Here is a 56,583-nt window from a genome sequence, read left to right as displayed (position 1 = left end):
CGTGGCGGGCTCCGGACGCGGGCCGCCCGGCGCGGCCACCGCGGGACGGGCCCGCCCGGCCGGCGCCCTGCGCGCTCAGACCGCCACCGGCACGCGCGCGCCGACCGCGCGCAGCACGAACGTCTCGGTCTGCTCGATCGCGCGCTCACGGTCCGGGCCTGCGTCGGGCAGGCCGCGGCCGGTGAGGCAGGCGTTCACCAGGGGCACGGTGGTGGCGGGGTCCTGCTCGGGGAACGCCCCGGAGGCGATGCCCGCGTCGAGGATGCGGCGCAGGATCTGCTCGACGACGACGACGTGCTCGCGGACGCGCTGCTGGGCGCCGCGGGAGAGGACCGACCGCAGCTCGGGGCCGGGGGCGACGTGGTAGACGCGGGTCAGCGAGGCCTGCGCGCGGACGTAGGCGCGCAGCTGCTCCACCGGGTCGTCGATGTCGTCGAGCGAGGCCTGCAGCCCTGCCGCGTACTGCTCGGTCTCGTGCGTGATGAACCCGAGGAGCAGCGACTCCTTGTCGGTGAAGTGGTTGTAGACCGCGGTGCGGCCGACCCCGGCCGCGGCCGCGATGTCGGCCAGGGTGATGGCGTCGAACCCGCGCTCGCTCATGAGCGTGGACAGGGCGTCGAACAGACGGCGGCGGGTCTGCTCGCGGTGCTCGTGCAGCGACGCCCCGATGATCTTCGGCATGCTGACATGATCGCACAGGGTGTCAGCAAGTTCTGCCGGGGGCAGGAAGTATTCGGTTGAAACTGTGACATTCCTCACGGTGGTTCGTCGCTTTCGCCTACAATGCCTGAGCGCCACCTGCACCACCCGCCCGACGGAAGCCCGAACGCATGAGCCGACACGCCCAGCCCGCGCAGGACGGGTCCCCGCGGGCCCTCGCGCGCGTCGGCACCGTGCCGGGCCCCATCCCGGCGAGCCGACCCGGGGACTGGCACGCCGACGAGCCGGACGCGCGGCCGACCGCGGCCGTGCGCGCCGCGCACGAGCGCTTCGTCGTCTCGGGAGGGGACCCGGGCCGCCAGGTCCGGCCCGTCGTGGCGGACTCGTGGCGGCGCAGCCGACGCGTCGGCGTCGACCCCGAGCTGCCCACGCCGCCCGTCGACATCGGCGGGTCCGACCTGGCGGAGCTGCGCAGCTCGCACCCCCTGTCCGGTGCCGTGCCCATCGTGCGCCGCCTGCTCGTCGAGCCCGGCGCCGGGTGGGTCGCCGCGCTCAGCGACGAGGCGGGCCGCCTGCTGTGGGTCGACGGGGACCAGGACCTGCGCCGTCCGCTCGACGCCGTCGGGTTCGTCGAGGGTGCCGCCTGGCGCGAGGACGCCGTCGGCACCAACGCGCTCGGCACGGCGCTGGCGACACGGCGCCCCCTGCAGGTGGTCGGCACCGAGCACTGGGCCCGCGTCGTCCACCCCTGGAACTGCGCGGCCGTACCGGTCCACGACCCGCACGGCCGCCTCCTGGGCGTCCTGGACGTGACCGGGCGCGACGACGCCGCGTCCTGGATGGCGCTGGCCCTGGTCCGCGCCACCGTCGCCGCCATCGAGGCGACCATCACCGCGAGCGCGGGCGCCGCGCCCAGCGCCCGCCTGTCCGTGCTCGGCGCGCACGGCGGGACCCTGCACACCCCGACCGGCCGGCGGCGCCTGACCTGCCGCCACGCCGAGATCCTGCTCCTGCTCGCCGAGCACCCGGGCGGGCTGCGCGGCGACGAGCTCGCGGTGCTCCTGTCGGAGTCCGAGCTGTCCGAGGTCACGGTCCGCGCCGAGATCTCGCGGCTGCGCCGGCTCGTCGGCCCGCTGCTCTCGGAGTCCCGCCCCTACCGCCTCACCGCGCCGCTGGAGACCGACGTCGACGCCGTGCGGGGTGCGCTCGCCGTGGGCGACGTCGCCCGTGCGCTCAGTGCGTACGCCGGCTCCGTGCTGCCGCGTTCGTCCGCGCCCGGCATCGCCCGGGTGCGCGCGACCGTGCAGGACGAGATCCGGGCCGCGGCCCTCGCCTCCGGCGACCCGGAGCTGGTGGCGCGCTGGACCGCCAGCGAGGAGGGCGCCGACGACTGGCAGGCGTGGCAGACCCTCGCCGAGGTCGCCCCGATCGGCTCCGCGGCCCACCTGCGGGCCCACACCCGGCTCGCGCAGCTCGACCGCCACCTGCGCTGAACCCGCGGCGCGGCGCACGCCGCAGCGCCGCCCGGCGGCACCCGACGGATTCCGTCGTCACCCGGGCGTGTTGCAGTTGCGAAACCCTTCCCGAAACGTTTCTTCGTCGACGGGTCCCGTCGTGCCGTGACACGCCGCTGACCGGCGGGAGCGCACGGTCGGCCCCCCGGCGGGGGACGCCGGTGACGGATCTCGTCGTGCAACGGTCGTGCAACGGTCCGAGGTCTACCGTCAGGACCGGTGGCGACGACGACGCGCCCCTCGCGGGGCAGGTCGTCCAGGTGCCCGGTCGGGCGGCGCGCGGGAGGGGGCGCGTCGCCCGACCCTCACCTCCGCCCCGGGCCGGCACGCAACCCCACCGGGCCCGCGACGGCCCCCCGTTCCCGACGCGGGCGACGCCCGCTACCGTGGCGCCGTGGACACCGACCACCCCGCCGCCACGCCCGCCGACACTCCCGCCGAACGGCCCCCGGCCATCGCCCCGGACGCGAAGGACTGGACGTGGGTCCTCGAGGCCCGCTGCCCCGAGTGCGGGTTCGCCGCCTCCGACGTCGACCCGCAGGGCATCGGCGGCACCGTGCGCGACCTCGTCCCGCGGTGGGTCGCGGCGCTGCACCGCGAGGACGCCCGCGAGCGCCCCGCGCCGGACGTCTGGTCGCCGCTGGAGTACGGCGCGCACGTGCGGGACGTCATGCGCGTCTTCGACGAGCGCGTGCGGCTCATGCTCGAGCAGGACGACCCCCTGTTCGCCAACTGGGACCAGGACGCGACGGCCCAGGAGGACCGGTACGACCTGCAGGACCCGGGCGTCGTCGCGGACGAGCTGTCGGCGTCCGCCGAGGCGACCGCGCTCCGGTTCGACGCCGTGGCGGGCGCGCAGTGGGAGCGCACCGGGCGGCGCAGCAACGGCTCGCTGTTCACCGTGCGCACGCTCGGCCAGTACTTCCTGCACGACGTGGTCCACCACCTGCACGACGTGCGCGCCTGACGGCTCGTGCCGTCCACCCCTCGGACGGCACGCACGGGCGGGTCCGGCGCGCCCGGCACGACGCGCCGGTCGGGGCCGGACCGGTGTCCGGCTGCGAAACACGAGCGCAGCAATGACTGTGTACGTTCCCGCCATGACCGGACCGACGGCGGTTCCCCCCGACCTCGACGGCAGCCACGTGCTCGCCGTCCCGCGCGGAACCTCGCTCGTCCCCCTGGCCCGCGCCTGGTTCCCGCAGGCGGCCTGGTCGCGCGAGCCGGCGACGGCGGCGCAGACCGCGTCGGCCCGGCCCATGACCGGCGCCCGGTTCCGTGGGATCGCGGTCGCACCACCCGATCCCACGGGCGCGCTGAGCCTCGACGGCGCCGTGGAGGTCGTCGGGCCGTGGCCCCTCGACGCGGCCGACGCGCGCGCGCTCGGGCTCCCCGCGCGAGACAGCGACCTGTACGGCCTGCCCGCGGCACCCGTCGCCGGGGCGACGCTCACGCCCGAGCTCGTGACCGGCTGGGCCACCGCCGTGGCCCGCCGCACGGGTGGGGGCATCCTGCCCGCGGCGCGCGACCGCGTCGTCGTGCCCGACCCCGGCGCCGCCGTCGACCTCACCCTGTGGTCCGCGGTGCCGCTGAGCCCGGACGACGCGCTGCCGCTGGTGCGCCCCGCGCTGTCCGGCAGCAGGTTGGCCGTGCCGGCACCGGTGTCCGGCCGGTCGCAGGCCTTCACGCTCGTGGCGACCTACGAGTACGACGGCGAGGTCGAGGTCCGGTGCGCCCGGTCCCGGGAGGTCCCGGTCGTGCTGTCGACGCTCGACTGGCGCGAGCACGGCCCGTGGGGCTACCACGTGACGTGGCGACCGCCCGACCCCCTCGAGCTGGAGGTCCCGCACCCCTCGCAGCTGCACGTCATCGCGCGGCAGCGGGTCACCCCGAGCATCGCGCGCGTCGTCGCGTCCCTGTGGCGCACGGTCGGGGGGACCATCGTCGACGCGGGAGGGTTCGTCGTCGGGCACGAGGAGGTCGACGACCGGGCGCGCCCGCGCTGACGCCCCACGCCCCCTCAGGCGAACGGCTCGGAGCCCGTCGGCACCAGGTCGACCTCCACGCGCGGCGTCGCGCCCCCGCCCTCGGTGAAGATGACCCCGCGCAGCGGCGGCACGTCGTGGTAGTCCCGGCCCCAGCCGAGCACGACGTAGCGGTCGTCGACGAGCTGGTCGTTGGTCGGGTCCGCGTCGAGCCAGCCGTGCCCGGGCAGCCACACCGACACCCACGCGTGCGACGCGTCGGCGCCGCGCAGCTTGGGGCGCCCGGGGCGCGGACGGGTCTCGATGTACCCCGACGCGTACCGCGCGGGCACGCCGTGCAGCCGCAGCGCCGCGATCATCAGGTGCGCGAAGTCCTGGCACACACCGGCGCCCTGCGCGAGCAGCTGCGCCTGCGTGGTGTGGACCGTCGTCGACCCGGACCGGTACGTCAGCTCCGCGCGGATGCGGTGCAGGAGGTCGGTGACGACGTCGGCGAGCGGGGCCTCGTCGGCGAACGACGGCGCCGCCCAGTCCCGGACCTCGTCGACGAACGTGACGTGCGCGGACGGCAGCACGGCCTCCCGCAGCGCGACGACCCCCGCGGCGTCGGTGTGCAGGACGCCCAGGTCCCCCGCGACGACGCCCCGGGCCAGGGCGCGCCACCCGACGTCGGGCAGCTGGTCACGGGGCGGGACCGTGCGGCTGACCTCGAGGGTCGAGCGCGCGGTGACGACCAGCCGCGTGTGCGGCCGGGTCACGCCGAAGTAGGTCGTCGTGTTGCCGAACCAGTCGACGTGCCGGCCCGTGTCGGCCGGCTCCGGGTCGATCGTCAGGGACGTCGCGAGCAGGCGCTGGTCCGGCAGGTCGCGCGGCGTCAGGGTCGTGCGGCCGTAGGAGTCCGTGACGGGCTGGGCGTACTCGTAGGTGGTGCGGTGCACCAGGTCGTACGCGCGGACGCTCACCGGGCACCTCCGTCGGCGGGCTCGCCGTACGTCGAGCCCCACAGGTCGTCCAGGGCCCGGCTGGGTGCGGGCCGCGTGAAGTGCACGCGCTCGATCTCGTCCGACGCCTCGCGCAGCCGCCACAGCATGGACTCCAGCGCGTCGGCGAGGCGCACGCGCCGCCCGTCGTCGGAGACCTCGTTGCCGACGACCACGGTGTCGAGCTCGGCGACGAGGTCCGCGACGCCGTGCAGCAGGTGGTCGCGCTGCGCGGCCGAGCGCGGCGCCGGCACCTGCTCGAGGTCGGCGAGCAGCCGGTCGAGCGCGAACGCGAGCGAGCGGGGGTTGGTGCGGTCGTGGACGAGCAGGTCCAGGACGCCGGCCACGTCGGTCCGGGACTGGTGGCGCCGCCGGTAGGTGATGGCCGACTCCGTGGCCAGCAGGACGGACTCCAGCACGAGGTCCTCGACGTCGGACGGCCGGTGGTCGACCAGGGTCGCCCGCAGCACGGCGACCAGCCGCTGCGCGCGCTCGAGCCGCCGTCCCGCGTCGAGCAGGTGCCAGCCGACGTCACGGGTCAGCCCCTCGGCGGCGATGCCCGAGATCGCCAGCAGGCTCTCCAGGACCCCGTCGAGGGTGGGCCGCAGCCCCGCGGTGACGGAGCCCGGCGGCACCGGGGCGGCCGGGCTCTGCCCGCGCTGCTGGCGCCCGCGGACCCGTGCGCGCTCGTCGCGCAGGGTGCGCTCGATGCGCGCGAGCGGTCCGAACGTGTCGGTCGACAGCTGGTCCCGCACGGTCGCGGCGGCGGCGGCGAGCCGGCGCACGGCCCGTGCGACCGACCCGGGGGTGCGGTGGTCGAGCAGCAGGTCCCGCAGCGCGGGGACCCGTGGTCCGATGTGCTCGGGCTCCGACGGGACGGCCACGGCCTCGCCGCCGTCGGGCAGCGCCGCGGGCGTCAGCGTCTGCAGCAGCACCGCGAGCGCCTGGCCGCCCGCCGTGCCGGGGGTGCGGTGGTAGTCGTCCCAGCGGTCCGCGACGGCGCGCAGCACGCGCACCCCGTCCTCGGCGCGCTCGGCGTACCGGCCCATCCAGTACAGGTTCTCGGCGGCGCGCGGCGAGATGCCGTAGGCGGCGGTGCGGGCGACGCCCGCGACGTCGCCCTCGCGCTGCGCGGGGGCCGACGGCGTGGGCTGGGACGTCAGCACCCACACGTCCTTGGCGTGCGCGCCGGCGGCCGACGACGACACGACGTGGTCGTCGGCGACGCGCGCGAGCCCGCCGGCCATCACCGTGTACGTCCCGGCGTGCGCGACCGCGAACGTGCGCATGACCGCGGCGCGCGGCCCGAGGTCCGCCGGCCCGACGCCGGCCGCACCGGGCCGGTCGGTGCCGACGCCCGCGAGCGCGTCGGCGGCCGCGTGCTCGACGCTGGGGCCGACGAGCTCCTGCCCCACCCACCGCCACGGCTCGGCGGCGATCCGCGCGGCGAGCTGCTCGCGCTCGGCGCTGCTGAGCAGCCAGCCGAGGACGGTCGTGGTGCGCGGCCCGTGCACGACGGGCTTGAGGACGAGCCGGTCGAGGCGGGCCAGCACGTGCCGCAGGGACCGCTCCTCCCCGCACCACCAGGTGGGTGCCGAGGCCAGGGTGAGGTCCTGGTCGAGGACCGCCCGCGCGAGCCGCGGCAGGTAGCCGAGCAGCGCGGGGTTCTCCAGCACGGACGTGCCCAGGGGGTTGACGACGCTCACGGACCCCTGCCGCACGGCGTGCACGAGCCCGGGCACCCCGAGCCGGGACCCGGCCCGCAGGTCGAGGGGGTCGCACCACTCGCCGTCGACGCGCCGCAGGACGACGTCGACCGGCTCGAGCCCGTCGATGCCCTGCAGGTAGAGCCGCCCGGCACGCACGACGAGGTCGCTGCCCTCGACGAGCGGCAGCCCGAGCATCGAGGCGAGGTACGCCTGGTCGAACGCGGTCTCGCTCGCAGGGCCGGGCGACAGCAGGACGGCGCGCGGGTCGTCGCCGGCCGTGAGGGGCGCGACCTCGCGCAGGGCCTTGCGCAGGGCGTGGAAGAACGGGCCGAGGCGGGCGATCGACGCCTGCCGGTAGACGGGGGCGAGGACCTGCGCGGTGACGCGCCGGTCCTCCATGGCGTACCCGGCGCCCGACGGGGCCTGCGTGCGGTCCGCGACGACGCACCAGTCGCCCGCCGCGTCGCGCACGAGGTCCGTCGCGGTGAGCACCAGCTCGCGGCCGCCGGGCAGCCGCAGCCCGTCGACGGCCCGCAGGAACCCGGGGTGCGCGAGGACGGCCGTGGGCGGCAGGACGCGGTCGTCGAGCAGGCGGCGCGGACCGTAGAGGTCGTGCAGGACCGCGTCGAGCAGCTCGGCGCGCTGCACGAGGGCCGCCTCCAGGCGCGCCCACTCGGGCTCGTCGACGACGACGGGCAGGGGGTCGAGGCGCCACTGCTGGTCGCCGTCGGCCGCCTCCGCGCCGTAGGTGACGCCGTGGCCCGCCAGCAGCTGCTCGGCCTGGGTCGCGGCGCGGGCGAGGTCGGCCTCGGTGGGGGCGGCGGCGGGCGGCAGCCAGGTCCAGTCCGGCCGGTGCGCGATCGTGCCGTCGCCCAGCGGGCGCGGCGACGAGAGCAGGTCGGTCATCCCGGCAGTCTGACGCACCGCCGGACCGCGCGACGCACCCGGGGGCGGGTGTCGCCCCCGGGTGCGGGCCGTCGGCGGCACCCGGGGCGGGCGCCGGCGCGGTCAGGGACCCTGCACGACCATGGCGCCGTACCCGTACAGCGCGGGCGTGATCTCGAGCTGCAGGTCCGCCGGGTCGGCGACGGCGAACGCGAGGTGGAAGTGGATCGTGGCGCCGACGGGGATGCTCATGTCCGGCCCGGTCAGGGCGATGCCCTGGTCGGGGTCCCACACCGCGACGGCCTCCTGGCCGCCGGACGTCGCGCGCGCCTGCAGGGTGTTGGGGCGGAAGGCGGTGTCGGTGCGGTTGGTCACGACGACCAGGAGCTTGACTGGCACCCCCTGGTCGGTGCCGGTGGCGTTCTCGCTCGGCTCGTACCGCTGCGGCGTGTTGGCGGCGACCTCCAGGCCGTTGCCGTACGTGTGCGACTGGCCGTAGCCGACGACGCTGCCGGGCTGCTCGCGCGTCTGCGTCGCGGCGCGCGCCGCGCCGCTGTCCTCGGCTGCTGCGCTCGGGGTCGTCGGCACCATGATGCGGAAGACGACGACCGCGGCGACGACCGCGACGACCGCGAGCAGCGCGGCCGTGATCGTCACGGCGCGGCTGCGCCGCTCGGGCTCGTCCGCGGCAGGGACGTCGGCCGCGCGGGCGGACAGCGCCGAGATGCCGAAGCCGGCGGTGGGGACGCCGGAGCGGGGGGTGGGGACGGAGTCGATGGTGCGGGGGTACGTGGGGCGGGCGTCGGGCCGGTCGGTGGTCACGCGTGGTTCTCCCTGGGCTCGGCGGCCGGCAGGGGCCCGGTCGGACCGGCGCCCTGCCATGACGGACCCTCCGTCCGGGGCGTGCGCGGGCAGGGCTGCGCGGTCCGGCGTGCGGAGGGGGTCGGGACGCTCCGCGTGCGTCGCCGACGGCCCAGAAGGTAGCGTCCGGTTTGTCCGTTCCCGGCGACCTAAACGATTGCCCGCGACGGACTCACATCAGGCTCTCACCGGGTGACCGGGTGGTGTGACTGCTGTCGCGGGCCCGACGTGCGGCGACCCGTCCCGCGGCGTGGCGGCTCCGTCCGCGCGCCCGGGCGGGTGAGGCTGGGGCGGTGCCGGACGACCACCCCACGACCCCGCCCGCCACCGACGCCCCCACCTCGGCGGACACGGCCAGGCACACTCACGCGCACGGCGCCGTCGCGCTGCCCCGCGCGTCCGCCCGGCGTGCCCGCGCGCTCCTGGCCGCCGTGCTCGTGCCCACGGCGCTGCTCACCGCGCTGGGCGCCTGGTGGCTCTGGCCGGACGCGGACGCCCGCCCCCCGCAGTTCGCCACCGACGGGCCCGGCGTGACCTACGTCCGCGCGGAGGTCGTCGAGGTGCACCCGGGCCCGGCCGACGCGGACCAGGCGACGGTGCGGCTGCCCGACGGCGAGCAGGTCGGCCTGCACGTGCCCGCGGAGTACGTGCCCGAGCTGGACCCGGGCGACGTCGTGCGCGCCGCGCGGCTCGAGGTGGCCGCCATCGCCTTCGACCCCACCGCCGACCCCGACGCGATGACCACGCAGCACGTCTTCGTCGACTTCGTCCGCGGCCCGCCGATGGCGCTGCTCACCGCGGTGTTCGTGCTGCTCGTCGTCCTCGTCGCCCGCTGGCGCGGCCTCGCGGCCCTCGTCGGCATGGCGGTCGGGCTCGGCGTCGTGGGGGCGTTCACGCTGCCGGCGCTGCTGCAGGGCCGGCCCGCCGTGCCCGTCGCGCTCGTGACCAGCGTCGTCATCATGTTCGCGGTCCTGTACCTCGCGCACGGCGTCTCGGTGCGCACGTCGACGGCCCTCGCGGGCACGCTCGTCGGCCTGGTCGCGACCGCGGGGATCGCCGCCTGGGCGGGCGGGGCGGCGCACCTGACCGGGCTCTCGGGGGAGTACGCGCTGGACCTGATGTCGGTGGCCCCCGACGTGCGCCTGCGCTCGGTGCTGGTGTGCGGCATGGTCCTGGCGGGCCTGGGGGTGCTCAACGACGTGACGATCACGCAGGCGTCCGCGGTGTGGGAGCTGCACGCGGCGAGCCCGGGGCGCTCGTGGCGGTCGCTGTTCTCGCAGGGCATGCGCATCGGCCGCGACCACATCGCCTCGACCGTCTACACGATCGTGTTCGCGTACGTGGGCGCGGCCCTGCCGCTGGTGCTGCTGGTCAGCCTGTCCGACCGCGACCTGCTGGGGCTGCTGACCAGCGGGGAGATCGCCGAGGAGGTGGTCCGCACCCTCGTCGGCTCGATCGGCCTGGTGCTGGCGATCCCGGTGACGACGGCGCTGGCCGCGACGTTCGTGCGGCTCAGCGCCGTCGCACCGGAGGTGGACCTCACGGAGCCGGTGGCAGCGCCTGCGGGTCGATGAGGCCGCGCCGCAGCGCCGGCACGAGGCGCGGCGGCACGACGACGTCGCGGTCGCCGACACGCACGCGCGTCAGCGGCGTCGCCGTCGCCCCCCACTGCGCGCGGCGGGACCGGGTGCGCGAACGGGACATCTTGCGCTTGGGGACGGCCATCAGCCCTGCCTCCCCTTCCACCGCGGGTTCTTCTTGTTGATGACGTAGGTCTTGCCGCGACGGCGCACGACGATCGACCCGTCCTTCTTCTTGAGCGACGCGAGCGACGCACGGACCTTCACGAGCCCTCCTCCGTGCCGCCGGCGGGGCGGCCGTAGCGGCGGTTGAACTTCTCGACGCGGCCCGCGGTGTCCATGACGCGCGCGTTGCCGGTCCAGAACGGGTGGCTGGCGCTCGAGATCTCGACGTCGATCACGGGGTACGTGCGCCCGTCCTCCCACTCGACCGTCGTGGCGGACGTGGCGGTGGACCGCGTGAGGAACGCGAACCCGGCCGACGCGTCACGGAACACGACGGGGTGGTAGTCGGGGTGGATGCCCTGCTTCACGGGTGACTCCTCACCAGCTCGACTTGGTGACGCCGGGCAGCTCGCCGCGCAGCGCCATCTGACGGAACCGCACGCGCGACAGGCCGAACCGGCGCAGGTGGCCGCGCGGGCGGCCGTCGGCGAGGTCGCGGTTGCGCAGGCGGACGGCGCTGGCGTCGCGCGGCTGGGCCTGCAGCTCGGTGCGGGCCGCGACCCGCTCGGCCTCCGTGAGGTGCGGGTTCACGGACGCGGCGCGCAGCTCGGCACGGCGCTCGGCATACCGGGCGACGACCTCGCGGCGCTGGGCGTCGCGCGCGATCTTGGACTTCTTGGCCATCTCAGCGCTCCTCGCGGAAGTCGACGTGGCGGCGCAGGACGGGGTCGAACTTGCGCAGGACCAGTCGGTCGGGGGTGTTGCGGCGGTTCTTGCGGGTGACGTACGTGAACCCGGTGCCGCCGGTGGAGCGCAGCTTGATCACGGGGCGCAGGTCCATGCGCTTGGCCATCAGACCTTCTCCCCGCGGCGCAGGAGGTCCGCGACGACGACGTCGATGCCGCGCCGGTCGATCACCTTGATGCCGTCGGTCGAGACCCGCAGGCGCACGTGGCGGCCCAGCGAGGGCACCCAGTACCGGCGGCGCTGGATGTTCGGCACGAACCTCCGGGAGGTGCGGCGGCCCGAGTGGGACACGGTGCGCCCGAAGGTCGGCACCTTCCCCAGGACCTGGCAGTGGTTGCTCATGGCGTGACAGGCTAGTTATTGATTATGGTTCTCGTCAACTGTCGAGAACCGTTCGCACCCAGCCGGAGGCACCACCGTGGTCCGCACCCCCGTCGTCGTCCTGTCGTCCGTCGACCCCGTCGAGCGCGAGGCGACGCTGCTCGGCCTGCTCGTGGACTCCCCGCGCACCGTCGCGGTCCGCCACGACATCCACGACGACGAGGACGGCGGGTCGCTGCGGCGCGTCGTGGCCGCCGCGGGCGGCGTCGTCGAGGACGAGGTCCTCCCCCTGGAGCACGCGTGCCTCTCGTGCGCCGTCCGCGAGGACGCCCTGCCCACGCTGCGCCGCCTCGGTGCCGACCCGCGCTGGGACACCGTCGTCCTCGCGCTGCCCGTCAGCGCCGAGTCCCTGCCGGTCGTCCGCTCGCTCGCCTGGGCGATGCGCCCCGGCGAGCCGCTGGCCGGCCTGCGCCTGGCCGACACCGTCGCCACCGTCGACCTGAGCACCTTCACGCACGACCTGCTCGGTGACGACCTGCTCGACGAGCGCGGCCTGGCCCTCACCGAGGACGACCGCCGGTCGGTGGGCGAGGCGCTCGCCGCGCAGGTCGCGCACGCCGACGTCGTCCTGGTGGCGGGCGACCCCGGCCGCGACCCCGTCGCCTCCGACCTGCTCGACCACGTGCGCGCGGGCGACGGGCGTCGGGTCGACGGCCGGCACCGCGCGGGCGTCGTCGACCTCGTCATGCACGAGCACCACCCCGCGACGGGCGAGCGTCGGCTCGACCCGGCGCACGTGGCCCCGGTCACCGGCGCCCCCACCGCGCACGGCGTGTGGACCCTCGACCTGTGGAGCACCCGCCCGTTCCACCCCGAGCGGCTGCTGCACGACATCCAGCGCCTCGGCAGCCCGGCGGTGCGCAGCCGCGGGCGGTTCCACGTGCCGAGCCGCCCCGACACGCTGTGCGTGTGGGACGGCGCCGGGGGCCAGCTGAGCATCGGCGCGGCCGGGCCGTGGGGACGCCGGACCCCGGACACCCGGATCGTCGTGACCGGGACGGGCGGGGAGGCGGCCGACATGCGCGCGGCGTTCGCCGAGCTGGTCCTCAGCGAGGCCGAGGAGCGGCGCGGCTACGCCCCGTGGCTGGGACGCCCGGACGTGCTCGAGCCGTGGCTCGGCGAGCGCACCAGCGCCTGAGCGTCAGCGCGTGGTGAGCACGAGGGGGTCGTAGCCGCCGAGCGCGGGGACGACCGTCATCGTGATGTCGCGCGGGTCGGCCACGACGTACGCCAGGTCGAAGGTCACGACGTTCGCCGGGCCGAGCTCGGTGCTCGGGCCGGTGAGGTCGATCTGCGAGCCCGGGTCGATGATCTGCGTGGCGGGGACGCCACCCGACTCCACGGTCGCGCTGAACGTGTGCGCCGTGTACTGCCCACGGGTCCCGTTGGTGACGGTGATCCGGATCCGCACGGGCTGCCCCTCGACCTCGTCCACCCCCTCGGCCTGCGACGTGGGCGTGAACGCGACCGGCTCCTTGATCTGCAGGAACAGGCCGTTGCCGTACTTGAACGGCTTGCCGAACGACGTCTGCGCGCCCTCGTAGGTCATGACGGCGGTGGGCTCGTTGCCCTCGGCGCCCGCGGCGGACGCGCAGCCCGCGGCCGCGACGAGCGCGGCGGCGGCGCCCACGGCCAGGGCGACGACGCGCCGGGGGCGACGGGCGGTCGGTGCGGCGACGAGGGCGGGGGACGTGGTGGCCACGCGGGCTCCTCCAGATCGGTGCACCGGGCGTGATCACGCACCGGTGCCGGACCTGCGCACCGGCCACGCGCGCGGCGCGCGGCGTGTCACGACCCGGTGCGGCGGTGCGGGGTGCGCATCGGGGCGGTGCGCGCCTCCAGGGGGCGGCGCCAACGTAGCAGCGCGCCGCTACCGGCCGGTACGGTCGCCGGCGGGCGGTCCGCACGCTTCTGACCTGCGACGACACCGCCGCGACCGGGCGGCCCGGGACCCGTCGCTGGGCCGCGCGGGTGACCGCGACCGCGCGGTGCCGTTACCGCGAATTCACACAGTGCCCGGCATGTGAGATGCCGCTGCTCGGCGCCGTCCCGCGCACGACATGACGAACCCGGCCGTGCGGGACTGCGGCGCGGCCGGGTGGCGTCGAGAGGTCGTCGAGAGGTCGTCAGGAGGTCGTCAGGACCATCGGGTCGTAGCCGCCGAGCGAGGGCACCAGCGACAGCGTGAGGTCCTCGGGGTCCTCGACGACGAACGCGAGGTCGAACGCGACGACGCCGGACCGGCCGAGCGCGCGGGACGGCCCGGTCAGCTCGATGCGCGAGCCCGGGTCGATGATCTGCTCGGCCTGCTTCCCGCCGGACACGATCGTCACGCCCAGGGTGTCCGGGACGTACTCCACGCTGGAGCCGTTGATGATGCTGATGCGGACCTTCACGGGCTGGCCGTCGGCCGCCTCGAGACCCTCGGCCTGCGCGGTCGGGACGAACGGGACCGGCTTCTTGACCTCGATCACGAGGCCGTTCGCGTAGGTGAACGACTCACCGAAGCTGGTCTGGCCCCCGGCGTACGTGGCGATCTCGGCGGGCTCGGTGCTGCCCCCGGCGCTGGCGGTCGACGTGCAGCCGGCGGCGGCGAGCAGGGCGGCCGCCGCGGCGGCCACGGCGACCAGGGTGCGGCGGCGGGTGGGGGTCGTGCGGGTCACGGGTGCTCCTCGGGTCGGCGCCCCGGACGCGGCCGGCCCCGCACGCGACTGCCGCGCACCGGGCGACGCACGACGTGCGACGCGACCACGACCCGGTGCGGCGGTGCGGGGGGCGCGACACCTTGCGACGTCGTCCTCCCCTGGGCCGCGGCCAACGTAGCATCGACGCCCGCGGCGTCCCGCGGGCGTCGGTCTCACCCGGCCCGGCCCTCCCACCTGGGGGGACACGGATGCGCCACCCGCTGGAACACGTCGCCGTGCGCCGCGCGGGTGACGGACCGAAGGTCCCGCCGTCACAGGATCTTCACACCAGCATCCGAATGGTGGGACGATTCTTTCGATCATCCGACCGGCAGGTTTCGCGCAGGTGCGCTCAGGTGGTCGCCCGGTCGACGAGGTCGACGAGCTGGGCGACGTCCGGGTCGCCGTCGAGCACCGCCGGCAGGGTCCGGGACTCGGCGCGCAGGTCGGCCGCGCTGATGAGCTCGGACCACGGCCCGCCCACCAGGCGGTCGGTCAGCAGCGCGACGACGAGGTCCTGCCGCAGCCGGGGCGAGGCCTCGCGGGGCGAGTCCGCGCAGTCGGGGCCCGCCAGCGCCCCCGAGCGCTCCACGGGCCGTCCCGCGTCGTCGAGGTAGCGGACCGTCGCCGTGACGAACGGCTCGCTCGAGGCGCCCTCGCGCAGCGCCACCTCGTACAGCGCGGTGGTGGCGTGCCCGGCGAAGACCTCACCACCGTCGACGGCGTCGTTGCGGAAGTCCTCGTCCGCGACCGCGCGGTTCTCGTAGCCCAGGAGCCGGTAGCCGGACACCTGGGCGGGGTCGAACGTGACCTGCGCCTTGGCGTCCCGGGCAGCCACGACGAGAGAGCCGGTCAGCCCCGTCGCGAACACGCGCTCGGCCTCGGCCGCGGTGTCGATGTAGACGTGCCACCCGTCGCCCTGGTCGGCCAGCTGCTCGAGCAGGTGGTCGTCGTACGTCGTGATGCCGACGCCGACCGAGATGAGATTGATCCCCGTCTTCGCCTCGGTGCTGATCCGCGACAGGATCCCATCCGGGTCGGTCTCGCCGACGTTCGCCACCCCGTCGCTGATGAGCACGACCCGGGTCATGCGGCCCTCGGTGCGCATCGACATCGCCACGTCGTAGCCGAGGGCGAGCCCGGCCGCGGCGTTCGTCGAGGCCTGGGGAGCGAGCCGGTCGACGGCCGCGAGGATGCCGGCGCTCTCGGACACCGGGGTCGGCTCGAGCACCACCTGGGCCTCGGTGGAGTAGCAGACCATCGCCACGCGGTCGGAGGGCCGCAGGGACGCGACCAGGGTGCGCAGCGCCGCCTTGGTCGTCTCCATCTTGCCCGCCTCGCCCATCGACCCCGAGCAGTCGACGACGAGGGACAGGTCGGCGTCGCTCCGGGAGACACCGGAGCTCGGCGCGCTGGCGATGCCGACGCGGACGAGGCGGTGGGCGGGGCGGAACGGCAGCGCGGTGGCGTCGATGCTCACGCCGAGGCCGTCCTCGGGGGTGGGGTAGTCCTGCTCGAAGTAGTTGACGAACTCCTCGGTGCGGACCTCGCGCGGGTCGATCGACATGCCGCGGGTGACGGAGTCGCGGAACCGCGTGTACGAGCCGGTGTCGATGTCGAGCGCGAACGTCGACAGCGCGTCCTGCGCCGGGTCGGTCATGCCCGACCGCACGGCGGTCCGCGAGAGCTCCGGGTACAGCTCCGGGTAGGGCTCGTCGTACCCCTGCGGCGCGGGCTGGACGTCGCCGACGGAGTCCGCCCAGCCGTCGCCTGCCGAGCACCCGCCCAGCGTCACGGCGGCGATCAGCGCCGCTGCCGCCAGCCCCGTCGTCCTGCTCCGGTCGGTCCTCATGACGCCCCCATCGGTGGTCGGGATGATGCGGGCGACGCTAGGGGTCGGTGGGGGCGTCGGTGGCGGGAGTTGCCGCCTCGTGACCGGACCGATGGCCTTCCGTGTCCGGGAGCGCCTCCGCGTATCCGGACCGTGACCTGCGGTTACGCCGTTCGGGGGGGGTGGGGTGGCGGCGTCAGCGGGCGATGTTCGTCCGCTCGAACAGCGCGTGGACGAGGCGCATCACCGGACCGACGGGCGCCTCGGTCGGCCACGTCACCACCCCGGCGCCGGCCGGCACGAGGGCGGACAGGACCGCGGCGCGCACCCCGTCCGGGTCGATCCCCATCGCCTCGAGCAGTCGCGGCGCGCGGGCCGAGGGCTCGAGCACCGCCAGCCACAGCACCGCACTGCTCGCCGTGCGCTCCTTCGGCAGCGCGTGGGCGCGGCGCAGGTGCGCCCACTTCACCGAGGCCTGGTTCGACGCCGACTGCAGCTCGGGCGTGTGCTTGACGCGCAGCCTCCCGCCCTGCCCGGCAGCGGGTGCGGTGACAGCGGGGTCGTCCGCGGCGAGGCCCAGCCGCGCCAGGTGCGGGGCGTCGTCCACCGCACCGCGCACGGCGTCGCGGACGGCCGGCACCGTGAGGCCGGGGCAGGCGCGCACGACCTGCTGCGTCAGGTGGTCGTCGGCGCGCAGCAGCCCCAGCAGCAGGTGCTCGGACCCGTAGGCGCGCGCTCCCAGGGCGGTGGCCTCCTGCGTCGTCGCCGTCATGGCCGCGACGAACGTGTCGTCATAGATCAGCATGGTTGCTCCATCTCCGGGGTCCGCGCGGGCTGCTGTGCTTCTTGTGGACCGTCTGGCGGGTCACCTGGAGCTCCACGGCGATCTCCGCCCAGGACATCCCCTGCTCCCGGGCCCGCGCGACATGGAGGTCCTCCAGCCGGTCCGCCAGCCGGTGCAGCGCCAGGACCGTCCGCAACCCCTCCCGGGGGTCGCCCGTCGCCGCTGCCGCTTCCACCTGCCGGAGGTCCATGGGTGTCAGCCTGGTCTGACACCCCGAGGATGTCAACCCAGTCTGACACCGACCTGGTCGCAGGGTGCTGGGGGGGCGGTGCCGGGGCGTCGTCGAGCGGTGCACGTCGACGAGGCCCCGCGCGCACGACGCGGAGGGGACCTGCGGTGGGAAGCGGCGGCGCGAGGGGCCTGCACGCGGTGGCCGGGCACGGCCGGCCTGCTGCGAGGTCCTGACCTGCGGACCTGCTGGAGCGGGTGACGAGAATCGAACTCGCGCTATCAGCTTGGGAAGCTGAAGTTCTACCACTGAACTACACCCGCGCGACGCCCTGACGGACGTTGCGGCCACGATCCTACCCGGTACCCCGCGTGGTCCTCCAACCCGGCCGCGCGTCCGTCCGGGATCTGGTCGCGACGCCCTGGGGGTGGCAGGGTCGGGCGGGTGACCGCGTCGCTGCGCCCGTTCCACCCCTCCGACCTGCCCGGCATGTACCGCGTGTGCCTGCTGACGGGCGCCGCGGGCGAGGACGCGACCGCGCTGTACCGCGACCCCGAGCTCCTGGGGCACGTGTACTGCGGGCCGTACCCGACCGCAGACCCGGGGCTGTCGTTCGTGGTCGTCGACGAGCAGGGCGTCGGGGGGTACGTGGTGGCGACGGCCGACACCGTGGCGTTCGACGCGTGGTGCCGGCGCGCGTGGTGGCCGGTGCTGCGCGGCCGCTACCCGCGCCACGACGACCCGGGCGACGGCACCGCGGACCACGTGCTGCGCGCGCGGATCCACGCCCTGGACCCGTCCCCCACCCTCCCGGACGCCCCGGCGCACCTGCACGTCGACCTGCTGCCGCGGCTGCAGGGGCAGGGGTGGGGCCGCCGGCTGATCGAGACGCTCGCGGACGCACTGCGGGCACGCGGGGTGCCGGGCGTGCACCTGGGCGTCGACGGGCGCAACACCCGTGCGATCGCGTTCTACGAGCACCTGGGCTTCCGGCACGAGCGCACGTACGACTGGGGGCACCGCATGGTCCTCGACCTGCGGTGAGGGGTGCGCACCGCACCACACCTTATTGATATCGCCTCTCAGTACTGTTACGTTCCCGTCGCCCCACCTGGACGACCCCGAGAGGACCGGGCGACCACGCCCGCCACACCATGAGCTCTGCCACCGCACCCGCACGTCTCCGCCGGGCCACGCCCGCCCTCGCACTCGCACTGACGACCGCGGTGCTCGCCGCCTGCGCCGGCTCCCCCGGCACCGGTGACGCCACCGCCACCCCGACCCCCGAGCCGACCACCGCCGCCGCGCTGGAGCGCGCCACCGCCGTCGCCCGCATCGCCGTCACCTACGACGGCGGGGTCCAGGTCCTCGACGCGGACACGCTCGAGGTCGTCGCCGACCTGCCCGCCGACGGGTACCTGCGCGTCAACCCCGCCGGCGACGGCCGCCACGTCCTGCTCTCGACGGCCGGCGGCTTCCAGCTGCTCGACGCCGGCACGTGGGGCGAGGCGCACGGCGACCACGCGCACTACTTCACCGTCGACCCGCTGCTCACCGACGTGACCTACCCCGCCGAGAAGCCCGGGCACGTCGTGGTCCACGACGGCCGCACGGCCCTGTTCGACGACGGCACGGGTGAGATCACCGTGGTCGACGCGGCGCACGTCGGCGACGGCCCGTCCGACGACGCCCGCACGTACACGACCCCGTCGGCGCACCACGGTGTCGCCGTCGAGCTGCACGACGGCACGCTCGTGGTGTCCGAGGGCACCGAGGACGCCCGCACCGGCGTCCGCGCGCTCGACGCCGACGACACCGAGACCGCCGCCACCGACGCCTGCCCCGGCGTGCACGGCGAGTCCGTCGCCGCCGACGACGTCGTGGCGATCGGCTGCCAGGACGGCGTCGTGCTCTACCGCGACGGCGCGTTCACCAAGGTCCCGAGCCCGGACGCCTACGGCCGCATCGGCAACCAGGCGGGCAGCGAGGACTCGCCGGTCGTCCTCGGCGACTACAAGTCCGACCCGGACGCCGACCTCGAGCGCCCCACGCGCGTGTCGCTCGTCGACACCCGCACCGCCACGCTGCGCCTGGTCGACCTGCCCGCCGCGTACACCTTCCGCTCCCTGGCCCGCGGCGACGACGGCGAGGCGCTCGTGCTGGGCACGGACGGCGCGCTGCACGTCATCGACCCCGAGTCCGGGACCCTGCTGCGCTCGATGCCCGTCATCGACGCCTGGGAGGAGCCCGAGGAGTGGCAGGAGGCCCGCCCGGCGGTCAAGGTCCACGCCGGGACCGCCTACGTGACGGACCCCGCCACCCGCAGCATCCACGCCGTCGACATCCTCACCGGTGAGGTCTTCCGCACCGCGACGCTCGACGTCACCCCGGACGAGATGGCCATCGCCACCGGCGAGGCCGCCGAGGGCGCCCACGACCACTGACACCACCAGACAGGCTGAATCGCTCTCTCCCCAGGACTCCCCCCAGGGCTCCCCCATCAGGGCGTGAGAGAGCAATCCAGCCCACCCCCACCCCCACCAGGGCGTGAGAGCGCAATCCAGCGCACCTCCACCCCCACCAGGGCGTGAGAGAGCAATCCAGCCGCGGCACCGACGCGGCTGGATTGCTCTCTCACGACTGCTTTGCTCTCTCGCCACGGGGTTGCTCCTACCATCGGTGAGAGGGCGATCCAGCACACCCCCGCGGCCGCGGCTGGATTGCTCTCTCACCGCTGGGTTGCGTGCTCGCCGCTGGATTGCTCTCTCGCCGGGGGAGGGGTGATGCGCGCGTGGGCACGGCCGCCCCGGTGGCCCGATGGCGCAGCGTCGGGCCGAGCACGGCAGGATCGGCACGTGAGCCCGACCGAGCCCGCGTCCACCGCACCCGACCCCGCACGCGAACCCGCCGCCGCCCTCGACACCGATGCCGGCACCGAGACCGGGCACCGGCACGCCGCCGCGAGGTCCGGCGGGCCGACGCGCATCGTCCTGGCTGTCGTGGTCCTCGTGGCGACGGTCGCCGCCGTCCTCGGCATCGCGTTCACGTGGCCGGGGGGTGAGGGACCCGAGACGGGCCTGGTGGACCCGGACGTCACCTACGTCGGCGCGCAGGTCGTCGACGCCCGCACGCAGGCGTGCGACGGCACCATCGAGGACGTCCTGCCCGACGGGACCGTGCCGCAGAGCGTGGACTGCCTGCAGGTCACCGCGCGCACGTCCGGGGGCCGCGAGGTGCAGGTCTTCGCGACCAGCGGCATCACCGCTGCCGACATCCCCGCCGGCACCCGCGTGCTGCTCGAGCGGTACCCGGCCGCCGACGGCGACCCCGAGGTGTGGGCGTGGCACGACGTCGACCGCACCCTGCCGCTCGGCACGTTCGCGCTCGCGTTCGCCCTGGTCACGACCCTCGTCGCCGGACTGCGCGGACTGCGGGCCCTGATCGGCCTGGCGCTGGCGTTCCTCGTCCTGGGCGCGTACATCCTGCCCGCGCTCGTCGTCGGGCAGGACGGGCTGACCGTCGCACTGTCCGGGTCGACCGCGATCGTCGTCGTCGTGCTGTACCTGGCGCACGGCGTCTCGCTGCGCACCACCACGGCCCTCGTGGGCACCCTGCTGGGACTGGCGATGGTCACCGGTCTCGGGCTGCTCGGCGCGCACGCCGCGCGCCTGCAGCCCGTGACGTCGGAGGACACGTTCGCGCTCGCGCGGGCCCTCGGCGCGGACGGCGTCGGGGTGCTGCGCGGGGTCTTCCTGTGCGGCGTAGTGCTCGCGGGCATCGGCGTGCTCAACGACGTGACGATCACGCAGGCGTCCGCCGTGTGGGAGCTGCGCGCCGCGGACCCGTCGGCGTCGTGGCGCACACTCACCGCACGGGGCATGCGCATCGGCCGCGACCACATCGCGTCGACCGTCTACACGATCGCGTTCGCCTACGCCGGGGCGTCGCTGCCCCTGCTCCTGCTGCTCGAGCTCTACCAGCAGCCGCTGCTCATCACGCTGACGTCCGGGGCGTTCGCCGAGGAGATCGTGCGCACGCTCGCCGGAGCCACGGGCCTGGTGCTCGCGATCCCGCTGACGACGGTCGTCGCGGCGATCGCCGCCGTCGGGGCACCGCCGGACCGCTCCGGCCAGGGCCACGCGCACGGCCACGCGCACTGACGCACGACGTGCCCCGTCACCTGTCCTTCAGCGCCGCCAGGGTTGCCGGTTGCCACAGACCTGCAACCAGCACGACGGCCGCTGCCACCGCGCACGCGAGCACCCCACCGCGCACCGCCACGTCCAGCACGAGTGCGACGGACGAACCGAGCGCCGTGACCGCGTAGGTCACGGCGAGCGCCACGCCCCACAGGACCCCGGGCACGACGACGCCGAGCCCTTCGACCCACCTCAGGACGACCCCACCGGACCACGGCACACCGATCGACGCGTACAGGGCCGCGCGACCGCGACGTGTCCACGCCACGACGACCCAGACCATCCCGACCACCCCGCCGGCGGCGGCTCCGACCCACCGGGTGGGGCGCTGGTCGTACGCAGCCGCGGGGTCCGCCGCGAGCGCGCCGGCCGGCAGTCGGTCCGCGACGGTGATCGCGCCGGTGGCGCTCTCTCCCAGCACGGCCGGCAACGCCGCGTGCACGTCCTCCCGGTACTGCGCGCCGATCCGCACGAAGCAGGCGTCGGCGCCCCCGGTTCCGGGTGCCGCGACGAGGAGGCCCGTGGACGCACCCTCGGACAGCAGCTCGAGGTCCGCGACGGACGAGACCGTCAGGACCCCCCGCGGCAAGCCCGGCATCACGTCGTCCGGGAGGAGCTGGAGCCGGGACCCGACGGACCACTGCCAGCGATCGGCGACGACCGTGGAGACCACGACGTCGTCGGGCCCGGGGACCGGGAGTCCGAGCAGGTCGAGCACCCCGTCCGTGGCCGCCACGACGGTCTGGCGGGCCTCCGGACGGCCTACGACGCCGGTCGCGCCCGGCGTCACCGTGACCGCCGCGCTCGCCGTGACGCCCGTGAGCCGCCGCGCGGCGACGCATGCGGCGACGTCGATCGTCGACGCGTCCTGGCGTCGCGCGACGAGCAGGTCGCCGCCCTCCGCCAGGTAGTCGCGCTCGGCCTGCACGACGCGGTCCGCGGTGTGCACGTCGGCCACGAGCCCGACGCCGACGATGCCCGCGGTGAGCCCGACGAGCACGACCATGAGCACGCCCCCGCGGGACAGGTTCGCGATCGCCTCGTCCCACGACGCCCGCGCGGTCCACCGCTGCGTCACCGCCGCCCCCTCACGCCGTCACGACGCGGCCGTCGTCGATCCGCACGATGCTGTCGCACCGCGCCGCCACGGCCAGGTCGTGCGTCACGACCACGACACCCGCCCCCACCGACGTGGTGAACAGGGCGTCGAGGACCGCTTCGGACGTCGCCCGGTCCAGCTGGCCGGTGGGCTCGTCGGCCAGGAGGAACGGACGCGCGGACGCGAGCGCGCGCGCGATGACCACGCGCTGGAGCTCGCCGCCCGACAGCACGCGTGCGGCGTCTCCTGCCCGCCGGGCGAGGCCCACATCCGCCAGGCGATCCGCCGCCACGGCGCGGGACTCCTCGCGACCCAAGCCCCGGGTCCGTGCCGCGACTGCCACGTTGTCGAGCGCGGAGCGTTCCGGCAGCACGTTGACCGTCTGGAGCACCCACGCCGTCACGTCGCGAAGCGCTGGTGCCAGCCCTTCGGCGACCGCCACGCGCGCGGTGCCGCGGGTCGGCGTCACCAGCCCTCCCAGCACCGAGAGCAGCGTGGACTTCCCCGAGCCGGAGGGCCCCAGGACGGCGAGCGTGCGGTCCGGCTCGACCGTGAGGCTGGCGTCCGCCAGGATGTGCCGGTCTGCTCTCGGGTACCGGACCGTGACCTCGTCTACGACGAGCCGCACGGGTACGCCAGGTCGACACGTCCGGGATTCGCGAGCACCTCGTCCAGGGGCAGGTCGGCCGGCAGCTGCGCCGACCCCACACCGCCTCCCACGGGTGACACGGAACGGGGCTGCGCGTCAGCGGCGGCATACACGCAGACCGTGCCGTCCGCCCCCTGGACGAGTGCCGACGCGGGGACCACGACGACCGGCCGTGCCTCGACCGCGCGCACCCGCGCGGCGCCCTCCGTGCTCGGCGCCAGTGCCGACGCCACGGCGGCGACGTGGTCGGGCACCTCCACCGCACCGGAGCCGGGGACGTAGGGCACCTCGACCGACCCGACGACCAGCGCCGCGGCGGCACCGAACTCACCCACCCCGGCGACTCCGCCGGTCGGCTCGGTCACGGCGACGACCGACGCCCGCGCGGGACCGCGCAGCACCGGCGTGCCCGGAGCGACCGTCGCCCCGGTCTCCACGATCACCTCCTGCACGACGAGCGGAGAAGGGCCTACCCAGACGACGACCGCCGGATCGAACGTGCCGACACCCGTGCCGAGTCCCGCCTCGACGTTGAACCGTTCGACGGCACGCCGCAGCGCCGCCCCGAAGCGCCCGTCCGCCGGCCCGTCGTAGTGCCCGAGCACGGTCAGGTACTCCTGGAGCCGGGTGACGTCCGCGCCCACGTCTCCCGGGGCGAGCGGGCGCCACGGTGGCGCGCTCGAGACCATCGCGCGGACGGGACGGTCGTCGACGCGCAGCACCTCGGTGCCTGCGTCGAGCGTCGCACCGACCGACGGCGGGGCGGTGACGGTCCCCGCGGCGGCGAGCGTCACCTGGCGCCCCGGCGCCTCGCCGACCTCCACGGTGACCGCGGCCTCTGCCCGTAGGTCCTGCCGGGTCACGGGCGCGACGACCGGCTCGACCGCCGCTGCACCCGCGGTGCGGTTCGCGGCCGAGCTGACCGTCCACCACCCGACCAGCACCAGGACGGGGGCGAGCAGGAGCCCGGTCAGGACGACCCACGGGGTCAGGTGCACCGTCGCGCCGCGATCCGTCACCATGGCCGGGTACCGGGCGCGTAGCCGCGCGAGTTGCGACGACTCTGATGCTGCACTTTGTCCTCCGTCAATCTATGTGGCATCCGAGTGTCGCCCGGACTCCGCCGTCCGAGGCGCGAGCGCTCCCGCGCGGAGCGCTCGCGCCTCGGACGGCAAGGCTCAATACGTCCCAGCGCCGATGTGATCAACCATCTCCTTACCCGACTGCCGTGCATACGTCCCGTCGTAGAGCCACCCGGGCGACACCGTCGTGCTCGTTCCCGGCGGGTTGATGTAGATGCGAACTCCGACGATGCTGCACCCGTTGTTTCGGTCCTCCGAAGCGGCCCAGTCGGAGTCGAAGAACCAGGTGTGCCGGAACGTGCACGAGCGGATTGTCTCGTCATAGTAGGCCGCGCTGGCACTCCCGGCTGGGAGCACCAGTAGCAGGGCGGAAAGCGCTGCGACCGCGGTGGCTTGTCGCGTCTTGAAAGCCATGTTTCTCTCCTTCGTCTCGGTAAACTACAGAACCTGCTTCCAGAAGCCCGGCCTGGACCAGGATTCATGGCTTTCGGAGGCGCGAGGGTCGAACTCTGCCCATTCGGTAGATGGGTAACGCGAGCGAAACGTAAACGGGCGCGCGGATGTCAGCCGTCCCACGTGCTGTACCCAATCTCTCCCATACAGTCAGAAGTCGAGTTCAACTGCGTCCGATCGGAGGCCGCGTTGATCAGCTCTTCGAAGGAAGCATCCGCGCTCACGTCTGCCCCATCCGTGACGAGGCACTCCCGAAGGAGCGGCTCCAGCGCCGCAGCGCGCCGGCTCGCCCATGCAAGAGCATCAGGACTCTGCGTCTGCCAGTACATGTCGACGAAACGCGCCTCCGTCAGGTAGCAGTCATCCTGGAGCGACTTTCCGGCCGCACCCGCCAGATCTGTGCCTGCCGTCGTCCCCTGCACCGTGTACTTGATGACAGTCGTCCCATTCTGACGTTGCGTCCCAGCGACGCTCACCGCGAGGCCCGCGTCCCGCATACACTCGAAGGCGCGGTTCATGGCCGTCTCGTACTCGTCGTATGAAACGTCGCCGTCCTCGAGCAAAGCGATCTGGCCGGAACCGGCGCCCTCCTGCCGCGCCGACTCGAGGACGCGCATGGCACCGTCCGGCGCCGCATCGGCACCAGTTGGCGCGCAGGCCGCGATGAGCGACACCCCCAGCGCCGCTCCTGCTGCGTACAGGACTGGTTGGCGCAAGCCTCGTCTAGGCGACGTCTGCCGCTCGAGAATCGGGTCAACCCCTCCTCTCGTCCGTCGCGCGCAGCGTTCCCACGCGACTTGGCTACCCGAACGACTCGCCACGGAGCCTCCTTAGTCGACGCTGGCGGCGGGAGGCGTCGTCGCCCCTATGACTGCAGCACCGTAACGCGTGTGACACCCCCGTGTCTGAAGAATCGGGTCTCGCGACGGCGTCAGTACCGATCCGCACCTGCGAGAGTCAGACGACACGCTCGGAGGGTAGTGTGGCGCCCCGGCGCCGCGGTGGATGTGATCGTGCTCGCCGAACAATCGTCACGCGACGCAGCCACGGAGGAGACATGACACGTCCGAGAGCGGGCATCGCCGCCGGCTCCGCGCTCCTGGTCATGACGCTGGCGGCATGCAGCCCTGCCGACCCTTTCGCCGTGCTCGACGGCCTCGGGGGCGCCGGCCTCGCCGAGCGGTGCGCGGACGGCCTGCCCGAGCCCGAGGGCACCGTGACGCACGTGTGCAACGACGGGCAGGGCGGCGGGACGGTGCCGATCGACCTCGAGGCAGGCGACTACGTGCTCGTGGTCCTGTGCGACGGTGACGTGCGGGACATGACCGTCAAGCTCGCGGCGCTCACGCCCCCCGTCGAGCCCGCGGTCGGCGAGTGCGACCCGCAGGGCGACCCGGCGCAGGCCGAGATCGGCACGCTGGACGAGCCGACCCTCACCGAGATGACCATGCTCCAGCACGGCGAGGGCGACGTCGCGATGTTCGTCGTCCGCCGCTGACGCCGGACGACCTGCCGGGCGACCTGCCGGACGGAGCGCCCCGCGGGTCGGGTCAGACCGTGACGCCCAGCCGGAACGTCCCCGAGCGCTCCTCGCCCGGCTCCAGCACGAACACGCCCGTCCCGGGCACGCCCTGGTCGTGCAGCGTGAACCCGTCGTTGACGTTGGTGGCCGGCTCGATCGCGAAGTAGCAGCGGCGCCGCGGCGCGTACAGGACGAGGTGCCGGTAGACCGGGTCGACGGTCAGGTCGACGGTGACGCCCTCCTCGGGGTACTCGACGTGCACGGGCGCACCGGGCGCCAGGTCGGTGAGGACGTCGTCGACGAACCCGGTCCCCAGCGGCCGTCGCGTGCGGAAGTCCGCGCGCGGCGGGACCGGTCCCGCCGGGCCGTCCGGCAGCGCGGACGTCAGGCGGTACCCGGCGTCGGCGCGGACCTGCAGCAGCGGCCCCGCGGTCGGCGGGTACTCGCGGACCGGCGCCCCGACGGGCAGCAGCGCACGGCTCAGGTACGGGTGGTGCCCGAACCCCGCGGGGAACGGCTCCACGTCGGTGTTGCGCACCGACGTCGTGACCACCAGGTCGTCCCCGTCCACGGCGTACCGCACCGTCGCCCCGAACTGCCAGGGGAAGTTGACCCCGATCTGCTCGGTCGTGTCGACGGCGAGCGTCACCGCCGTGCCCGTCCGCTCGACGACGTCCCAGTGCGCGTACCGCACGGCACCGTGGATCGCGGTGCCGTCGGGGGCGGTGCGCTGCAGCTGCCACCGCCGCCCCGCGAACGGCAGCACACCGTCGCGGATGCGGTTGGACCACGGCACCATCGGGAAGCTCGCGCACTTCTCCGGGTTGCCCGACGACGTGCGCCGGGTGGGGCGCAGCAGGTCGCGCCACACCCCGTCGGAGGTGCGGATCCGCCCGGCGCCGAGGGAGGCCCCCGTGCCCGGGAGCACGTCGACCTCCCAGCGGTCGTTGCGCAGCGTGACGGCGCCCGCCGGCGCCGCCACGGCCGGGGTGACCGGGGCGGGCGCGGGCTCGGTGACCTGTGCGGTGATCGTCATCGGCGGCAGCCCCCTGCTGTCGGCGCCGGGCGCACGGCGGCCCCGGTCAGAGCGTGACCTCGACGCGGACGGTGCTGCCCGCCGGCGCGTACGGCACGTGGTTGCCCTCGACGGGGGTCCCGTCGACGACCAGCGCACCGCGCGAGCCGCGGGCGCCGGAGTTGGTCACCGTGATCTCGTACGTCGCGCCGCGGGCGACGCGCGTGACGGTGAACGAGGGGACGTCCGGGCCGATCTGCGGGTCGACGACCAGGCCGTCGTAGTCCGGGCGCACCCCCAGCAGGTACTGCGAGACGGCCACGAAGTTCCACGCCGCGGTGCCCGTGAGCCACGAGTTCTTCGCCTCGCCGGCGCGCGGCGCCTGCTTGCCGGCGATCATCTGCGCGTACACGTACGGCTCGAGCTTGTGGACGTCGCTGATCTCCTCGCGGTACGCCGGGGTGATCCGCTTGTAGTAGTCGAACGCCTTGTCCCCGCGGCCCACCACCGTCTCGGCGATGATCACCCACGGGTTGTTGTGGCAGAAGATGCCGCCGTTCTCCTTGTACCCGGGCGGGTACGTCGAGACCTCGCCGAGCTCGATCTGGTAGCTCGTGTACGCGGGGTACTGCAGCACCAGGCCGTGCGGCGTGCCGAGCATCTCCTCGACCGCGTCGAGCGCCTGGATCGCGGGCGCCTCGGTGTCGTCCGGGCCGTCGCCGACACCGATGCCGGCCATGACCGCGAAGCCCTGCGGCTCGATCCAGATCTTGCCCTCGGGCTTGGCGTCCGTGCCGACGGGGTTGCCGTAGAAGTCGTACGCGCGCAGGAACCAGCGGCCGTCCCACGCGTGCTCGAGCACGGCCTCGCGGACCTCGTCGACGACCTTGCGGGCCTGGGACGCGACCTCGGTGAGCCCGCGGCGCTCCGCGAGCTCGGCGTACTGCTCGCCGTAGAGGACGAACTGCGCGGCGATGAACACCGACTCGGCGTGCCCGCCGGCCTGGTTCTCCGTGGTCTGGAACGACTCGCCCGGCTCGGTGGAGAAGCAGTTGAGGTTGAGGCAGTCGTTCCAGTCGGCCCGGCCGATCAGCGGCAGGCCGTGCGGGCCGCGGTGGTTCACCGTGAAGTCGAACGAGCGCGTCAGGTGCTCGAACAGCGGCACCTCGGAGCCGGGCGCGTTGTCGAACGGCACGGGCTCGTCGAGGATCGAGAAGTCCCCGGTCTCCTTGACGTACCCCGCGACGCCGGCGATCAGCCACAGCGGGTCGTCGTTGAAGCCCGACCCGATGTCGTTGTTCCCGCGCTTCGTCAGCGGCTGGTACTGGTGGTACGCCGACCCGTCCTCGAACTGCGTCGAGGCGATGTCGATGATCCGCTCGCGTGCGCGGTCCGGGACCAGGTGGACGAAGCCCAGCAGGTCCTGGTTGGAGTCGCGGAAGCCCATGCCGCGGCCGATCCCGGTCTCGAAGAACGACGCCGAGCGCGACATGTTGAACGTGACCATGCACTGGTACTGGTTCCAGATGTTGACCATCCGGTCGAGCTTCTCGTCGTCCGAGCGCACCGAGTACGTCGACAGCAGGTCGGTCCAGTACGCCTGCAGCGCCTCGACCGCGGCGTCCGCCTGCGCGGCGGTGGCGAACCGGCCCAGCAGCGCGTGCGCCTTCTCCTTGTTGACGACCTGGTGGGCGTCGTCCGCCCACTTCTCGTCCTGCGCGTTCTCCAGGTAGCCCAGGACGTAGACGAGGTCGCGGGTCTCGCCCGGCGCGAGGGTCACGCGCACCGAGTGCGACCCGATCGGGTACCAGCCGGAGGCGACCGAGTCCGCCGAGGCGCCGGCGCGCGGCACGGCCGCCTCACCGAGCGAGTTGTAGGCGCCGACGAACGTGTCGCGGTCCGTGTCGAAGCCGTCCGCCCGCGTGTTCACGCCGAACACGGCGTAGTGGTCGCGGCGCTCGCGGTACTCGGTCTTGTGGTAGATCGCGGACCCGTGGGGGCCGTCCTGCTCGACCTCGACCTCGCCGATCGACAGGTTGCGCTGGTAGTTGGTCTGGTCGTCCTGCGCGTTCCACAGGCAGAACTCGACGAACGAGAACAGCGTGACCGTCTTCTCGGCGTCGGACGTGTTGGTGACCGCGACGCGCTGCACCTCGGCGTTCTCGCCCAGGGGGACGAAGAACGTCGTCGCGACCTTCAGCCCGCCGCGCTCACCGGTGATGCGGGAGTACCCCAGGCCGTGCCGCGCCTCGAAGTGGTCGAGGTCCGCCTTGACCGGCAGCCAGGACGGCGTCCACACGTCCCCGCCGTCGTTGACGTACAGGTAGCGGCCGCCCGCGTCGGCGGGGATGTTGTTGTAGCGGTACCGCGTCAGGCGGCGCATCTTGGCGTCGCGGTAGAACGAGTACCCACCGGCCTGGTGGGACAGCAGCGAGAAGAACTGCTCCGACCCGAGGTAGTTGATCCACGGGTAGGGGGTGTGGGGCGTCGTGACGACGTACTCGCGTGCCTCGTCGTCGAAGTGGCCGAACCGCATCGCATGCCTCTCGTGCCTCGTCGCACGGCCGACGACCGAGGCGTCACCGCGACGGGTGCACGCCAGGTGTCAGCGACCCTGCTCAGGTACCTGGTCGTCCTACGGAACTACATCGCGGGACCTCCCGCGCGGGCTCGCCGTCGAAGCGCGTCGCCTGACCGCGGCGAGAGCGCTCCCACAGACGAGCGGGCACAGCATATCCCGAAGGGTGATCCGCCCGGAACGGCCTGTACCTTTCACCGCCCGTCGCGCCCCGACGACACGTCCCCGCCGCGCTCGAGCCCTCCGCGCGTGCCGGCCCGCGCGGCGTACCCGCAGGACGTCCGTCCCACGGCTCGTGGCGCACGAGTCGGGCACATGGGGAGCAACCCGGCGCCGCCGGGATGAAGTGCGGTGTGAAAAGGCCCGGCCCCGCGCCCACGCGCCACGGCGCCCCCGCACGATCTCCAGGCGCAGAGCGCTCGCCGGTCGCACCGGCCCGCCACGCACCCCCACTCCGGACCGCGCCGTCGGCGCACGCCCGGACGACCCCTGGAGGACCCGTGCCCCTGAGGCAACCGCCCGCATCCCCGACGACCCGAGGCACCGCACCGCACCGCGGGCGCCGGGCCCGGCGCGCGACGACGACCGTCGCCGCCCTCGGCCTCGCGCTCGGTGGCGGGCTCCTGCTGCCCGCACCCGCGGTCGCCGACCCCGCACCCGCGGCACCGACCTCGCTCTTCGCGGTCGGCGCGACCGTCGCCGGGACCGTGCCCGACGGCGTGTGCTCCGTCGTCGCGACCGTCGTCGGCGGCGCCGGTGGCCGGTCGGCAGCCGGCGCCAACGGTGTGGGCTCCAACGGCGCCGGCGCCGCGGTGACCGCCACGTTCGACGTGCTCCCCGGCACCACCTACAGCGGCAGCGTCGGCGGCGGCGGGCGCACCCACACCGGCAGGACCGGCGGCGCGGGCGGCGTCGGCGGGGGCGGAGCCGGCGGCACCGCCGTCACGGACCACGGCGGCGCCGGCGGCGGCGGCCTCAGCTCGCTCCACCTCGGCGGCACGGACGACGCCGCGCTCGCCGTCCTCGCGGGCGGCGGTGGCGGCAGCGGCGGCGGTCACTCGATCACGAGCGACGGCTTCGGCGGTGACGCCGGGCTGCCGACGACACCCGGCCAGGTCGCCGCGGGCGCGGCCGGGACCAACGGCTTCGAGGGCGGACCGGTCGTCGGCGGCGGGCAGGGCGGCGGTCCCGTCGCGCCCGGCGCCGGTGGCACCCACCCGAACCCCGCGCTGGCCGGACTGCCGGGCGTGGGCCGCACGGGCGGTGCCGGCGCACCCGACCCGAACTACGACGCCGGTGGCGGTGGCGGCGCCGGCCTGCACGGCGGCGGCGGTGGCGCGTCCACGACGATCCGCGAGGGCGAGAACGGCATCACGACCGTCGCCGGCGCCGGCGGTGGCGGCGGGTCCAGCCTCGTCGCCGCGAGCGGACGCGACGTGCAGGCGACGGCCGCGGGCCGGCAGACCGGCACGGGCAACGGCGCGGACGGCTCGATCCGGCTCGACTGGGTCGAGTGCGCGTACGACCTCGCCGTGACCAAGACGGCGGTCGTCAGCGGCGCACCCGCGGGGTCGGCCGACCTGGCGCCCGTGGGCAGCACCATCACGTGGACCGTCACCGTGCGCAACGCGGGCCCGCAGGCGATGACCCGCGGCGACGTCGTCGTGCTGCGCGACACCCTGCCCGGCGCGGGCGCGACGTCGCTCACGTCGGCGACCGTGTCCGGCGGCAGCAACGCGCAGCTCGCGCGCGGCCCCGTCACCTGCGACGCGACGACGGGCGCCCCGCTGCCCGCGGCGCTGACGTGCTCGCGGCCCTTCGCCCCGCTCGGCGGCGTCGCCGACGGCGCACGCGGCCTCGACGTCGGGGAGACCCTCACCGTCGTCTACACCCAGCAGGTCACCGACGCGCCCGGCACGGTGCTCGCGAACGTCGCGAGCGTCGAGGACCGCGGCGACGAGGACGACAACACCGCGACCGGGACCGTCACCGTCATCGGCCGGCCCGTCGCGACCGACGACGAGGACCGCGGCAACCGGATCGGCGAGCCCGTGACGGTGCCGGTGCTCGGCAACGACTCCGCCACGAGCGGCGCGCTCGACCCCGCGAGCGTCGTGCTCTGGGACGCCGACCGCGGCGAGTCGCTCGGCACCGAGCTCGTCGTCCCCGGCGAGGGCACGTGGACGGTGGACACCACGACCGGTGACCTCACGTTCACGCCGCAGGACGGGTTCCTCGTCGACCCCACGCCCGTGACCTACCGCGTGAGCGACGACCACGGCCAGACGGCGACGGCCCTGGTCACCGTCACGTACGTGCCGGAGGCGGCGGACGACACCTCCCTCGGCCACGCGATCGGCACGACCGTGACCCTCGACGTGCTCGCCAACGACACCGGCGACCTGGACGCGACGAGCGTCCGGCTGGTCGACGGCGGCGACCGCGTCACGACGCTCGTGATCCCCGGTGAGGGCACGTGGACCGTCGACCCCACCACCGGCGAGGTGACGTTCACGCCCGAGGACGGGTTCCTGCTCGACCCGACGCCCGTGGGCTACGAGGTCACCGACACCACGGGCGACACCGTGACCGCGACCGTGACGGTCGGCTACGTGCCGGGCGCGACGGACGACTGGGACCTCGACAACCCGCTGGGCAGCACCGTGACGGTCGACGTCCTGGGCAACGACACGGGCGACCTCGACCCCGCGACCGTGCGTCTGGTCGACGGCGACGACCGCGTCACGACCCTCGTCGTGCCCGGCCAGGGCACGTGGACCGTCGACACCACGACCGGCGGGGTGGTCTTCACGCCGCAGGACGGGTACGTGGGCAACCCGACGCCGGTGCGCTACGAGGTCACCGACACCACGGGTGACACGACCGGCGCGCAGGTCACGGTGACGTACCAGCCGGAGGCGACCGACGACACGCGTCGCGACAACGTGCTGGGCACCCCGGTGGTGCTCGACCCGCTCGGCAACGACCGGGGCGACCTGGACCCGTCGACCCTGCGCCTCGTCGACCCCCGCACCGGTGAGCTCGTGCGCACGCTGGACGTGCCGGGCGAGGGCACGTGGACGGTCGACCCGGCGACGGGTCGGGTGACGTTCACCCCGCTGGCCGGCTACGACGGCAACCCGACGCCCCAGCGGTACGAGGTGGGCGACGCGGCCGGCGGCACGACGAGCGCCCGGCTGGTCGTGCTGTACCTGCCGCAGGCCGCGGACGACGTCGACGAGGGCAACGTGCGCGGCACGGCCGTGACGGTGGACGTGGTCGGCAACGACCGCGGCACGCTCGACCCGACGACCGTCCGCCTGCTCGACGCGGCGGGCTCCCCCGTCACGTCGCTGACGGTCGGCGGCGAGGGCACGTGGACGGTCGACCCGGTGAACGGGGCGATCACGTTCACGCCCGTCGCCGGGTTCCCGGGCGACCCGACGCCGGTCCGCTACCGCGTGGCCGACGTCGAGGGCAACCCGACCGAGGCGGTCGTGCGCGTCACGTACGTCGACCCGGCGACGTCGCCCGCCCCGACACCGGCACCGACCGCAGCCCCGACGGTGGCACCGACCGCGGCACCGACGCCGGCACCGACCGCGACGCCCGACCTGGCCGTCACGGGCTGGGGCGGCTGGGGGCTCGCGGCGCTCGCCGGGCTCCTGGTCGTGGCGGGCGCCGGCGTCCTGGTGCTGCGTCGCCCGACGGCCGGGTGACCCGCACCGCCCCACCGGTCCGCCGGTGAGGCCCTGAGCCGCCCGCGCCTCGGCGCGGGCACCCACCACGCGGTGGGGCGCACCCCCCGGAGCGCCCCACCGCGTGCGTGGTCCCGGGGGACGTCGCTCAGGGGCCGGGGGTGTCGCCCGCGCCGCACTCGGGCAGCAGCCCGAGGCGCCCGGCCGCGGCGAGCGCCTCCGCGCGCGAGGACGCGTCGAGCTTGCGGTACAGCGAGCGGAGCTGGGACTTCACGGTGTGCGGGCTGACGACCAGGTCGGCCGCGATCTGCGCGCTCGACCCGGTGCGCGCCAGCGCGCGCAGCACGACCGCCTCCCGCGGGGTCAGCGTCGGCAGCTCCTCGGCCGCGGGGACCACCGCGGGCGACGACACGTCGACCAGCTCGACCAGGCCGACGGGGCCGTGCTCGCGCGCGAGGCCCACGAGCGTCGAGCGCGCGTCGGCGGGGACCAGCGCGAGCGGCAGCCGCAGCTCGTGCACCGTGAGCAGCGCGTGCGCGCGGCGCAGCGCGGCCGCGGCGTCGACGTGGCGGTCGAGCGCGACCAACGCGGCTGCCTCGAGCAGCGCCTGGTCGGCCTGGGTGCGCACCGCGGCGCGGCGCACGGCAGCGGTCCGCGCGAGCGTCTCGAGAGCGACCTCGGGGCGCCCGGCGGCGAGGTGGGCGCGGGCCAGCGCGACGACCCGCGCCGGGTCGCCGGGCGTGCGCGGCAGCAGCTCGAGCGCCGCGAGCGGACGCCCCGCCGCGACCAGCAGGGTCGCACGCGTGGCCTCGAGGCCGGCCGCGGCCGCACGGTGCGCGGGCTGGTGCTGCGCGTGCTGGCGCAGCGTCGCGTCGAGCCGTGCCAGCGCGGTCTCGGCACCGTCGCGCAGCAGGTCCACGTACGCCTGGGCGTGGGCGACCAGGGGCCAGTGCTCGATGGTCGGCAGGTGCGGCGCGAGCGTGTCGAGGTGCGTCTGCGCCCGCTGCGGGTCGAGGTCCTCGAGCGCGAGGAACGCCTCCGCGACGCGGTAGCAGGCACCCGAGTAGCCCTCGACGAGGCCCGCCGGCCAGCTGCCCGCCCGCACGCGCCGCACGTACCGCCGTGCGCGGGGCACCGCACCGTCGAGCGCGAGGGTGCCGGCGAGCAGCGCGAGGCCCGGCAGCTGGGCCGGCGGGGTCGCGGCAGCAGCGACACCCTGCTCGAACGCGTGCACCGCCTGCTCGACGCGGTCGTCGTAGAGGAACGCGGTGCCGGCGTGCACGTAGGAGTGCGGCAGGACGTCCGCGACGCGCGCACGCTCGACCTCGGTGAGCTCGTCCGCGCGCCGGACCACGTCGGCAGCGGCGCGCGCAGCCGCGCGGCCGCGGCCCGTCAGCCGCAGCGCCACGACCTCGATCGTGCGCAGCAGCACCCGGTCGGCGGGCGGCGTCCGCTCACCCTCGACGCGGGCGCTGGCTGCGGCGAGACCGAAGAGCGCGACGGCACGCAGCCGGCCCGTGGGGTCGGCGTTGTACCCGAGCGCCAGCAGGAACAGCAGCAGGGGTCGCCGACGCAGGCGCAGCAGGTTCACCGGTCGCAGCGCGGGCCGCACCGTGCCGACGTCCTCGAGCAGGAACGAGCGCCAGTGCCTGCGCGCGACGGCCGTGACGAGATCGAGGTCGTCGGAGTCGACGGCGGCGTGCAGCGCCTCGACAGGCAGGCCGTGGTCGTCGCACCACGCGGCGACGCGCGCCCGCAGACGCCGGAACGCTGCCGGGTCGGTGCGCCGCAGGCGGGCGCGCAGGGCGTCCCGCACGACCGGGGTGTACGCGAACCCGCTGCGGGCGGTGTCGGTCCACGTCCCCAGGCCCAGCGCGGCGACGGCGTCGAGCCGGTCGCGTGCCTGCGCGCGGCCGCACCCGCTCAGGTCGGCGACGAGGTCCGGCGTGAGGACGTCGGCCGTCGCGGTCGTCCGCACGAGGTCGGCCGTCGAGGCGTCCAGGTGGTCGACGGCGCGGACGACCACCTCCTCGAGCGTGCGCCGGCCGTCGTGCCCGGGCTCCTGGTCGGCGAGCGCGACGAGACGGACCCCGAGCGGTGAGCCACCGGTGAGGTGGTGGACACGCGCGGCACGCCCGACGTCCGACGCGTCGGGACCGTCGACGCCGAGGACGCGCGCCGTCTGCGCCACCGTGAGCGCGAGCTCGGCCCCCGTGACGACGTCGACGTCCACACGCACCCGCGCGGCGGGCGACTCCAGGTGCCCCGGGGAGCGGGTCGTGGCGACGACGCGCAGGCTCGGGACGGCCTCGACCAGGTGCACGACGTCGGCGGCGGTCGGCTCGTCGAGGCCGTCGGCGCCGTCGAGCACGAGCACCACCCGCCCGAGCAGCCCGAACCCGCGTACCAGGTGCGTCCGGACCGCACGCGCCTCGCGCACGCTCGTGGCGCCCGCGGCGAAGGGGTGCTCGCGGCCGGGCAGGCCCGCGTCGGCCACGGCCTGCACGACCCGCTCCCAGAACGCGCGCCCCTGAGCCCCCTGCACCTGGACCCAGACCCCGCGGTGCGCGGTCGCGCGCGCCCACTCCGCGGCCAGGACCGTCTTGCCGCCCCCGGCGGGGGCGCGCAGCACGATCACGGGCGCGGCGCTCTCGAGCCGCGCCACGAGGTGCGGCCGCGGCACGAGCCACGACGGCAGCCGCGGCGCGCCGTGGACCGTCGCTCCGCCGTGCGCGTCGGCGGTCACGCGAGCGCCCGCTCACGCGTCGGGGCCGTGGGGACGCGGCCCGCGCGCCGCCCGGCGACCAGGGCGAGCAGCGCGACGACCGCGGCGACCACGAACAGCGCGGGGTACCCGCCGGCGCCGGTCACGAGCAGGCCGGCGAGCACCGGCGCGAGCGCCTGGGGCACGTTCGTCGCCACGTTGAACAGCCCCAGGTCCGTGGCGGGCGAGCTCCCGGCCGCCGGCAGCACCTCGGTGACGAGCGCGGTCGCCGCGGCGAGGTGGGCACCGGACGCCAGTCCCTTGAGCACCGCGAACACGGCCATGCCCGGGACCGTCGGCCACAGCAGGGGGACGAGCACGGCCACGGCCAGCAGCGCGCACGCCCCCACCAGGAACGGCGTGCGCCGGCCCGTCCGGTCGCTGCCCAGACCCGTGACGGCGGCGCCCACGAGGACCGACACGAGGCTCACCGCCGTCAGTGTGCCGAGCACGACGGACGCACGGGCGTCGGTGAGGCCGAGGTGGTCGGTCAGCACGTAGAGCTGGTACGTGTACACGAGCTGGTAGGCCAGCACGAACCAGAAGCGCGACGCGAACACGCGCGCGAACGCGGGCTCGCGACGCGGGTCCACGAGCAGGCTGCGCCACGGGCGGGGCGACGAGGCGCGGGGGCGTGGCCGTGCGACGCCCGCGACGACGACGAACACGGCGGTCGCCACCAGGACACCCGTCCCGAGCGCCGCATACGCACCGACCGTGCCGTCCGGGGCGGCGCCGATCCGGGTGACGGCGACCGCCGCGCCCGCGACGGACGCCGCACCGAGCGCCGCGAGGGTGCGCCCGCGTCGCGGCGGCGGCACCTCGTCGGGCACGACGGCGGCAGCGGCGACGTCGACGCCGTTGAGCGCGACCTGCGCGACGACCCACAGCGCACCGAGCAGCAGCAGGGAGGACGCCCGCCCGAGGGCGAGCAGCGCGACGGACGCCACCAGCGCGCAGCCCACGAGCCACGGGACGCGCGGACCGAACCGGCCCCGGGTGCGGTCGCTCAGCGCACCGACGAGCGGTTGCGCGGCGACCGTGAACGCGAACGACACGCTGCTGACGAGCGCGAGGTTCTCGACCTTCGACGCCGCGTCGAGCAGCGCGACCTGCCGCGGCAGCAGCACGACGACGACGCCCGCGTAGCAGGCGGCGAGCGCGGCCTGGACGAGCGCCAGGGGTGCCACGACGCGCACGGTCCGTGCGGTCGTCGTGGTCACGCGTGCCACGCTAACCCGGCCACCGGCCCGCACCCGTGGCGCGCCGCGGGTGAACGCGCACGTCACGTCCGGCCGTCCGGGGGAGGGCCACACGTGTGAGGGTGCTGTGCACGGCGCCCGGTTCGTACCGGCTCCGCACCGGTTCCCACTACGCTCGCACGCGTGCTGCTCTCCGACCGCGACATCCGTGCCGAGCTCGAGTCCGGCAGGGTCGCCCTGGACCCGTACGAGCCCGCGATGGTCCAGCCGTCGAGCGTCGACGTGCGTCTGGACCGGTACTTCCGGTTGTTCGACAACCACAAGTACCCGGTGATCGACCCCGCGGCGGAGCAGCCCGACCTCACGCGCCTGGTCGAGGTGGAGCGCGGCGAGCCGTTCGTGCTGCACCCCGGGGAGTTCGTCCTGGGGTCGACGTACGAGCAGGTGACGCTCCCCGACGACGTCGCCGCGCGGCTCGAGGGCAAGTCCTCGCTGGGACGGCTCGGCCTGCTCACGCACTCGACGGCCGGGTTCATCGACCCCGGGTTCACCGGGCACGTGACGCTCGAGCTGTCGAACATGGCGACGCTGCCGATCCTGCTGTGGCCCGGCATGAAGATCGGGCAGCTGTGCTTCTTCCGCCTGACGTCCCCCACGGAGAACCCGTACGGGTCCGCGGCGTACGGCTCGCGGTACCAGGGGCAGCGCGGGCCGACCGCGTCCCGGTCCTGGCAGGGCTTCCACCGGACGGACGTGTGATGGCCGCGTACCCGCCGCTCGCGGTCGACGACCCGACGCTGGCCGACCGTCACCTGCTCGCCCTGCCCGAGGGCGTCGAGCCCGAGGAGATCGAGGTCCTCGCCGCCAGCCGGTTCCGCAACGTGCGCTGGGAGGACGCCCGCGCGCCCGAGACGCCGACCCGCACCGGGGTGCTCCCGGCGGTGACCGCGGCGTTCGGGATGCGCTCGGTCGCTCGCCAGCAGGCCCGGCCGTCGCGCGCGCTGCGCCTGGCGCGGCTCTCCTCGCTCGCCGGGCCCTACGGCGTGGGGGCGCACGACGCGATCGCGCTCGGGCTGCCGGCGACGACCGTGATGGTCTGGGTGCTCGACGCCCCGCGCGAGCGCGGCGAGCGCCCGTGGCCCGGGGGCGACCGCGACGGGCTCAAGCGCGCGTTCCCCGACGGGCTGCCGATCCGCGAGGAGGAGCGCGTGCTGCAGTGGCTGATCGCCGCCGCGCGACGCCTCGGCGGCGCGGTCCGCACGCAGACCGGCGTCGTGCTCACGCCGGACCCCGACGCGGCGACCGACCTGACCGTCCTCACGGACCGCTGGCTGGAGCCGGCCGACGTGCTGGCCGTGGTGCAGCGCGTCCAGCCGCGCGCCTTCCTCTCGGTGGCGACACCGGGCTCGTGGTCGGGCCCGACGGTCCTGGCCGGGCGCGGGTCGCAGGGTGCGATGGGCGGCAGCCCCGAGTCCGGCGGCTCCGGGCTGCGCGCGGCCCTCGAGGAGCACGGCGTGCTCGACCCCGACGACCGGCGCCGCCTCATGGCCGAGGCGGACGCCTACGACCAGCTCATGCTCGCCGACCCGCCGCCCGCCGAGGCCTTCGGGGTGCTGGTCGACCTGGGCGTCGACGGCATGCTGGCCGTCGAGGTCGCCGCGTGCGAGCAGCTCCCCCCGCTCATGGAGGACCTGCCCTGGACGAAGGCCGGCGTCGTGGCCTACCGCGTGCGCTGGGAGCCGTTCGAGATCGAGCAGATCGAGCAGGAGAAGCCGTCGTTCGAGCACCGCGTCGCGCGCAGCCGCTCGGCACCGCTCATCGCGACGGTGACGAAGGCGCTGCAGGCCGTGGCCGGCGGCGAGGTGGCCGACGAGGCCGACTTCCTGGTGGACCCGGCCGACCTCTGAGGGCCGCTGCGCCCGGGACCGGGCAGGGAGGCACACCCCGTGAGCACGCAGTTCTACGCGGACGCGGCGACGTACGACCGGCTCTTCCCCGGGAGCGAGCAGGCCGTCGCCTTCTACCGGGCCGAGGCCCGCCGGCAGGGTGGACGCGTCCTGGAGCTCGGGTGCGGCACCGGGAGCAAGCTGATCCCGATCGCGTCGGACGGTCGGCCGTGCACGGGCCTGGACCTGTCGGCGGACATGCTCGCGGCGGCCGCGCGCAAGGCGGACGCGCGCGGCGTGCAGGTGCGGTGGGTGCAGGGCGACATGCGCGGGTTCGACCTGGGCCGGACGTTCGACCTCGTGGTCATCGCCGCGAACTCGCTGCTCCACCTGCTCACCGCCGAGGACCTGGTGGGCTGCCTGCGGTCCGTGCGACGGCACCTGGCACCCGGAGGACGGCTCGTCCTCGACGTGTTCAACCCGAGCGTGCGCGCGCTCGCCCTGGCGGACGGCGTCCGGCGACGGCGCGACGCCCTGTCCTTCGTCGACCCCGACCGGGGCCTTGTGCACGTCGACGTCGCCGACACCTACGACGCGGCGACGCAGGTGACGCGCGGGACGTGGTACTTCTCGACGGAGTCCGAGGCCGACGTGGTCGTCGCACCGCTCGAGATCCGCTGCGTCTTCCCCCAGGAGCTCCCGCTGCTGCTGACGCTCGCCGGCCTGCGGCTCGTCGAGCGCTTCGGCGACTGGTCCCGGGCACCGCTCACCGCCGACGCCCCCCTGCAGCTCTGCGTCTGCGCGGCGGACTGAGCCGGACGGTCCGTCGGCACCGTGACGCCCACGCCCTGGTCGCTGAGGGCGTGGGCGTCACGGTCAGCAGGAGCCGTCGGTCAGCCCAGGACCTCCGGGTACGCCACCGCGTCGTCGCCCGTGCGGCCCAGCACGTGCTCGGCGAGGAACGCCTCGACGGCGCCGTACCAGACCTTGGCGTGCTGCGGCTGCAGGATCCAGTGGTTCTCGTCCGGGTAGTAGAGGAACCGGTGCGGGCTGCGGCCCTCGTCGTCGGCGGGCAGGCCGGACGCGGACAGCAGCTCGTACCACAGGCGCAGGCCCTCGCCGATGGGCACGCGGTAGTCCTTGTCGCCGTGGATGACGAGCATCGGCGTGACGATGTCCCCGACGAACCGGTGCGGTGAGTTCTCGAGCGCCATCTCGGGGGTCATCTCGCGCTGCCAGTAGTACGACGCGTCGGTCGTGGGACCGAACTGGTCGAGGGCCCACAGGCTCGCGTGCGTGACGATCGCGCGGAAGCGGTCGGTGTGCCCGGCGACCCAGTTGGCCATGTACCCGCCGAACGAGCCGCCCATCGCGGCGGTGCGCTCGGGGTCGACGTCGTCGCGCTCGAGCGTCGCGTCGGTCGCCGCGAGGAGGTCGGTGTAGGGCGCGGCGCCCCACGACCCCCAGCCGCGCTGGATGAAGTCCTGGCCGTAGCCGGTGGACAGCGCGGGGTCCGGGAGCAGCACGGCGTAGCCGCGCGCCACCAGCAGCCACGGGTTCCACCGCCACGACCACGCGTTCCACGAGCCGAGCGGGCCGCCGTGGATCCACAGCAGCAGCGGGGCCTTGGCGTCCGGGCCGGCGCCGTCGGGCAGCGCGAGCCAGGAGCGCACGCGGGTGCCGTCGGCGGCCGTCGCGACGACCTCCTCGAGACGTCCCGGCAGCGCGACGTCGGCGGCCGGTGAGGGCAGGGCCTGCGCCGCGACGGGCGTGCCCGCGAGCGCGGCCGCGAGGTCGATCCGCACGGGGTGCGCGGGCGCCTCGTACGACGTGCGCAGCGCGTAGGCGGTCCGTCCGTCGGGGCTGACGCGCACGTCGGAGAAGGCCGCGTCGTCGCTGGTCACGCGCGTGACGGTGTCCGTGCTCAGTTCCACGTGGAACACCGGGGCACGGCCGTCCTCGTCGGCGACCACCAGGAGGCCGTCGGACGTCGGCAGCCAGACGAACCGTCCGGGCCAGCGGTCCCACGTCGCGACCAGGCGACGGGGCTCCCCGCCGGCCAGCGGCACGACCCACAGCTGCTCGGACGGCGCCTCGAAGGGGGTCGACAGCGTGCCGCGCACGTAGGCGACCCACTGACCGTCGGGCGACACGACGGGCCCGGCGACGTCGGCGTCGGGGTCGTCCACCAGGACGCGCCGCTCACCCGTCGCCACGTCGACGGCGACGAGGGACGTGCGCAGCTCGCCGCGCGCGACGGCCCGGTTCCACGGTGCGACGACCGTGCGGCCGTCGGGGCTCAGCACCGGCGACTGTTCGAGCAGGGCGATGCGGGCGTCGGGCGTGACGTCCGCCAGGTCCAGCCGCGGGTCACGCTCACCCGCGCGGGGGGCGACGACGTCCGCGGCGATCGTGCCGACGAACGCGTGCGGCGAGCCGGGACCGAGGTCGTGGTCCCAGTACCGCACCGGGTACCCGGTGTGCAGGATCGCGGCGACCTTGGCGTCCTTGCGCTCCTTGCGGCGGCGGTCGTCGTCCGCGGGGTCGCTCGCCGAGGGCAGCACGTCGGACGTCACGAGCACGGTGGGGGCGTCGGTCGCGACCTGGACGCCCCCGAGCCCGGCGCCGCGGTCCGCGACGACGCGCGCCTCGGCGCCGTCGGCGGGCAGCAGCCACAGGGCGGGCTTCGGCTCGTCGTCCGGGTCCTGGGCGTCCGGGTCGGGGCGCGCGCTGGTGAACAGCAGGTCCCCCGCGGGGGTGAAGGCCGCGGACGCCTCGCTCTTGGCCGACCGCGTCAGGCGCCGCGCCGGACGCTCCCCCGCGGGGTCGACCTCCCACAGCGCGGTGACGTACCCGGTGCGCTTGCGGTCGAGGGTCTGGACGGCCGTGACGAGGCGCGTGCCGTCGGGCGAGAGCACGAGCCCCGACAGGCGGGGGAGCGCGACGTAGGCGTCGAGGTCGTGGAACGGGGTGGCGGCCGGGGTGTCGCCGCCGGGAGGTGTCGTCATGGCACCGTCCTATCACCCGCAGGTGACAGGGACCTACGTCGATGCCTCGCGGTCGCAGGTGCACCACTGCGCGTCCGGGACCTGCGCGCGGACCGCGTCGACGTGCTCGCCGCAGCCGGCCCAGGTGGTCAGGCCGCAGGTCGGGCAGGCGGTGGGGTAGCACATGGGGTCCTCCGGGGTCACGATCACTGTAGCCGCGCGGCGCCCGCCCACCGGTGAGCCGACGCGGGGGCGCGACGTCGACGGTCGGGACGTCCTGTCGGCCCGCCGCCACCTGGAGGAACGCATGACCACGCTGACGCCCTACCTGACCGTCCACGACGCCCGTGCCGCGATCGAGTTCTACGGTGCGGCGTTCGGCGCGGTCGAGACCGGGGAGCGCTACGAGGAGGGCGGGCGCATCGGGTTCGCCGCGCTGACCGTCGACGGCGCGCCGCTGTTCCTCTCCGACGAGGCGCACGAGTACGGCGCGTGGGCGCCGACCAGCGCGGGGCACGCGACGGCGGCGGTCGCGCTCGCGGTCGCGGACGTGGACGCGACCTACGCCCGGGCCGTCGCCGCCGGCGCTGCGGTCGACCGCGAGCCGAGCGACCAGGGTGACGAGCGGCGCGGGTGGCTCGTCGACCCGTTCGGGCACCGGTGGGTGATCAGCTCACCCCTCCCCTGACGGACACCGGCACCGCAAGCAGTAGCGAAGGTGCGATGAAATGTAGTACACCTACTACATGGACAGCATCGAGCACGCCCCCGTGCACGTCGCGGGTCTCCGGATGTCGTACGGCGGTCGCACGGTCCTCGACGGCATCGACCTCGACGTCGCCGCCGGCGAGGTCGTCGCGCTGCTGGGGCCCAACGGCGCCGGCAAGACCACCACCGTGGAGATCGTCGAGGGCTTCCGTCACCGCGACGCCGGCGACGTCGCCGTGCTCGGCGTCGACCCCGAGCACGGCGACGACGCGTGGCGCGCCCGCATCGGCGTCGTCCTGCAGTCGTGGCGCGACCACCGCCGGTGGCGGGTCCGCGAGCTCCTCGGCCAGCTCGCCGACACCTACCGCCCGTACGCGTCGCCTGGCCGGCCCCGCCCCCGCGACGTCGACGACCTGCTCGCCCGCGTCGGCCTGAGCGGCGCCGCCGACCAGCGGATGGCGACGCTCTCCGGCGGTCAGCGTCGACGCCTCGACGTCGCCGTCGGGCTGGTCGGCCGGCCCGACCTGCTGATCCTCGACGAGCCCACCGCCGGTCTGGACCCGGTGGCCCGCCGCGAGTTCCACGAGCTGGTGCACGAGGTCGTGGACCGCGACGGCACCACCGTCCTGCTCACCACGCACGACCTCGCGGAGGCCGAGACCGTCGCGGACCGCATCCTGCTCCTGGCCGGCGGCCGCATCGTGGCCGCCGGCAGCCCCGCGGCTGTCGCCCGCGAGGTCGCCGGGCCCTCCGAGGTGCGGTGGAGCGCCGGGGGCGCCCGCCACGTCCACAGCACCCACGACCCCGTCGCCTTCACGCGCGAGCTGCTCGCGGGCGGCGCCGTCGAGGACCTCGAGGTCGTCCGGGCGACCCTGGAGGACGCCTACCTCGAGATCGTCCGCCGCCACGAGTCCGACGCCCACCGGGACCTGGAGGTCACGCGATGAGCACCCACCTGCCCCGCTCCGCACCGACGCCGCGCACGTGGGCCCTGCGCACCGGGTTGCGCCGCGGGCTCACCGAGTTCCGCCACATGCTGCGCAGTCCCGAGGACCTGACGTGGAACGTCGTCATCGGGATCGGGATCCTCGTGTACCTCGTCACGCAGCGCGACACGATCGTCCCCGGCACCGGCGGCCTGACGCTGCCCAACCTGGCGCTGCCCGGCATCCTCGCCGCCACCATCCTGTTCGGCATGGTCATGGGCCCGGCGTTCGCGCTGTCCGCGGAGGCGGAGGACGGCACGGTCCTGCGCCTGCGCACGATGCCGCGCGGCACCACGACCTACACGGTCGGGATCGTCGTCGGGCAGGTGCTCGGGGCCCTGCCCATGCTCGCGATCCTGCTGGTGCCGTGGCCGTTCCTGCTGGGCGACCCCATGCACCAGGGACCGGGCGGCTGGGTAGCGGTCGTGGGGTGGCTGCTGCTCGGGACCCTGGCCATGCTGCCCGTCGGCATCATCGGCGGCGCGCTCGCGGGGCGCCCGACGCGCGTCATGCTGTTCGTCCTCGCACCCGTGGTCGCCCTCGCGTTCGTGTCCGGGGTGTTCGGGCCGCAGACGGTGCCGGCGTGGGCCGCGGGAGTCGTCCAGGTGTTCCCGCTGTACTGGCTGGCCCACGGGCTGCGCGCCACGTCGTTGCCGGCGGGCGCGGAGGGCCTGGAGCTCGGCGGGGCGTGGCACCCCGAGGTTGCGGCCCTGGTGCTGGTCGCGTGGGCCGTCGTCGGGCTCGTCGTCGCCCCCCTGGTGCTGCGTCGCTCGACGGCCCGGCAGACCGCCAGCGCGCTCGCACGGCGCGTCGACGCCCTGCTGGGGCGCTGACGTGGCGACGGAGGACGAGCGACGACGGCCGACGGGCGGCGAGACCGTCCACAACCGCATCGCGGTGCTGCGGGCCGAGCGCGGCGTCAGCCGGCGCGAGCTCGCCGAGGCGCTCGGGGTGCACTACCAGACGGTCGGGTACCTCGAGCGCGGGGAGTACAGCCCGTCGCTGCACCTCGCGCTGCGCATCGCGGCGTTCTTCGACGTGCCGGTCGAGGTCGCGTTCTCCCTCGAGCCGTTCCCCCGCATCGGCGCGTGACGCACGTCGGGGTCGCACCGGTGGGCGCGAGGCTGGGCGGCCACCTCGGATCCTGCTCCTCGACCATCCTGTGTGTCACGCGCGGGTGAGAATCTTCACATCTTTGTCACAATCGGACATCTCGACGCCGTGCCGTGGACACGTTCTTGGCACGAGCCGCCATCCAGGTCAAGAAAAGGTCACAGAAGGGCTTGGCAAGGACCGCCCGGAGGAGCAGGATGTCGCCCGTCTCCTGCGGGGCTGGGCGGCCACGCCAAGGACGACGACGCACCACCGCACGACGCCCTGCCGCCGCACCGCACGACGACGTCCGGACGGACGGCGGCCCGAGGCCCCGCAGGGCACCCGGGCCACCTGGGCGGCGCGGCGCTCAGACCAGCAGCGCGCTCGGCACCGGACGCGTCACGACGCCTCCTGCAGCGTGGCGTGCGGCGCGCCGTGACCCTTGCCCTTGCCCTTGCCCGGCTTCCACGGACCGTGGTGGTGGCCCTGGTCGCCGGGACCGGACACCCCGTTGATCGCCGAGGTGTCGGTCGCCAGGCGCGCGGTCGCGTACGCCACGGCGGGCGCCATGATCCCGATCGCCTCGCGGCTCACGTTCGACAGGTCGTCGGCGGGCGTGTGGTAGTTCGGGTCGTACCGGATGCCCGGCGTGCCGCCGAACAGCGCGACCTCCGCCTCCGTCTTGCTGCCGTCGGCCCCGGTGAACAGGCCCGAGGCGGGGACGCCGTTGAGGATGAACGCCTGGTAGTCCGACCGCCCCGAGAACTGGGTGTCGACCCACGGCTGGCCCGTCGCGTCGAACCAGTCGGTGAAGACCGCCTCGGTCTCGGCCGAGCCCGGCGGCACCGCGACCGGCGCCGGGTACGTCGACTCGTCCGCGTCGTAGACGCCGATCACGTAGTTGGGCGAGCCGACCATGTCGAAGTTGAGGTAGGTCGCGATCCGGTCGAGCTCGCCCTCCTGGGCCGCGAGCTCCTCGACGTACGCCGTCGAGCCGATGAGCCCGAGCTCCTCGGCCCCCCACCAGGCGAACCGCACGGTGTTGTTGAGCTTCTTCTGCTGGGCGAGCTTGACGGCCACCTCGAGCAGGACGGCGGACCCGCTGCCGTTGTCGTTGATGCCCGCGCCGTCCTCGACGCTGTCGAGGTGCGCTCCGAGCATGACGACGTTGTCGTCGCGGCCCGCGCGCGTCTCGGCGATCACGTTGAAGCTCTCGGCCTCCTCGGTGTGGATCCGGACGTCCAGGGTGAGGACCGCACCGGCCGCGACGGCCTCGACGAGCGCCAGCCCGTCGGCCAGCCCCGCACCGGCGACCGGCACCTGCACGACGCCCTCGGCACCGAGCGTGCCGTTCAGCAGCTCCTCGACGTTGTTGTAGACGACGACTCCCACGGCGCCGGCCGCCTCGGCGGCGACCGCCTTGTCCGCGAACGGGCACACGCCACGGCTGACCACCGCGATGGTGCCCGCGGCCTCGACGCCGGCCCACGCCTCGGCCGTGCAGCCGAGCGGGTCGGCGGGCACCGAGCCGGGAGCGGTGACGCCGCCCTCCGGCGAGCTCGGGGAGAACCGCATCTGGTCGACCTCGTACGACTCCCCCGTGTCGAGGGTGAGGCTCGCGGCGTCGACCACCTCGAACCCGAACGTGAACGGGTCCCGCGTCGTGGTGTAGCCCGCGCGCCGGAGCGTGCGCTCGACGTACTGCGCGCTCGCCTCGTACCCCTCGGTGAGTGCGGCGCGGTTGCCGCCGTTGCGGTCGGCGACGCGCTGCAGCTCCTCGAGGTGCCGCCAGACGCCGCGCGTCGTGACCTGCCGGGCGAACCGCTCGGCGTCGAGGGTGTGGCCCGGCGCGCCCGGGCCGCCGCGGCCGTGCGCGGCCGCGGGCGGGACGAGCAGCGCGCTCGTCCCGAGCAGGAGCGCGGCCAGGGTGCCCGCGAGGGTGGTGGTGCGTCGAGATGCCACGGTGGTGCCCCTTCTCCACGTGGGCCGTCGGCCGGTCGGCCGCGGCGCGGACGTCGCCCGGGCGGGTGGCCCGGGAGTGACGTCCCCCGCCAAAGTAGGGCGAGGCGACGGGAAAGTCACGACTTGCGGTGACATCCCGGACCGACGTCCTGACCGGTGCGGGGACGGGACGGGCGGCCGTCCGGCGTGCGCCGGCGGCGGCCGCGCGGGACAGTGGAGCCCGACGTCGGACGGCCGGGAGGCGACATGAGGGGCCGCGGTCACCACGAGCCGTGGGGCGAGGAGCCCCGGCACCTGCAGCTGCGTCGCGTCCTGCTGGGACTCGGCGGCGTCGTCGCGGTCGCCGCCCTCGTCGCCGGCCTCGTGCTGCTGCTCGGCTGAGCCGTGGACGACGAGCGGCGCACGCGACGCATCGCCCGGCTGCTGGTGTGGACGGGCGCCGCCGTCGTCCTGGGGGTCGTCGTGGGGCTCGTCCACGCGATCCACCCCCTGGTGACCTGACCGCGGTCAGCCCGCGGCGACCTCGGGGGCGACCGGGACGTCGAGCAGGCGGAAGTCGTCGTCGAAGACGACCCCCGTCCCGGCCTGGAACACCACCGTGTCGACGTCCAGGCGCGGGTACACGAACGAGTACGTGCGGGTCTGCCCGCCGTCGATCCACGCGCCGGCGTCCAGGTCGGAGGCCGTGAACCACTCGCCGTCGGTCCAGGTCTCGTTCACCCCCACGCGGTAGTCCAGCGGGAACAGGCGCGAGGCCCCCTGCAGCACGGTGCCGCGGGCCGTGATGTCGTGCGGCGTGACCGTGTCGCCCGGCCGGTGGCTGGAGAACCCGCGCAGGAAGCTCACGGCCCACCCCAGGCCGCGCTCGTCGTCCGCGCCGTGCACGGTCAGGTCGACGACCACGTGACCGTGCACCCGGCGGGCCGTCGCGTCGACCTCCCACGTGCGGGCGACGTTCTCGATCCGCAGCGGCGTGCCCGCCGGGCCCACGAGGGAGCCGAACGGCGGCAGCTCACCGGTCGTCGTGACGTCGGTGCGCGTGACGACCGTCGAGGTCAGCGACACCGTCACGCGGCGGTTGAGCGCCCGCCCCTCCTCGGTCGCGTTGTCGGCGACCGGCTCGGCCTCACCCCGCCCGTCGACCGCCAGGCGGTGCCCGGACCCGCCGACCTGCGCCGCGAGCGCGTCCGCGACCGCCTGCGCGCGCCGCCGCGACAGGTCCCGGTTGTACGCGTCGTCGGCCTGGTCGTCGGTGTGACCCACGACCTCGACCCGGCCCGCCTCCCGCTCCAGGAGCCGCTGCGCGACCAGCACCACCGCCGGCGCGGCCTCCGGGGCGATGTCCGCCGAGTCGAAGGCGAACAGCACGTCCGACCCGAGGGTGACCTCGACCCGCTCGGTCGACTCGACGGTCCGCACGGCACCCGCGAGCTCGGCGCTCGTCGACTCCAGCGGGAACGTCGGCGCGCTGACGACCGCGTCGAGGTCGAGCTCCTCGGGCGCCTCGACCTCCTCGGCACGAGGCGTGGCCGACGGGCTCGCGGACGCGGCCGCCGCCGCGGCCACGTCGTCCGGGTGCGCGGCCGACGGCAGCTCACCCTCGACGATCGGCACCTGCGCGAACAGCGGCGCGCCCGGCACCAGCAGCGACAGCGCCGCCACGTCCGCGGCGGGCGCCGCGAACGGCATCTGCAGGCGCGTGCCGCGCTCGGTCGCGATGCGGTTCCACGTGCGCGGGGCGACGACCGGGTCGCCCGCGGCGTCGGCGCCGACATGGTGGACGACGTCGGCGGCGAGGTCGAACAGCCGCACGTTGACCGGCGCCCTGCCGACGGCCACGAAGGAGCTCACGCCGAAGCCGAGGACGTGGACCGTCTCCTCGAGGTCCTCCAGCGGCACGAGGTCGAGCGTGAGGACCACGTGGTCACCCGTGCGCACCAGCGGGTGCACGCGGAGCTCGTGGTCCACACCCCCCTCGGGGATCACGGCCGTCGCGACGACGTCCTCGGGCCCCGGGCCGGGGTCGACAGCGGGCGTCGTCCCGGCGACGGGCGACGGGTCACCGGTGCACGCCGCGAGCAGCGCGAGGACGGCGACGAGGGCCGCGACGGGCGCGGAGCGGGACGTGCGGGGACGGCGGGCAGACGGCACGACGAGGTCCTCCGGGGGTGGGCGTGCCGCCATGATGCCCGACTTGCCGGGATCGACCGGTGCCCCGACCCGGACCTCACCCGTTCGCCCGCGCCGATCCAGGGGCCTGCCTCAGCCGCGGCACAGCGGCCGCACAGACCGCTGCGGCTGGATGGGGACGTCCACCTGAACGACGGGTGCCCACCCGACGACCACCGGAGAACCCTGTGCCCGACCTCACGCTGCTCGCCGCCGACCTCGTCGCGGTCACGATCCTCACGTTCGCGCTCTACCTCCCCCGGCACCGGCGCCGCGACCTCGTCGTCGCCTACCTCGGCGTCAACGTCGGCGTCCTGGCCGTGTCCGCCGCGCTGGGCTCGGTGACGGTCGGCGCGGGCCTCGGGCTGGGCCTGTTCGGGGTCCTGTCGATCATCCGGCTGCGGTCCACCGAGCTCGCGCAGGGGGAGGTCGCCTACTACTTCTCGGCGCTCGCGCTCGGCCTCATCGGCGGGCTCGGCATCACGTCCGTCCCGCTGGGCGTGGCGCTCATGGCGCTGGTCGTCGGCGTCATGGCGGTCGGGGACTCGCCGCGCCTGCTGCGGCGGTACCGGTCGCAGACCGTCGTCCTGGACCAGGCGTTCACCTCGGAGCCCGCGCTCGTCGCGCACCTCGAGCACCTGCTCGACGCCCACGTGCACGCCGTGGACGTGCAGCGCCTCGACCTCGTCAACGACACCACGTGCGTCGAGGTGCGGTACGCCCTGCACCACGACGACCCTCGCACCGCCGAACCGGTCCGGGAGCGCCCGGTCGTCGCGACGGCCGTCCCGGCGGGGGTCGCCCGGTGAGCGCCGCGACCTCCGGGCACGCGGCGCTGGCGGGCGTCGGCCTCGACGAGCTCACCGCGCGCGCGTCCCTGCAGACGCGGGTCGACCGCAAGTACGTCGTCCCCGCTGCCGCCGTCGACGACCTGCTGCTCGACCTGCAGGACCACCTGGAGGACGTGCGCGTGCTGCGCATCGACGGACGCGACGACTTCGCGTACGAGTCCGTGTACTTCGACACCCCGGACCTCACGAGCTACCTCGGTGCCGCGCACCGCCGTCGCCGCCGCTTCAAGGTGCGCACCCGCAGCTACCTGGACTCCGGGGCGTGCTTCGTCGAGGTCAAGACCCGCGGACCGCGCGGCACCACCGTCAAGACGCGGACCTGGCACGACCCGGCCCTGCGGGACCGCCTCCCGCCCGACGCGGTCGCGTTCGTCGTCGCCACCCTGCGCGCCGCGGGCGTCCCCGTCGCCGACGACCCGCGGTTCGCCCCGACCCTCGTCAGCCGCTACCACCGCCGCACGTACCTGCTGGCCGGCGACCTGCCGGGCCACGACGCGCGGATGACGGTCGACGCCGGCCTGACCTGGAGCGGCGCCGGCGCGGCGGAGCTGCGGCTCGCCGGCCCCGTCGTCGTGGAGACCAAGACCGGCTCGACGCCGTCCGCGGCCGACCGCCTGCTGTGGCGGCGCGGGCACCGGCCCGTGCGCGTCTCGAAGTACGGCACGGGCCTGGCCGCGCTGGCGCCGCGGCTCCCCTCGACCCCGTGGCGCCGTGTGCTCGACCGGCACGTCACGCCCGCCCTCGTCCCCACCCCCTGACCCGCACGGGTCACCCCCACGGAACGGATCCCCTCATGCGACGCACCCTCACCCGACTCGCCCTGCCGGCCGCCCTGGCCGCGCTCCTCACCGGCTGCTCCGTCGCCGCCACCGGTACGTCGACCACGTCGTCCGGCACGACCACGACCACGACCACGACCGCGGACCCCGCCGCCGCGGGCACCACCCTGCAGACCGAGCTCGACGCCGACCACGCCTGGGTGACGTCGAGCACCACGTGGGACGCGTCGTCCGCGGTGACGGTCACGCTCGACGGGACCACGGCCGCGGCCGACGGCGACGGGGTCGACGTCGACGGCGGCACCGTGACCCTCACGTCGGCCGGGACGTACGTGCTCACCGGCACGCTCGACGGGCAGGTCGTCGTGGACACCACCGACACCGACCAGGTGACCGTGGTGCTCGACGACGCGTCCATCACGTCGTCCACGACGTCGCCGCTGCAGGTCACCGCCGCCGAGGAGGTCGTCGTGGTCCTCGCCGACGGGTCCGCGAACACCCTGGTCGACGCCGTGCAGTACGTCGACGCCGACGCGGAGGACGCGCCGAGCGCCGCCCTGTTCTCCGCCGCCGACCTCACCATCGCGGGCACGGGGGAGCTGACCGTCACGGGCCGCGCGAACGACGGCATCGCGTCGAAGGACGACCTGGTCATCGCCTCGGGCACGCTCACGGTCACCGCCGTCGACGACGGGCTGCGCGGCAAGGACACGCTCGTCGTCCTCGACGGGGACGTGACCGTCGAGGCCGGCGGCGACGGCCTGAAGTCCGACGCGGACGACGACGCGACCCGCGGCTACGTGTACGTCGCCGACGGCGCCCTCGACGTGACGGCCGGGGACGACGGGATCACCGCGACGACGGACGTGCTGATCGGCGGCGGTGCCGTGAGCGTCGTCGCCGGCGGCGGGGCCGGTGCAGCGGCGTCCGTCACCGAGGCGGTCAGCCCCCGGGGCGTGTCCGCCGGCGTCGTGCTCGTCGTGGGCGGCGGGCAGCTGCTGGTCGACGCCGCCGACGACGCGCTGCACTCCGACGGCAACCTCACGGTCACCGACGGCGACGTGCAGGTGGCCGCCGGCGACGACGCCCTGCACGCCGACGGCGGGCTGACGATCAGCGGCGGGACGGTCGACGTCACCGCGTCGGTCGAGGGGCTGGAGGCGCAGGCCGTCACCGTCAGCGGCGGCGACGTCACCGTCGTGGCCTCCGACGACGCCGTCAACGGGTCCTCCCCCACGGCGACCGAGTCGATGCAGGCCGTCGAGGGCGTCGAGGTGGTCGTCAGCGGCGGCACCCTCGTCCTGCACGCCGAGGGTGACGGGCTGGACTCCAACGGGTCCGCGACGATCTCCGGCGGGACGGTCGTCGTGCACGGCCCCACCAGCTCCGGGAACGGCGCGCTCGACGTCAACGGCACGTTCACGGTCAGTGGCGGCGTGCTGCTCGCCGCCGGGTCGTCCGGCATGGCGCAGACACCGGACGCGGGCGGCGCGCAGTCGTTCGTGTCGCTGACGTCGGCCCAGGTCGTGCCCGCCGGGTCGGTGGTGCACGTCCTCGACGAGGACGGCACGGTCCTGGCCACGTTCGAGACCAGCACGGACGTCGGCAACGTCGTCTTCTCCTCCGCCGACGTCGTCGCCGGGGCGACCTACCGCCTCGCCGTGGGCGGCACGGCCTCGGGCGAGGCGACGGGCGGGCTGTTCACCTCGGGCGACGCCACGGGCGCGACGGTCCAGGTGACCGGGACCGCGGGGACCGCGTCCGCCGGCACGGGTAGTGGGCCCGGCGGCGCGGGCGGCGGGCCCGCAGGCGGTGGGCCGGCCGGCGGTGGGCCCGCGGGCGGTGGGGCGCGCCGGCCCTGAGCGGCGCGGTCCGCCGGGCCGAGGCGCAGGCTGCGCCGTCGGCGCGGGCGGCGGGTCAGCGGGACGTGACCGTCCGGCGACCCGCCGTCAGGTCCTGCAGGTGCGGGAGGATCGTGTCCCCGGCGGCGCGCAGGCCGTCGTGCAGGTACTCGTTGGTGATCCACACCTGGGCGTTGCCGAGGCCCGAGGCCGTCGTCAGCGCCAGGTCGAGGTCCACGTACGGGTCGTCGTAGTACTGGACGGCGGCGACCGGGACGTCGTTGGCGGCGAGGCGGTCGACGTCGTAGAGCGCGGGCCACGCGGTGCGCGACGCGAGGTCCTCGGCAGCCGCCGCGAACGGCCGCAGGGCCGCGACCTGCTCGTACACCCACGGGAACACGGCCTCGCCGGTCAGCGCCAGGGGCCGCGCGCCGGTCGCGAACGACGCGTGCCGCGCGAGCTCGTCGGCCGCGGCCCACCCCGGCTCGCGGGGCCCCGAGTGGTAGATGACCTCCTGCAGGACCAGGTACAGCGGGTTGGCGGCGAAGCCCGTGCGGGACGCGACCTCGGCGAGGAACCCCGGCGCGGGCTCGCCGCGGCGGTCCAGCGCGGTGTCCAGCAGCCAGTGCAGGTCGTCGATCCCGGTGCTCATGCCCAGCGGCATCCCGAGGGTCTGGAGCCGCTCGACGGTCAGCGGCTCACCCGTCGGCAGCGTGACACCGCCCGCGGCGACGCGGTCGGCCAGGTGGCCGAGCAGCTCGACGTCCGCGGGGAACGCGCGGTGCAGCGCCCGGTTGCGCGCGAGCTGACGGGGGAACGTCGCGGCGTACACGTCCCGCGCCGTGGCCCCGACGGGCGGCAGCCCGCCGGTGACCCAGCACGCGTCGAGCGCCTCGGGGTGCCGCGACAGGTACGTCAGCGTGACGAACCCGCCGTACGACTGCCCGAGCGTCGTCCACCGCCGCCCGCCGTACACGGTCCGGCGCAGGTGCTCGGCGTCCTCGACGATCGCGTCGGCACGGAAGCACGCGAGGTAGTCACCGGCCGTGCGGGCGTCGTCGAACGCCGCGACGTCCGCGCCCTCGACGCGCGAGGACCGGCCCGTCCCGCGCTGGTCGAGCAGCACGACGCGGTGCGTGCGCAGCGCCGTCGCCCACCAGCCGCCGCCCGGCACGGGTCGCGGACCCATGCCGCCGGGGCCGCCCTGCAGGAAGAGCAGCAGCGGGAGGTCCTCCCCGGCCCGGTGGGGATCGACGATCTCGCGCGCGAACACCTCGATCGAGCCGAAGCGGTGCGGGTCGGCCCGGTCGACGGGGACCTCGACGCGGTGCTCGCGCACCCGGAACCCGGTCATCGCGTACTCGTCCACGGCGTCACCCTACGAGTGCCGGGGGACGGGTGCTTTCCGGATCACTGCGCCTTGCGAGTTCGGTGACCCGAAACTAGGTTGCGTCCATGGCCGGTCGACGTCCCCGCACCCCGCACCTCCTGCGGGCCGCGGCCGTGCTCGCCGCCCTCGCCCTGGTCGTCGGCTGCACCCCACGGACCGCCGACGACGACCACCGCCCCGTCGTGCTCACCACCTTCACCGTGCTGGCCGACATCGCCCGCAACGTCGCCGGCGAGCACCTGCGGGTCGAGTCGCTCACCCAGGTGGGTGCCGAGGTCCACGGGTACGACCCGACGCCCGGGGACGTCGCCCGCGCGCGCCGCGCGGACCTCGTGCTCGACAACGGCCTGGGCCTGGAGGCGTGGTTCGCGCAGTTCGTCGACGGGATCGACGCGCCGCACGTCGTCGTCTCCGAGGGCGTCGACGTGCTGGACATCACGGGCGACGCGGCCGCCGGCCGCCCCAACCCGCACGCCTGGATGAGCCCGGTGCAGGCGCAGGTCTACGTCGCGAACATCGCCACGGCCCTCGCGGACCTCGACCCCGCGCACGCCGACGACTACCGCGCCAACGCCGAGGCCTACACCGCCGAGCTGCAGCAGGTCCACGACGACCTCGTCGCCGCGCTCGCCGCACTGCCCGCGGCGCAGCGCACCCTGGTGACCTGCGAGGGCGCCTTCTCCTACCTCGCACGCGACGCCGGGCTCACCGAGCGGTACATCTGGCCGGTGAACGCCGAGCAGCAGGCGACGCCGCGGCAGATCACGGCCGTCATCGACCACGTCCGCGAGCACGACGTGCCGGCGGTGTTCTGCGAGTCCACGGTGTCCGACGCCCCCATGCGGCAGGTCGCCGAGGCGACCGGCGCCGTGCTCGGCGGCACCCTGTACGTCGACTCGCTGTCGGCACCCGACGGCCCCGTCCCCACCTACCTCGACCTCCTGCGGCACGACGTCCGGGTCATCGTCGACGGCCTGGCCGGGCGCTCCTCGTGACCGCCGCGCTGGAGGTCCGCGACCTGCACGTCAGCTACGGCGACGTGCCGGCCCTCGACGGTGCCGACCTGACGCTCGACCACGGGCGGGTGTGCGGGCTCGTCGGCGTCAACGGGTCGGGCAAGTCCACGCTCTTCAAGGCGGTCATGGGAGTCGTGCGCCCCGACGCCGGCACCGTGCGCGTCGACGGCGACGACCCCGCCACGGCCCGCCGCCGCGGGGTCGTCGGGTACGTGCCGCAGAGCGAGGACGTCGACTGGACGTTCCCGCTGTCCGTGCGGGACGTCGTCATGACGGGACGGTACGGGCACCTCGGGACCACGCGCCGCCCGCGCCGCGTCGACCACGCGGCCGTCGACGACGCCCTCGCGCGCGTCGAGCTCACCGAGCTCGCCGACCGGCAGGTCGGGCGGCTGTCCGGCGGGCAGCGCAAGCGGGCGTTCGTGGCTCGTGGCCTCGCCCAGGGCGCGACGGTGCTGCTGCTCGACGAGCCGTTCGCCGGCGTCGACAAGCGCTCCGAGGCCACGATCACGCGCCTGCTGCGCGAGCTCGCCGCGGCGGGCGCCGCCGTGCTCGTCTCGACGCACGACCTGCACGCGCTGCCCGCCCTGGCCGACGAGGCCGCGCTGCTGCACCGGCACGTCCTGGTGCACGGCCCGCCGCAGGAGGTGCTGCGCCCGGAGAACCTCGCGCTCGCGTTCGGCCCCGACGTGCGGGAGGCCGGGCGGTGAGCGGGCTCGACCTGCTCCTGGAGCCGTTGACCTACGACTTCATGGTGCGCGCGCTGGTGACGATCGTCGTCGCGTCGGTGGTGTGCGCGGTGCTCTCGTGCTGGCTCGTGCTCATCGGGTGGTCGCTCATGGGCGACGCCGTCTCGCACGCCGTGCTGCCCGGGGTCGTGCTCGCGTACGTCCTCGGGGCGCCGTTCGCGCTGGGGGCCGTCGTGTTCGGGCTGCTCGCGGTCGTGCTCATCGGGTTCGTGCGGGACACCAGCCGCGTCAAGGAGGACGCGGCCATCGGCATCGTCTTCACGTCGCTGTTCGCCCTGGGCCTGGTGCTGGTGTCGGTGACGCCCAGCCAGACCGACCTCAGCCACATCGTGTTCGGCAACCTGCTCGGCGTCTCCGGCGGGGACCTCGTGCAGGTCGGTGTGCTGGGGGCCGTGGTCCTCGCCGTACTGCTCGTCAAGCGCCGCGACCTGACGCTGTACGCGTTCGACCCCCTGCACGCGCACGCGATCGGCATCGACCCGCGGCGGCTGGGGGCCCTGCTGCTGGGGCTGCTCGCGCTGACCGCGGTCGTCGCGCTGCAGGCCGTGGGCGTCGTGCTCGTCGTCGCCCTGCTCATCATCCCGGGCGCGACCGCGTACCTGCTGACCGACCGGTTCTCGCGCATGCTGATCATCGCCCCGTCGCTGGCCGCGGCGTGCGGCGTCGTCGGGCTCTACGCGAGCTACTACGCGGACACCGCCTCCGGCGCGACGATCGTGCTCACCCAGGGCGTCGTGTTCGCGCTCGTCCACCTGCTCGCACCACGCCGCGGCGTCCTCACGGCGCACCTCGCCCGCCGACGCGCCCGCTCCCGCGCGTGACGGGCAGTGCCGGGGGCGAGCGGGCTGGATTGCACTCTCACCGGGGGGTGAGAGGACTGGATTGCACTCTCACCGGGGCCCAGGCGG

The 56,583-nt window shown here is 75.1% G+C and carries 53 protein-coding genes and 1 tRNA gene; 24 read left to right on the top strand and 30 right to left on the bottom strand.

The window, feature by feature from the left end:
- Nucleotides 1-75 precede the first annotated feature (75 nt).
- On the bottom strand, nt 76-681 hold the full coding sequence (locus tag Cph01nite_RS15850) for a TetR/AcrR family transcriptional regulator (RefSeq protein ID WP_203675660.1): 606 nt from the start codon (nt 679-681) through the stop codon (nt 76-78).
- 149 nt (nt 682-830) lie between these two features.
- Here Cph01nite_RS15850 and Cph01nite_RS15845 point away from each other — a divergent pair, with 149 nt between their 5' ends.
- The 3 genes from Cph01nite_RS15845 (at nt 831) to Cph01nite_RS15835 (ending at nt 4,180) form a co-directional block, all read left to right on the top strand.
- Nucleotides 831-2,153: a GAF domain-containing protein gene (locus Cph01nite_RS15845; RefSeq protein ID WP_203675659.1), complete on the top strand. Its 1,323-nt coding sequence runs from the start codon at nt 831-833 to the stop codon at nt 2,151-2,153.
- A gap of 415 nt (nt 2,154-2,568) precedes the next feature.
- Nucleotides 2,569-3,141 (top strand): DinB family protein, encoded by a 573-nt coding sequence (locus tag Cph01nite_RS15840; protein WP_203675658.1) that lies wholly within the window; start codon nt 2,569-2,571, stop codon nt 3,139-3,141.
- Nucleotides 3,142-3,274: 133 nt separating this feature from the next.
- Nucleotides 3,275-4,180 carry a hypothetical protein gene (locus Cph01nite_RS15835; protein WP_203675657.1) on the top strand — a complete coding sequence of 302 codons (906 nt, stop codon included), beginning with the start codon at nt 3,275-3,277 and terminating at the stop codon, nt 4,178-4,180.
- A 14-nt stretch (nt 4,181-4,194) separates the two neighbouring features.
- Here Cph01nite_RS15835 and Cph01nite_RS15830 read toward each other — a convergent pair whose 3' ends face one another.
- From Cph01nite_RS15830 to Cph01nite_RS15820, 3 genes are all read right to left on the bottom strand, one after another.
- A complete protein-coding gene (locus tag Cph01nite_RS15830; protein WP_203675656.1) occupies nt 4,195-5,121 on the bottom strand; it encodes a transglutaminase family protein in 927 nt (308 codons plus the stop codon).
- On the bottom strand, nt 5,118-7,754 hold the full coding sequence (locus Cph01nite_RS15825) for a circularly permuted type 2 ATP-grasp protein (protein WP_203675655.1): 2,637 nt from the start codon (nt 7,752-7,754) through the stop codon (nt 5,118-5,120). The genes Cph01nite_RS15830 and Cph01nite_RS15825 overlap by 4 nt, the downstream gene beginning before the upstream one ends.
- A gap of 102 nt (nt 7,755-7,856) precedes the next feature.
- Nucleotides 7,857-8,555, bottom strand: a complete 699-nt coding sequence (locus Cph01nite_RS15820; protein WP_203675654.1) for a hypothetical protein — start codon at nt 8,553-8,555, stop codon at nt 7,857-7,859.
- Between the two features lie 332 nt (nt 8,556-8,887).
- Between Cph01nite_RS15820 and Cph01nite_RS15815 the strand changes: the two genes are divergently transcribed.
- Nucleotides 8,888-10,168 carry a YibE/F family protein gene (locus Cph01nite_RS15815; RefSeq protein WP_239069308.1) on the top strand — a complete coding sequence of 427 codons (1,281 nt, stop codon included), beginning with the start codon at nt 8,888-8,890 and terminating at the stop codon, nt 10,166-10,168.
- Here Cph01nite_RS15815 and rpmF read toward each other — a convergent pair.
- From rpmF to rpmB, 6 genes are read right to left on the bottom strand one after another with little or no spacing between them, the layout of a single operon-like run.
- Nucleotides 10,134-10,319 (bottom strand): 50S ribosomal protein L32, encoded by a 186-nt coding sequence (gene rpmF, locus Cph01nite_RS15810; RefSeq protein WP_203675653.1) that lies wholly within the window; start codon nt 10,317-10,319, stop codon nt 10,134-10,136. The genes Cph01nite_RS15815 and rpmF overlap by 35 nt on opposite strands.
- Nucleotides 10,319-10,441, bottom strand: a complete 123-nt coding sequence (gene ykgO, locus Cph01nite_RS15805) for a type B 50S ribosomal protein L36 (RefSeq protein ID WP_062101236.1) — start codon at nt 10,439-10,441, stop codon at nt 10,319-10,321. Before ykgO ends, rpmF begins: the two co-directional genes overlap by 1 nt.
- The gene (locus Cph01nite_RS15800) at nt 10,438-10,707 is read right to left on the bottom strand and encodes a type B 50S ribosomal protein L31 (RefSeq protein WP_203675652.1); all 270 of its coding nucleotides are present in this window, start codon (nt 10,705-10,707) and stop codon (nt 10,438-10,440) included. The genes ykgO and Cph01nite_RS15800 overlap by 4 nt, the downstream gene beginning before the upstream one ends.
- Nucleotides 10,708-10,717: 10 nt before the next feature.
- Complete coding sequence (gene rpsN, locus Cph01nite_RS15795) at nt 10,718-11,023, bottom strand: 30S ribosomal protein S14 (RefSeq protein ID WP_203675651.1); 306 nt, start codon at nt 11,021-11,023, stop codon at nt 10,718-10,720.
- Between the two features lies 1 nt (nt 11,024).
- Complete coding sequence (rpmG, locus tag Cph01nite_RS15790; protein WP_203675650.1) at nt 11,025-11,192, bottom strand: 50S ribosomal protein L33; 168 nt, start codon at nt 11,190-11,192, stop codon at nt 11,025-11,027.
- Nucleotides 11,192-11,428: a 50S ribosomal protein L28 gene (gene rpmB, locus Cph01nite_RS15785; RefSeq protein WP_203675649.1), complete on the bottom strand. Its 237-nt coding sequence runs from the start codon at nt 11,426-11,428 to the stop codon at nt 11,192-11,194. Before rpmB ends, rpmG begins: the two co-directional genes overlap by 1 nt.
- A 76-nt stretch (nt 11,429-11,504) precedes the next feature.
- Here rpmB and Cph01nite_RS15780 point away from each other — a divergent pair, with 76 nt between their 5' ends.
- Nucleotides 11,505-12,605, top strand: a complete 1,101-nt coding sequence (locus Cph01nite_RS15780; protein ID WP_203675648.1) for a CobW family GTP-binding protein — start codon at nt 11,505-11,507, stop codon at nt 12,603-12,605.
- A 3-nt stretch (nt 12,606-12,608) separates the two neighbouring features.
- Here the strand turns inward: Cph01nite_RS15780 and Cph01nite_RS15775 are convergent, their stop codons facing one another.
- The 6 genes from Cph01nite_RS15775 to Cph01nite_RS15750 all read right to left on the bottom strand — a co-directional run bounded on the left by Cph01nite_RS15775 (nt 12,609) and on the right by Cph01nite_RS15750 (nt 17,318).
- Nucleotides 12,609-13,169: a hypothetical protein gene (locus Cph01nite_RS15775; protein ID WP_203675647.1), complete on the bottom strand. Its 561-nt coding sequence runs from the start codon at nt 13,167-13,169 to the stop codon at nt 12,609-12,611.
- Between the two features lie 424 nt (nt 13,170-13,593).
- Nucleotides 13,594-14,130: a hypothetical protein gene (locus tag Cph01nite_RS15770; protein WP_203675646.1), complete on the bottom strand. Its 537-nt coding sequence runs from the start codon at nt 14,128-14,130 to the stop codon at nt 13,594-13,596.
- A gap of 373 nt (nt 14,131-14,503) precedes the next feature.
- The gene (locus Cph01nite_RS15765) at nt 14,504-16,003 is read right to left on the bottom strand and encodes a vWA domain-containing protein (protein WP_203675645.1); all 1,500 of its coding nucleotides are present in this window, start codon (nt 16,001-16,003) and stop codon (nt 14,504-14,506) included.
- Between the two features lie 175 nt (nt 16,004-16,178).
- Nucleotides 16,179-16,787, bottom strand: a complete 609-nt coding sequence (locus Cph01nite_RS15760; RefSeq protein ID WP_203675644.1) for a Clp protease N-terminal domain-containing protein — start codon at nt 16,785-16,787, stop codon at nt 16,179-16,181.
- Nucleotides 16,774-17,016: a helix-turn-helix domain-containing protein gene (locus Cph01nite_RS15755; RefSeq protein WP_203675643.1), complete on the bottom strand. Its 243-nt coding sequence runs from the start codon at nt 17,014-17,016 to the stop codon at nt 16,774-16,776. Before Cph01nite_RS15755 ends, Cph01nite_RS15760 begins: the two co-directional genes overlap by 14 nt.
- 228 nt (nt 17,017-17,244) lie before the next feature.
- Nucleotides 17,245-17,318: transfer RNA gene (locus Cph01nite_RS15750), tRNA-Gly, on the bottom strand.
- Between the two features lie 121 nt (nt 17,319-17,439).
- On the opposite strand from Cph01nite_RS15750, the gene Cph01nite_RS15745 reads away from it, so the two are divergent.
- The 3 genes from Cph01nite_RS15745 (at nt 17,440) to Cph01nite_RS15735 (ending at nt 21,155) form a co-directional block, all read left to right on the top strand.
- On the top strand, nt 17,440-18,039 hold the full coding sequence (locus tag Cph01nite_RS15745; protein ID WP_203675642.1) for a GNAT family N-acetyltransferase: 600 nt from the start codon (nt 17,440-17,442) through the stop codon (nt 18,037-18,039).
- A gap of 110 nt (nt 18,040-18,149) precedes the next feature.
- Nucleotides 18,150-19,439, top strand: coding sequence for a zinc metallochaperone AztD (gene aztD, locus Cph01nite_RS15740; protein WP_203675641.1), 1,290 nt, complete (start codon nt 18,150-18,152; stop codon nt 19,437-19,439).
- Between the two features lie 411 nt (nt 19,440-19,850).
- The gene (locus Cph01nite_RS15735) at nt 19,851-21,155 is read left to right on the top strand and encodes a YibE/F family protein (protein WP_239069307.1); all 1,305 of its coding nucleotides are present in this window, start codon (nt 19,851-19,853) and stop codon (nt 21,153-21,155) included.
- A gap of 16 nt (nt 21,156-21,171) precedes the next feature.
- Here the strand turns inward: Cph01nite_RS15735 and Cph01nite_RS15730 are convergent, their stop codons facing one another.
- From Cph01nite_RS15730 to Cph01nite_RS15710, 5 genes are all read right to left on the bottom strand, one after another.
- A complete protein-coding gene (locus Cph01nite_RS15730) occupies nt 21,172-22,272 on the bottom strand; it encodes a hypothetical protein (protein WP_203675639.1) in 1,101 nt (366 codons plus the stop codon).
- A gap of 10 nt (nt 22,273-22,282) precedes the next feature.
- Nucleotides 22,283-22,921: an ABC transporter ATP-binding protein gene (locus Cph01nite_RS15725; RefSeq protein ID WP_203675638.1), complete on the bottom strand. Its 639-nt coding sequence runs from the start codon at nt 22,919-22,921 to the stop codon at nt 22,283-22,285.
- Nucleotides 22,906-23,964: a peptidoglycan-binding domain-containing protein gene (locus Cph01nite_RS15720; protein WP_203675637.1), complete on the bottom strand. Its 1,059-nt coding sequence runs from the start codon at nt 23,962-23,964 to the stop codon at nt 22,906-22,908. Before Cph01nite_RS15720 ends, Cph01nite_RS15725 begins: the two co-directional genes overlap by 16 nt.
- Before the next feature lie 156 nt (nt 23,965-24,120).
- On the bottom strand, nt 24,121-24,438 hold the full coding sequence (locus Cph01nite_RS15715) for a hypothetical protein (protein WP_203675636.1): 318 nt from the start codon (nt 24,436-24,438) through the stop codon (nt 24,121-24,123).
- Between the two features lie 149 nt (nt 24,439-24,587).
- Nucleotides 24,588-25,151 (bottom strand): hypothetical protein, encoded by a 564-nt coding sequence (locus tag Cph01nite_RS15710; RefSeq protein WP_203675635.1) that lies wholly within the window; start codon nt 25,149-25,151, stop codon nt 24,588-24,590.
- Between the two features lie 383 nt (nt 25,152-25,534).
- Between Cph01nite_RS15710 and Cph01nite_RS15705 the strand changes: the two genes are divergently transcribed.
- The gene (locus Cph01nite_RS15705; RefSeq protein ID WP_203675634.1) at nt 25,535-25,975 is read left to right on the top strand and encodes a hypothetical protein; all 441 of its coding nucleotides are present in this window, start codon (nt 25,535-25,537) and stop codon (nt 25,973-25,975) included.
- 52 nt (nt 25,976-26,027) lie between these two features.
- Here the strand turns inward: Cph01nite_RS15705 and Cph01nite_RS15700 are convergent, their stop codons facing one another.
- Both Cph01nite_RS15700 and Cph01nite_RS15695 read right to left on the bottom strand, forming a co-directional pair.
- Nucleotides 26,028-27,035 carry an aldose epimerase family protein gene (locus tag Cph01nite_RS15700; RefSeq protein ID WP_203675633.1) on the bottom strand — a complete coding sequence of 336 codons (1,008 nt, stop codon included), beginning with the start codon at nt 27,033-27,035 and terminating at the stop codon, nt 26,028-26,030.
- Nucleotides 27,036-27,081: 46 nt separating this feature from the next.
- Entirely contained in the window at nt 27,082-29,550 is a 2,469-nt protein-coding gene (locus tag Cph01nite_RS15695; protein WP_203675632.1) for a glycoside hydrolase family 94 protein, read from the bottom strand.
- A gap of 542 nt (nt 29,551-30,092) precedes the next feature.
- Between Cph01nite_RS15695 and Cph01nite_RS15690 the strand changes: the two genes are divergently transcribed.
- Nucleotides 30,093-33,311: an Ig-like domain-containing protein gene (locus Cph01nite_RS15690; RefSeq protein WP_203675631.1), complete on the top strand. Its 3,219-nt coding sequence runs from the start codon at nt 30,093-30,095 to the stop codon at nt 33,309-33,311.
- 127 nt (nt 33,312-33,438) lie between these two features.
- Here the strand turns inward: Cph01nite_RS15690 and Cph01nite_RS15685 are convergent, their stop codons facing one another.
- Both Cph01nite_RS15685 and Cph01nite_RS15680 read right to left on the bottom strand, forming a co-directional pair.
- Nucleotides 33,439-36,036 carry a LuxR family transcriptional regulator gene (locus tag Cph01nite_RS15685; protein WP_203675630.1) on the bottom strand — a complete coding sequence of 866 codons (2,598 nt, stop codon included), beginning with the start codon at nt 36,034-36,036 and terminating at the stop codon, nt 33,439-33,441.
- Nucleotides 36,033-37,277 (bottom strand): MFS transporter, encoded by a 1,245-nt coding sequence (locus Cph01nite_RS15680; protein ID WP_203675629.1) that lies wholly within the window; start codon nt 37,275-37,277, stop codon nt 36,033-36,035. The genes Cph01nite_RS15685 and Cph01nite_RS15680 overlap by 4 nt, the downstream gene beginning before the upstream one ends.
- Nucleotides 37,278-37,439: 162 nt before the next feature.
- Here Cph01nite_RS15680 and dcd point away from each other — a divergent pair, with 162 nt between their 5' ends.
- From dcd to Cph01nite_RS15665, 3 genes are read left to right on the top strand one after another with little or no spacing between them, the layout of a single operon-like run.
- Nucleotides 37,440-38,015 (top strand): dCTP deaminase, encoded by a 576-nt coding sequence (gene dcd / locus Cph01nite_RS15675; RefSeq protein WP_203675628.1) that lies wholly within the window; start codon nt 37,440-37,442, stop codon nt 38,013-38,015.
- Nucleotides 38,015-39,163 carry a hypothetical protein gene (locus tag Cph01nite_RS15670; protein ID WP_203675627.1) on the top strand — a complete coding sequence of 383 codons (1,149 nt, stop codon included), beginning with the start codon at nt 38,015-38,017 and terminating at the stop codon, nt 39,161-39,163. The genes dcd and Cph01nite_RS15670 overlap by 1 nt, the downstream gene beginning before the upstream one ends.
- 39 nt (nt 39,164-39,202) lie before the next feature.
- On the top strand, nt 39,203-39,955 hold the full coding sequence (locus Cph01nite_RS15665) for a class I SAM-dependent methyltransferase (RefSeq protein ID WP_203675626.1): 753 nt from the start codon (nt 39,203-39,205) through the stop codon (nt 39,953-39,955).
- A gap of 80 nt (nt 39,956-40,035) precedes the next feature.
- Here the strand turns inward: Cph01nite_RS15665 and Cph01nite_RS15660 are convergent, their stop codons facing one another.
- Entirely contained in the window at nt 40,036-42,150 is a 2,115-nt protein-coding gene (locus Cph01nite_RS15660; protein WP_203675625.1) for a S9 family peptidase, read from the bottom strand.
- A gap of 33 nt (nt 42,151-42,183) precedes the next feature.
- Nucleotides 42,184-42,315, bottom strand: coding sequence for a DUF8730 family Cys-rich protein (locus tag Cph01nite_RS19415; protein WP_505661175.1), 132 nt, complete (start codon nt 42,313-42,315; stop codon nt 42,184-42,186).
- A 121-nt stretch (nt 42,316-42,436) separates the two neighbouring features.
- Here Cph01nite_RS19415 and Cph01nite_RS15655 point away from each other — a divergent pair, with 121 nt between their 5' ends.
- From Cph01nite_RS15655 to Cph01nite_RS15640, 4 genes are read left to right on the top strand one after another with little or no spacing between them, the layout of a single operon-like run.
- Nucleotides 42,437-42,817 carry a VOC family protein gene (locus Cph01nite_RS15655; protein ID WP_203675624.1) on the top strand — a complete coding sequence of 127 codons (381 nt, stop codon included), beginning with the start codon at nt 42,437-42,439 and terminating at the stop codon, nt 42,815-42,817.
- Nucleotides 42,818-42,875: 58 nt separating this feature from the next.
- Nucleotides 42,876-43,784, top strand: a complete 909-nt coding sequence (locus Cph01nite_RS15650; protein ID WP_203675623.1) for an ABC transporter ATP-binding protein — start codon at nt 42,876-42,878, stop codon at nt 43,782-43,784.
- Nucleotides 43,781-44,656, top strand: coding sequence for an ABC transporter permease (locus Cph01nite_RS15645; protein WP_203675622.1), 876 nt, complete (start codon nt 43,781-43,783; stop codon nt 44,654-44,656). The genes Cph01nite_RS15650 and Cph01nite_RS15645 overlap by 4 nt, the downstream gene beginning before the upstream one ends.
- A 1-nt stretch (nt 44,657) precedes the next feature.
- On the top strand, nt 44,658-44,915 hold the full coding sequence (locus tag Cph01nite_RS15640; RefSeq protein ID WP_239069305.1) for a helix-turn-helix transcriptional regulator: 258 nt from the start codon (nt 44,658-44,660) through the stop codon (nt 44,913-44,915).
- 402 nt (nt 44,916-45,317) lie between these two features.
- Here Cph01nite_RS15640 and Cph01nite_RS15635 read toward each other — a convergent pair whose 3' ends face one another.
- Complete coding sequence (locus Cph01nite_RS15635) at nt 45,318-46,880, bottom strand: M20/M25/M40 family metallo-hydrolase (RefSeq protein ID WP_203675621.1); 1,563 nt, start codon at nt 46,878-46,880, stop codon at nt 45,318-45,320.
- Nucleotides 46,881-47,126: 246 nt separating this feature from the next.
- Between Cph01nite_RS15635 and Cph01nite_RS19265 the strand changes: the two genes are divergently transcribed.
- Nucleotides 47,127-47,261 (top strand): hypothetical protein, encoded by a 135-nt coding sequence (locus Cph01nite_RS19265; RefSeq protein WP_275407410.1) that lies wholly within the window; start codon nt 47,127-47,129, stop codon nt 47,259-47,261.
- 126 nt (nt 47,262-47,387) lie between these two features.
- Here the strand turns inward: Cph01nite_RS19265 and Cph01nite_RS15630 are convergent, their stop codons facing one another.
- Entirely contained in the window at nt 47,388-49,031 is a 1,644-nt protein-coding gene (locus Cph01nite_RS15630) for an OmpA family protein (RefSeq protein WP_239069304.1), read from the bottom strand.
- A 206-nt stretch (nt 49,032-49,237) separates the two neighbouring features.
- Between Cph01nite_RS15630 and Cph01nite_RS15625 the strand changes: the two genes are divergently transcribed.
- The 3 genes from Cph01nite_RS15625 to Cph01nite_RS15615 are packed head-to-tail and all read left to right on the top strand — an operon-like array spanning nt 49,238 to nt 52,541.
- Nucleotides 49,238-49,858, top strand: coding sequence for a DUF4956 domain-containing protein (locus Cph01nite_RS15625; protein WP_203675620.1), 621 nt, complete (start codon nt 49,238-49,240; stop codon nt 49,856-49,858).
- The gene (locus Cph01nite_RS15620) at nt 49,855-50,658 is read left to right on the top strand and encodes a polyphosphate polymerase domain-containing protein (RefSeq protein ID WP_203675619.1); all 804 of its coding nucleotides are present in this window, start codon (nt 49,855-49,857) and stop codon (nt 50,656-50,658) included. The genes Cph01nite_RS15625 and Cph01nite_RS15620 overlap by 4 nt, the downstream gene beginning before the upstream one ends.
- A 35-nt stretch (nt 50,659-50,693) precedes the next feature.
- Nucleotides 50,694-52,541 (top strand): carbohydrate-binding domain-containing protein, encoded by a 1,848-nt coding sequence (locus tag Cph01nite_RS15615; protein ID WP_203675618.1) that lies wholly within the window; start codon nt 50,694-50,696, stop codon nt 52,539-52,541.
- Between the two features lie 55 nt (nt 52,542-52,596).
- Here the strand turns inward: Cph01nite_RS15615 and Cph01nite_RS15610 are convergent, their stop codons facing one another.
- Complete coding sequence (locus Cph01nite_RS15610; RefSeq protein ID WP_203675663.1) at nt 52,597-53,874, bottom strand: alpha/beta fold hydrolase; 1,278 nt, start codon at nt 53,872-53,874, stop codon at nt 52,597-52,599.
- A gap of 101 nt (nt 53,875-53,975) precedes the next feature.
- Here Cph01nite_RS15610 and Cph01nite_RS15605 point away from each other — a divergent pair, with 101 nt between their 5' ends.
- From Cph01nite_RS15605 to Cph01nite_RS15595, 3 genes are read left to right on the top strand one after another with little or no spacing between them, the layout of a single operon-like run.
- Nucleotides 53,976-54,905 (top strand): metal ABC transporter substrate-binding protein, encoded by a 930-nt coding sequence (locus Cph01nite_RS15605; protein WP_203675617.1) that lies wholly within the window; start codon nt 53,976-53,978, stop codon nt 54,903-54,905.
- A complete protein-coding gene (locus Cph01nite_RS15600; protein WP_203675616.1) occupies nt 54,902-55,636 on the top strand; it encodes a metal ABC transporter ATP-binding protein in 735 nt (244 codons plus the stop codon). The genes Cph01nite_RS15605 and Cph01nite_RS15600 overlap by 4 nt, the downstream gene beginning before the upstream one ends.
- Nucleotides 55,633-56,496 carry a metal ABC transporter permease gene (locus Cph01nite_RS15595; RefSeq protein WP_203675615.1) on the top strand — a complete coding sequence of 288 codons (864 nt, stop codon included), beginning with the start codon at nt 55,633-55,635 and terminating at the stop codon, nt 56,494-56,496. Before Cph01nite_RS15600 ends, Cph01nite_RS15595 begins: the two co-directional genes overlap by 4 nt.
- Nucleotides 56,497-56,583 lie beyond the last annotated feature (87 nt).

The organism is Cellulomonas phragmiteti (assembly GCF_016862775.1).
Lineage (GTDB): Bacteria > Actinomycetota > Actinomycetes > Actinomycetales > Cellulomonadaceae > Cellulomonas > Cellulomonas phragmiteti.
Note: the sequence above shows the minus strand (reverse complement) of the source record. Positions and strands in the feature narration are given on the sequence as shown.

Coding starts and splice junctions, on each gene's coding strand:
- Cph01nite_RS15850 (WP_203675660.1), bottom strand. CDS start 681: ATGCCGAAGATCATCGGGGCGTCGCTGCACGAGCACCGCGAGCAGACC.
- Cph01nite_RS15845 (WP_203675659.1), top strand. CDS start 831: ATGAGCCGACACGCCCAGCCCGCGCAGGACGGGTCCCCGCGGGCCCTC.
- Cph01nite_RS15835 (WP_203675657.1), top strand. CDS start 3,275: ATGACCGGACCGACGGCGGTTCCCCCCGACCTCGACGGCAGCCACGTG.
- Cph01nite_RS15825 (WP_203675655.1), bottom strand. CDS start 7,754: ATGACCGACCTGCTCTCGTCGCCGCGCCCGCTGGGCGACGGCACGATC.
- rpmF (WP_203675653.1), bottom strand. CDS start 10,319: ATGGCCGTCCCCAAGCGCAAGATGTCCCGTTCGCGCACCCGGTCCCGC.
- rpsN (WP_203675651.1), bottom strand. CDS start 11,023: ATGGCCAAGAAGTCCAAGATCGCGCGCGACGCCCAGCGCCGCGAGGTC.
- rpmG (WP_203675650.1), bottom strand. CDS start 11,192: ATGGCCAAGCGCATGGACCTGCGCCCCGTGATCAAGCTGCGCTCCACC.
- rpmB (WP_203675649.1), bottom strand. CDS start 11,428: ATGAGCAACCACTGCCAGGTCCTGGGGAAGGTGCCGACCTTCGGGCGC.
- Cph01nite_RS15765 (WP_203675645.1), bottom strand. CDS start 16,003: ATGAGGACCGACCGGAGCAGGACGACGGGGCTGGCGGCAGCGGCGCTG.
- Cph01nite_RS15760 (WP_203675644.1), bottom strand. CDS start 16,787: ATGCTGATCTATGACGACACGTTCGTCGCGGCCATGACGGCGACGACG.
- Cph01nite_RS15755 (WP_203675643.1), bottom strand. CDS start 17,016: ATGGACCTCCGGCAGGTGGAAGCGGCAGCGGCGACGGGCGACCCCCGG.
- aztD (WP_203675641.1), top strand. CDS start 18,150: ATGAGCTCTGCCACCGCACCCGCACGTCTCCGCCGGGCCACGCCCGCC.
- Cph01nite_RS15720 (WP_203675637.1), bottom strand. CDS start 23,964: ATGGTGACGGATCGCGGCGCGACGGTGCACCTGACCCCGTGGGTCGTC.
- Cph01nite_RS15715 (WP_203675636.1), bottom strand. CDS start 24,438: ATGGCTTTCAAGACGCGACAAGCCACCGCGGTCGCAGCGCTTTCCGCC.
- Cph01nite_RS15705 (WP_203675634.1), top strand. CDS start 25,535: ATGACACGTCCGAGAGCGGGCATCGCCGCCGGCTCCGCGCTCCTGGTC.
- Cph01nite_RS15700 (WP_203675633.1), bottom strand. CDS start 27,035: ATGACGATCACCGCACAGGTCACCGAGCCCGCGCCCGCCCCGGTCACC.
- Cph01nite_RS15695 (WP_203675632.1), bottom strand. CDS start 29,550: ATGCGGTTCGGCCACTTCGACGACGAGGCACGCGAGTACGTCGTCACG.
- Cph01nite_RS15670 (WP_203675627.1), top strand. CDS start 38,015: ATGGCCGCGTACCCGCCGCTCGCGGTCGACGACCCGACGCTGGCCGAC.
- Cph01nite_RS15660 (WP_203675625.1), bottom strand. CDS start 42,150: ATGACGACACCTCCCGGCGGCGACACCCCGGCCGCCACCCCGTTCCAC.
- Cph01nite_RS19415 (WP_505661175.1), bottom strand. CDS start 42,315: ATGTGCTACCCCACCGCCTGCCCGACCTGCGGCCTGACCACCTGGGCC.
- Cph01nite_RS15655 (WP_203675624.1), top strand. CDS start 42,437: ATGACCACGCTGACGCCCTACCTGACCGTCCACGACGCCCGTGCCGCG.
- Cph01nite_RS15650 (WP_203675623.1), top strand. CDS start 42,876: ATGGACAGCATCGAGCACGCCCCCGTGCACGTCGCGGGTCTCCGGATG.
- Cph01nite_RS15645 (WP_203675622.1), top strand. CDS start 43,781: ATGAGCACCCACCTGCCCCGCTCCGCACCGACGCCGCGCACGTGGGCC.
- Cph01nite_RS19265 (WP_275407410.1), top strand. CDS start 47,127: ATGAGGGGCCGCGGTCACCACGAGCCGTGGGGCGAGGAGCCCCGGCAC.
- Cph01nite_RS15615 (WP_203675618.1), top strand. CDS start 50,694: ATGCGACGCACCCTCACCCGACTCGCCCTGCCGGCCGCCCTGGCCGCG.
- Cph01nite_RS15610 (WP_203675663.1), bottom strand. CDS start 53,874: ATGACCGGGTTCCGGGTGCGCGAGCACCGCGTCGAGGTCCCCGTCGAC.
- Cph01nite_RS15605 (WP_203675617.1), top strand. CDS start 53,976: ATGGCCGGTCGACGTCCCCGCACCCCGCACCTCCTGCGGGCCGCGGCC.